Raw genomic sequence first — 57,671 nt, forward strand, 5'->3', positions numbered from 1 at the left:
TCGGGAGAGAACTTGTTGGTCGTCTTGCTTGTCATGGCTCCACCTTCTCAGGAGTTGGAGCCTCCGATCAACCCGGGGCGGTTCACTCTAGCGGAACTGCCTTGTACATACTTCCCCAAAGTATCGAGACTTGTTTCGGCAACCGAGGTTCTCCTGGCCCCGGCCCCGCGGAATGGGTCGCCAGCCTATCTGGTGCTCCGCGACTTGGAGAAGCGCGCGATAGCGGCCCGTTCTCTCTCGGGTGGAAAGCTGGACGACACAACACTCGATGCGCTGGACGGCTGGATTCGGGATCCGCGCATCTACGCGAATCTAGGCGCGGCTTTGGCCCCAGAGGTTCGCACTAAGCTTGCGTCGTATATACCTAATCATCAATTGAAGTTGCGGCTAAGTAGTGAATGTCACGTCCCGCATTGTACTACACGGTCCGTCGGAAGATCGAACGGGCTTGAAGATCCCCGAGGAGCAGGCCGTCATGGATTATGCCTGAGCTGCGGGTAGTCCCCATCTACCCCCCAGCCAACCGCGGCAGCAGAAAAATCTCCGCCCCTTCCGGCAGTTCCTTCGACCAGGTGTCGCGATAGATCGTCCCGTCGATGGCGACGGCGATGCCGCGATCGATGTATGGCTCGAGGCCGGGATACTGTTCCGCCAGTTTCCTGAACAGCTCCCGAATATCCTTCGCCTCGATCTCGACCTTGCTCTTGCCTCCGGCGATCGCGCCGAGCGATCCCCAGAGCGTTACTTCGACCATCAGCCTTCCCGTTCTGCCTCGAGCGCCGCCAGGATGCGCGGCGGCGACATCGGGATGTGCGTCATGCGCACGCCCGCGGCGTTCGACACCGCATTGGCGATCGCCGCCAGCGGCGGCACGATCGAGGTCTCGCCGACGCCGCGCACCCCGTAGGGATGGTTGGGGTTTGGGATCTCGAGGATCTGCGTGTCGATCATCGGCAGGTCCGAGCAGACCGGGATCCGGTAATCCAGGAATCCAGGGTTCTGCAGCCGCCCGTCCTTGCCGTAGATGTACTCCTCGTTGAGCGCCCAGCCGATGCCTTGCGCGGCACCCCCCTGGTACTGCCCCTCGACATAGGTCGGATGCACCGCCTTGCCGGCGTCCTGAACGACGGTGTAGCGCAGCACCCTGGTGGAGCCGGTCTCGGGATCCACCTCGATATCGCAGATATGGGTGGCGAAGGAGACGCCGGCGCCGTCGGCGACGAGCTCACTATGGCCTGCGATGGGTCCGCCCGTCTTGCCGGAAGCGGCCGCGATCTCCTTCAGCGACAGCGGCGAAAGGTTACCGTGCGTCGCGCCTTTGGCAATCGCGTGACCCTCTTCCCAGACCACATCGTCGACGGGTATATCCCACATCTGTGCGGCGCGTTCCCGCAACACCTTGATGGCATTGCGTGCCGCCGAGATCGTCGCCATCGAGGAGGAGAAGGTGCCGCGGCTGCCGTCCGTCATGTCGTTGTAGCCAAGGCTGGACGTATCGGCGACCACCGCCTTGATCTGCTCATAGGGGATACCAAGCTCCTCCGCCGCGACCAGCGACAGCGAGGCGCGCGAACCACCCACGTCAACGGTTCCGACGGCAAGCGAGACCGAACCGTCCATGCCGATGTTGAGGTCGGTGCAGGTCTGGCCACCGAAATTGAACCAGAAGCCGCAGGCCATGCCGCGGCCCTGATTCTTGCCGAGCGGCGCCTTCATATGCGGGTGGTTCTTCACCGCCTCCAGCGTCGGCCCGATGCCGATCGGGCCGTATACCGGTCCGTAGGAGGATCTGGTGCCTTCCTGCGCCGCGTTCCTGATCCGGAACTCGACGGGATCCATGCCGATCTCCTTGGCCAGTTCGTCGACCGCGCTTTCCACCGCAAACGCCGCCATCGGAGCCGACGGCGCGCGATAGGCCGCGGTCTTGGGCCGGTTGACCAGCACTTCGTAGCCGACCGTCTTGACGTTCTCGAGCTTGTAGCAGGCAAAGGCCGTCATGGCGCCGATCTCGGCCCACATGCCGGCATAGGGGCCGCAGCTATAGCGCAGCGTCGCCTCTGCCGCCGTGATCGTGCCGTCCTTGCGGGCGCCGATCCGAACATCGATCGAGGTGGCGCTGGTCGGGCCGGAGGCGCGGAACACCTCGTCGCGTGTCATGACCAGCTTGACCGGCCGGCCGGCCTTTCGCGACAGCGCCAGCGCTACCGGCTCGGCCCAGACATGGGTCTTGCCACCGAAACCGCCGCCGATCTCCGACGAGGTGACGCGGAGCTTCGAGGCTTCCATGCCAAGTAGCTGGGCGCAGTGCTGCCGGTAGACAAAATGGCCTTGCGTACAGACCCACAGGTCCGCGGTACCGTCGGAGCTGACATTGGCGACGCAGGCATGCGGCTCGATGTAACCCTGGTGTGTCTGCTCGGTCTTGAAGGAGCGTTCGACGACGAAATCGGCCTGGCCGAAACCCTGGTGGATGTCGCCATGGCCATACTGGGTGCGCTTGGTGACATTGGAAGGCTTGACGGGCTTCTCCTCGAGGCCCTCGGTGAAGATGGCGTCGTTGACCAGGGGTGCGGAGTGCTTCATCGCCTCGTCGACATCGGTGACATGCGGCAGCACCTCGTAGTCGACCTCGATCAGCTTCAGGGCCTGCCTCGCCGTGCGGGCATCGACCGCAGCGACCGCGGCCACGGCGTGGCCGTCATAGAGCGCTTTCTTGCGCGCCATGCAGTTGTCGAGGATGTCGTACATGGCGGCATCGCCGTCGGTGAGGTCGGGCAGGTCGGCCGCGGTGATCACGGCCTTGACGCCGGGAAGCATCTGCGCCTTCGACGTGTCGATCTTCCTGATCGTGGCATGCGCATGGGGGCTTCTGAGAACGCGCCCGACGAGTTGCCCGGCCATGTTGAAGTCGGCGCCATAGCGTGCGCGGCCCGTCACCTTGTCGACGCCGTCGGGACGGATGGGGCGCGTGCCGACAGAGGTGAAATTGCGCCCGGAGTAACGCGGATCGAAATTCATGCGTGCGCTCCCTTCATCACGCTGGCGGCGTCCTGAACGGCACGCACGATCTTGTCATAGCCAGTGCAGCGGCAGAGGTTCCCGGCAAGGCCGAAACGGATTTCCTCCTCGGTCGGATCGGGGTTCTTGGCCAAAAGGTCCTTGGCCGCCATGAGGAAGCCCGGCGTGCAGATGCCGCATTGGAGTGCGGCGTGTTCCAGGAACTTCTGCTGCAGCGGATGCAGCCTGTCGCCATGCGCCATGCCCTCGATGGTCTCGACGTGCCGGCCCTCGGCTTCCGCGCCGAGCACCAGGCACGAGCACACCAGCCGATCGTCGAGGATGATGCTGCAGGCCCCGCAGTCGCCGGTGCCGCAGCCTTCCTTGGCGCCCGTCAGCCCCAGGCGATCGCGCAGGACGTCAAGCAGCGTCTCGTCCGGCTGGCAAAGGAACTCGACATTGTCGCCGTTGATTGTCGTTGATACTGCCACACCAGCCATCATTTGCCTCCTGCGCGTGCATAGGCGGTCGTGGCGGCCCGCTTGGCCAGCACACCCGCAACTTTCCGTCTGAATTCGATAGTGCCCCGCTTGTCGTCGATCGGGCGGCAGGCGCCCGAGCAGACCTTGGCGAGCCTCTCCAGCGTGGCTTCATCCAGCCTGGAGCCGATGAGAACCTCGGCGGCCTCCTCGACCAGAATCACCGTCGGCGCCACGGCGCCCAGCGCCAGGCGGGCGGATTTGACGCGACCTTGCTCATCGAGCGTCAGGTTCACGCCGGCGCTTACCACGGCGATGTCCATCTCCGTGCGCGGAATGAAACGCAGATAGGCATCGCCCGAACGTGGCAGACGTTTATCGAGCAGGATTGCCTCGATGATCTCGCCCTTGGCCAGCGACGTCTTGCCCGGCCCAGTCGGTACCGCTTCCACGGCAATCGTGCGCCTGGTTCCCGGGCCGACGACCACCGCCTTGGCGCCAGCGGCTACCAGCGCCGGCACGCTGTCGGCGGCGGGCGAGGCGTTGCACAGATTGCCGACGATGGTGCAGCGTCCCTGCACCTGCTTCGAGCCGATCAGGTTCGCTGCTTCGACGACGCCGGGCCATGCGTTCTTCAGGGCCTTGCTCTCGCCCAGCACGGCGCAGGGGACCGCCGCGCCGATGCTGAAGCCCTCGGCTGTTTCCCTGATCTCGCCAAGCCCGTCGATCGCCTTGATGTCGACGATCAGGTCGGGTTCGATAAAGCCGCCTTTCATTCTCACCAAGAGGTCGCTGCCTCCGGCGAGGATGGCGGCCGTGCCGGCTGAACCGGCCAACAGGCCGGCGGCGTCTTCAATTGAAAGCGGACGTATGTAACGCATCGTCTCCCCTTAGTGGTCATAGTCACATCAACTGATATAAACCGTCTCTCCGCAATGGCCATCCCGTTCGTGCATTCGCGGATTGGGCCAGGCGGCGCAATTTCATTTGCCCGTCCAACTGGACACACCGCTAGCCATTAATGCTCGATCGGCCCCTTCGGCATCACCAGCGCCGTGCCGGCCGTTGTCGGGCGCTCGATCATGCGGCGGACACGGGGTGGCTCGTTGCCGCTGTGCAGGGCCCTTATACGCTCGCCGATGACCGCGTCGGCGTAGGTTGCGCGCCGATTGTGGCGGATATATTCGACCCAGGTCGGCGTGTGGTAGTGCTCGATCCATATCGAGGGATTTTCGAGGTCGCGCGCCAGCGTCCAGTTGCGGGCGCCGTCACGCCGGCGGACGCGGCCGCGCTCGGCCATGGTGGCGAGGAATTCCGGTACGTCCTCGTTACGGATGACATATTCGATCATGATGGCGATGGGGCCGCTGCGCGGCTTGAGATCAAGCGCCAGATGCGGCTCCTGAAAACGGTTGAGCGGGTCGAGGTTGAGCACAGCCTGCTGCGGCAGCGGCAGCAGCAGGCCGATGGCGCCTCCCGCCAGCATGGCGACGCTGGCCGCCATCAGGGCGACTTCGGCGCCATGCGCGTCAGCAACGACGCCCCAGACCCAGCTGCCGAGCGCGATGCCGCCGAAGGTCGCGGTCTGGTACACCGAAAGCACACGGCCAACCACCCAGCGCGGCGTCGACATCTGCACGGTGACGTTGAAGTGCGACAGCGCCATCACCCAGCAGGCGCCGCCGACCAGCAGGCCGAGCGACGTCTGCCAGGCATGATTGCTGACGGCGGCGTTGAAGGCGCAGACAGCGAAACCGGCAAATGCCATGCGCACCATGGTTTCGCTGGACAGCAGCTGCCGCAGCCTGACGCTGGTCAGCGCGCCGCCGACGGCGCCGATGCCGAAAGCGCCTAGCATGATGCCGTAGCTCAAGGCATCGCCCTTGACGACGTCGCGCGCGACCAGCGGCAGCAGCGCCAGGACCGCTCCGGCGCTGAAGCCGAAAGCCGAGCTCCTGACCAGCACCTTGCCGATGTTGGGCGACATGGCGACATAGCGCAGGCCGGCGCCCATTGCGGCGCCCAGCGTCTCGCGCGGCAAGGTCGATGCCGGCAATTCCGGCCTCCAGCGGGCCAGCACGACGATGAGGCCGACATAGCTCAGTGTGTTGACGGCAAAGGCCGCGGCGGCGCCTGCGGCGGCAACGATGATGCCGCCGATCGCCGGGCCGACGCTGCGCGTCAGGTTGAAGCCCATCGAGTTGAGCGCGATCGCCGCCGGCACCTTGGTGCGAGGCACCATGTCGCCGACCGAAGCCTGCCAGGACGGACTGTTGAGCGCGGTGCCGCTGTCGATCAGGAAGGTGAAGGCGAGCAGCGTCCACGGCGTCATCAGGTCGAGATAGGTGAAGACGGTCAGAAGAGCCGAGACGACGAGCATGAAGATCTGCGCGATCAGCATGATTTTGCGCCGGTTGAAGCTGTCGGCGATGGCGCCGGCCAGCAGCGCGAAGAGCATGATCGGCAAGGTGGTCGAGGCCTGGACCAATGCCACCTGGTAGGACGAGGTGGCGATCGTCGTCATCATCCAGGCGGCGCCAACGCCCTGGATCAGGCCGCCGAAATTGGAGACGAGGCTGGCGGACCACACCGCCCGGAAGATGCCGTGCCGGAACGGCGCCAGCGCCGAGGCGCTTTCGCTTTCCGGTGTGTCGTCGTTCATAAATGCTTTCCCGGGCTCAAATGCGTTTGTTCTTCCGATGAATCGGCCCCTCAAGCCAAGGATTCAAAAAATAGAACATCATTTCGCAAAGGGCGAACGCATTCTGGAAAAACATCATGGTCCAACAACAAGATAGCGGACCGTCAGCGCGTGCCTTTGCAGGCGGAGCGGCCGGTCAGGCCGGCGGCACCGCTTGCCACGCGCTGCCATGTAATTGCCAGGCGCCGCCGGTTCTAGCGGTCCTCGAAGCCGGTCAGCACGCCGACGGCGTTGATGCCGATCTCCTCGACGGCGTAGCCGCCTTCCATGACGAACAGCGTCGGCAGGCCGAGCCTGGCGATGCGGCGGCCGATCCTGGGATAGTCGCCGGTTTTCAGCTTGAACTGGCTGATCGGATCCTTCTCGAACGTGTCGACGCCGAGTGACACCACGACGACGTCGGGAGCATAAGCCGAAAGCCTCGTGCAAGCGTCCTCGAGCGAGGCGTTCCACACCTCCCAGCCGGTGCCGAAGGGCATCGGGTAATTGTCGTTGAAGCCTTCGCCGTCGCCCTCGCCGCGTTCGTCGGCATGGCCGAGGAAGAAGGGATATTCGGTCATCGGATCGCCATGCAGGTTCAGCACCTGAACGTCGCCGCGGCGGTAGAAGATCTCCTGGGTACCGTTGCCGTGGTGATAGTCGACGTCGAGGATCGAAACGCGCGCGGCGCCATGGTCGCGAAACCATTGCGCGGCGACGGCGGCGTTGTTGATGAAGCAATAGCCGCCCATGAAGGCCGCCCCGGCATGGTGCCCCGGCGGGCGGCAGAGCGCGAAGGCGGAAGGCTCACCGGCCTTGACCAGCGCGGCGGCGGTCAGCGCGACGTCATAGGACGACTTGATGGCGTCCCATGTGCCTTTGACGAACGTCGCGCCGCCGTCGAAGGAGTAGAAGCCGAGCAGCGCATCGATGCCTTTCGGGCGCACGTCGCCGCGCAGGCCGCGCGTCGGCCAGGTGAAGGGAATGGCCGAACCGCTGCGGCCGGAGGCTTCCCAGAGCGGCCACACGGTCGGCAGGAAATCGATGTAGTCGCTGGCATGCACCTTCCCGGCGGCGGCGAGGTCGTGGATTTCCGGCGGCAGGATCGGACCGAGCTTCTCGCTCTCCACCCGCGCCCTGATGAACTCGGCGCGCGAAGGCTTTTCAAAAGCCGGCACGATGGCGCCGGCGATCAATTCGACATTGCCGGCATGGCTGGCATGGAGAGGCGAAAAAACAGTCTTCATGAAATTGTTTCCGTGGTGAGACGCGGCGACCCTAACCGTCCTGCACTGCCTTTCACAAGGCGCTGGGCCAACCAGCCATGGCTTGCTGGCCCGGCAGCCGGTCGTCTAGCCTGCCGGCAGCTCAACCGAACCGCGGGTAATCATGAGTTCAAATGCCGACCTGATCGTCACCAATGCCCGTGTGCTGACCATGGACGAAGGCAATCCGACGGCCGAGGCGGTGGCGATAAAGGGCGGCAACATCCTGGCGGTTGGCGATCGCCGGACGATCGAGGCGCTGAAAGGGCCGGCCACGAAGATCATCGATGCGCAAGGCGGGTCGGTGGTGCCGGGCTTCATCGAAGCGCATATGCATCTTTCGGCGGCGCGGCCGAGCTCGACAATCTGCACCTTCAGGGCGTGCATGGCTTCGATGCGCTGAGCGACGCGATCCGCGCCTATGCGGCGGCACGGCCGAACGCCAAATTGCTGCTTGGGGCAGGCGTCGACTACACCATCCTTTCCAAGGAAGAGCCGGTCACCCGCCATCATCTCGACCGCATCATCGCCGATCGGCCGTTCGCCATGTCGGCTTCCGATCACCACACGATGTGGGCCAACACCAAGGCGCTGGAACTGGCTGGCATCCTGCACGGCAAGCAACTCGGTCCCGGCAACGAGATCGTCATGGGCGCCGACGGCCTGGCGGCCGGCGAATTGCGCGAGGGCGAGGCGTTCGGGCCTATCCTCGAGCTCTCCGGGCAGAACCGCGTTCGGCTCGGCCTTGCGACAGGCGGCGAGCCCGACCCGTATCCCTCCCCCGCCGAAGTCGCGGCCGATCGCGACCTGTTGCATTGCGGGCTGGAATGGTGCGCCCGCCACGGCATCACTTCGATCCAGAACATGGACGGCAACCTCTACCAGCTCGAACTGCTTGCCGGTTTGGAGCAGGAAGGCCGGCTGCTCTGCCGCACCAAGATACCTTTCCATTTCAAGAACTTCATGACGCTGGACATGCTGGAAAAAGCGTCGAGGATGGCTTCCGCCTACCGATCGGAATGGCTGTCGTCCGGCATGGTCAAGATGTTTTACGACGGCGTGCTGGAAGGCTGGACCGCGGTCATGGTCGGCGACTATGCCGACCGGCCGGGCTGGCGCGGTGAGCCGCTGTTCACGCCGGAGCATTTAGCCGAGGTGGCGGTGGAGGCCGACCGGCGCGGCCTGCAGATCGCCGTGCATTCGATCGGCGATGGCGCGGTGCGCGCGGTCCTCGACGGTTACGAGGCGGCGCGGCGGAAGAACGGCAGGCGCGACAGCCGGCACCGGGTCGAGCACATCGAGGTGACCACTGCCGCCGACGTGCCGCGCTTCGCCGAACTCGGCGTCATCGCCTCGATGCAGCCGCCGCACCCGCCCGGCGCCATGGACTTCCCGCTGGAGCCGACGCTTTCGCGCATCGGCCGCGAAAGATGGCCGCTGAGCTATGCCTGGCGGACGCTGAAGCAGGCGGGCGCGCATGTCGTCTTCGCTTCCGACTGGCCGGTGTCGCGGGTCGACCCGATCCTGGGCATTCAGGCGGCGGTGCTGCGCAAGCCTTGGGCAGAGGGCGACCCCGACCAGAGCTTCTCGCTGCTGGAAGCGCTTGCCGGCTATACGGTCGAAGGCGCCTATGCCGAATTCATGGAGCACCGTAAGGGCCGGCTGAAACCAGGCTATCTGGCCGATCTGGTGGTGCTGTCGGCCGATATCGAAGCAACTGAACCGGGTTTGCTACACAAGGTGCATCCGGTCAGCACCATCTGCGGCGGCAAGATCACTTATCAGGGTTGATGGTGGCGCTGACTATGGCATGAGGCTTGCGTTCTGAACCGAGGTCCAGATGCATGGTTGCCAAGCCGACCGGCATATGCTGACAATCGAAATGGGAACTGGATCCGCCATCAAGAGCGGACATGAAAATGGGGTAATGCGTGCCGGATCAACCGGGTAAGAGTGCAATCGAGGTCCGCGGCGTCCGCAAGGTGTTCGGTACCGGGGACGCACAAGTCGCCGCTCTCGACACAGTTTCGGTGTCGATCCGCGAGAACGAGTTTTTCACGCTGCTGGGGCCGTCGGGCTGCGGAAAAACGACGCTGCTGCGGCTGATCGCCGGCTTCGATTTTCCCAGCGAAGGCGAAATCCTGCTGCACGGCCGGGACATCGCGCCGCTGCCGCCGTTCAAGCGGCCGGTCAACACCGTGTTCCAGTCCTATGCGCTGTTCCCGCATATGACGGTGGCCGAGAATATCGGCTTCGGCCTGGAGATGCTGGGCAAGCCAAAAGCCGAAATCAAGGCGCGCGTCGCCGAGATGCTGAAGCTGGTCAAGATGGAGGCGCTGAGTGCCCGCCGCACCAGCCAGATCTCCGGCGGCCAGCAGCAGCGCGTGGCACTGGCGCGCGCGCTGGCGCCGCAGCCAAAAGTGCTGTTGCTCGACGAGCCGCTGTCGGCACTCGACTACAAGCTGCGCAAGGAGATGCAGATCGAACTGAAACGGCTGCAGCACCAGACCGGCATCACCTTCATCTTCGTCACCCACGACCAGGAAGAAGCGCTGACCATGTCCGACCGCATCGCGGTGATGTCGGCCGGCAAGATCCTGCAGGTCGGCACGCCCTGGGACATCTATGACAAGCCGGCCGAGCGCTTCGTCGCCGACTTCATCGGCGAAACCAATTTCCTGACCGCGGCCATCACCGGCATCGGCAATGGCAAGGCGCGCGCGACACTAAAATCCGGCGCGACGATCGACGCGACGGTGGCTGAGGGCTTCCAGCCGAAGGCGAATGCCACCCTGGTGGTCAGGCCGGAACATGCAAAGCTGACCGGCGGCAAGGGCGATCTTTCCGGAACCGTCGAAAACATCGTCTATTTCGGCACCGACACGCATATTCATGTCCAACTGGACAGCGGCGAAGCCTTCACCGTGCGCCAGCAGAACACGCGCAGCGCAGGCTGCGGTTTCGAGCGCGGCGACAAGGTCGGCGTCTCGATCGGCAACGATGCCGCGCAAGTGCTGAGGGATTGATGGCGAGCGCGGAAGAAGTCGCCAAAGCGGCCGAACGGCGCGACATCCGCGACCGCTGGCTGCTGTCGGCGCCGGCCCTGCTGATCATCTTCCTGGCAGCGACCGGCCCATTGCTGATCGTGCTGGTCTATTCGTTCCTGGCGCCCGGCGCTTATGGCGATGTGAAGTGGCAATTCTCGCCGGAGGCGTGGATTTCGGTGTTCATGGAACGCGACATCTTCGACGACACGCTTTCGCTCGCCGCTGCCCATGTCACCATTTTCTGGCGCTCGATCAAGCTTGCCGTCGTGACCACACTCGCCACCCTGGCGCTTGGTTTTCCGACCGCCTATTTCATGGCAACGCGCAGCGAGAAGACGCGCGACCTCTGGCTGTTCCTGATCACCATACCGTTCTGGACCAACCTGCTGATCCGCACCTTCGCCGTGCTGCAGATCATCCGCAACGAGGGTCTGATCAACACGGTGCTGCTCAGGCTCGGCATCATCTCGGCGCCGATCCAGATACTCTTCACCGACACAGCGATCCTTATCGGCATGGCCTATGTCTATCTGCCGCTGATGGTGCTGCCGATCTATGCCAGCATGGAGAAGCTGGATTTCCGCCTGGTCGAAGCTGGCTACGATCTTTATGCGACGCGCTTTCAGGTACTGAGACGCATCATTTTCCCGCTGGTCAAGCCCGGCGTCATCGCTGGCTCGATCCTGGTCTTCATCCCAGCGCTCGGCGCCTATGTTGCGCCCATCTTGCTCGGCGGCGGCAAGACCATGATGCTCTCAAACCTGATCGAGATGCAGTTCGGGCAAGGCCGCAATTGGCCGCTCGGCTCGGCGCTGTCGATCGCCGTCATGATCATCGTCATGGTGGCGCTGCTTGCCTATGTGCGCAATGCCGGTCGGTCGGAGGTGCGCCATGGCTAGAAGCTTCGAAATCAAGCATCAGCCAGGATTCACCGCGATCGCCGCGACCTGTTTCGTCGTGCTCTACCTGCCCATCGTCATACTCGTCGTCTATGCCTTCAATGCCGCGACTTCGACATCCGAATGGGGAGGTTTCTCGCTCAAATGGTTCCAGTCGGCCTGGCAGAATACGCAGGTGATCGACGCCACGCTGCGTTCCTTCCAGATCGGCACCATCGCGGCGACCCTTGCGACCATCGCGGCGACCATGGCGGCGCTCGCGACAACTCGCACGGCAGCCTATCCGGGCCTGACTTTCAAATATGCTGCGATCAACCAGCCGCTGATGGTGCCCGAGATCGTCACCGGCGTGGCGCTGCTGATCTTCTTTTCACGCATAAAGATATTCACCGGCTATTCGGGTCTTGGCTATCTGATCGCCGCGCATACGGCGTTCTGCATTCCCTTTGCCTATCTGCCGATCCGGGCGCGGCTGGAGAATATGGATCTTACGCTGGAGCGCGCTGCGGCCGACCTCTACGCGACGCCATGGCGGACGTTCAGGCGCATCACGTTGCCGCTGCTGTGGCCCGGCATCCTGGCCGGACTTATGCTGGCCTTCGTCATCTCGCTCGACGATGTTGTCATCACCGAGTTCGTGAAATCCGGCGGCCAGGACACGTTGCCAACCTACATGCTCGGCCAGATACGCCGAGGCATAACGCCTGAAATCAACGCGATTTCGACCGTGTTCCTGCTCTTGTCGGTCGCCATCGTGACGTTGTTTTTCTTCATCAGCAGGAAACGGGACTGAGCATGAAAATGGGAGTTAGAACATGAACTGGAAGACAACAGCGACCGCCATCGGGTTGGCGTTGCTCGCCTCGACGAGCCTGGCTCGCGCCGACGGCGAATTGAACATCTACAATTGGGGCAACTACACCAGCCCTGACGTGATCAAGAAGTTCGAGCAAAAATACAACATCAAGGTGACCATCACCGACTACGATTCGAATGATACCGCGCTCGCCAAAGTGCGTCAGGGCGGCACCGGCTTCGACATCGCGGTGCCCTCACAGACCTTCGTGCCGATCTGGATCAAGGAAGGCCTCGTCCAGGAAACCGATCCGGGCAAGATGGAGAACTTCAAGAACGTGGCGCCGGAATGGGCCAATCCCGATTTCGATCCCGGCCGCAAATATTCCGTGCCGTGGGCCTGGGGCACGGTAGGCATCGTGGTGAATACCGATGTCTACAACGGGCCGTCGGACAGTTGGGGCATCATCTTCAACACGCCCGATGAACTGAAGGGCAAGGTCAACGTCGTGCCGGAAATGAACGACGTCATGTTCGCGGCGACCAAATATGTCGGCGGCGCGCAATGCGCCAGCGACAAGGAAACGCTGAAGAAGGTGCGTGACACGCTGGTTGCCGCGAAGCCAAACTGGATCGCGATGGAATACAACACCATCGAGAAGATGGGCGCCGGCGATTTCAAGGCGACAAGCGACTGGAACGGATCGGCCCTGCGCCAGCGGCTGGCGAACCCCAAGATCCACTATTTCTATCCCAAGGAAGGTTTTGGTCTCTGGAGCGACAATGTCATGGTCCTGAAGGAAGCTAAGAACGTCGAGAACGCCAAGCTGTTCCAGAACTTCATCATGGATCCGGAGAACGCCGCCGGCCTGTCGGCTTTCCACCGCTATGCCAACGGCATTGCCGGTTCGGACAAGTACATGCCGGCCGATATGAAGGACGCGCCGGAGGTGATTATCCCGGAAGCCGTCAAGGCGCGCGGCGAGTTGCAGACACTGTGTTCCCCGGCGGTGCAGGACATCTACAGCAAGATCTGGACCGAACTGCAGAAGTAACCCGGCCCAACCCGGCGGCATTGCCGCCGGGTTTTTCCGGCGATCGGCCGTGCAAGCCATCGCCGCGGCGCTCGCCCAGAACCCAAAGACCGAAGGAAGCGCCTATGGCCGGCATGACCGCGTTCGAGACCAGGTATGGCTTTGCCCGCAAGCAGGTGCTGCTCGGCAATTGGCGGGAAAGCCCGTTCAGCCGGTGGTCGTTCCAGAATGCCGGCGAGCTGGTGCCGAGCGCTGCCGTGGCAGCAAAGCCGGGCAGCTGCGAGGCGCCGGCGCAGGATTTCGGCGGGCTACTTCGTGAAAAGGTTGCTCTTGCAGGCGGCGCGGAGACTATCGCGGCTTTTCTCAAGCGCTCCGACACCGACGCGCTGACGATCATGAAAGGCGGTAAATTCGTCGGCGACTGGTTCGCGCCGCATATGGAGTTCGGGGCGCGCCACATCGTCTTTTCGATCAGCAAGTCGCTGACCGCCATTGTTGCCGGCATTTTGGAAGGCGAGGGGCTTTTCGATCCGCAGGCTCCGGTAAGCCGCTATCTGCCCGAAGCCGCCGGCTCGGCCTATGGCGATGCGCGTGTGCGGCACGTGCTCGACATGAGTGTCAGCCTCGATTTCGAAGAGGCCTATCTCGATCCGGAAAGCGCATTCGCCCGCTATCGCCGCGCCATGCTGTGGAATCCAGGCGGGGGCACCGAGAGCCTGGCCACTTTCCTCATGACGCTGCAGGGCTTGGCCGAGCCGCATGGCCGGACGTTCCGCTACCGCTCGCCCAATTCCGACCTGCTCGGCATCCTGCTCGAACGCGCGTCAGGCCAGCGCTTCGCCGATCTGATGCGCGAAAAATTATGGGCGCCGCTCGGCGCCGTCAGCGATGCCTCCGTGACGGTCGACATGGAAGGCACGGCGCGCACCGCCGGCGGCATTTCGGTGACGCCGCGCGACCTCGCCCGGGTCGGCGAGATGATGCGGCAAGGCGGCGTAGCCAATGGCCGCCGTATCGTGCCGGAAGCCTGGGTGCGCGACACGACCGAAACAGGCGGTGACGCCGAGGCCTGGCAACGCGGCACGATGGCGTTCCTGTTTCCGCGTGGCCGCTACCGCAGCAAATGGTACCAGACGAGCGCGGCAAGCGGCGCCTTCTGCGGCATCGGCATCCACGGCCAGTGGCTTTACGTCAATCCGAAGGCCGAAATGGTAATCGCAAAGATGTCGTCGCAGCCGCTGCCGGTCGACGATCCGCTCGATCTGGATATGGTTTCGTTCTTCGAGGCGCTGAGCCGGATGGTCTGATCCGATCCAGACAGCCGACCTTTCCTGTGGACCTCTCGCCGGGTTGAAAATGGCGCAGTTGGCGCATCGGTGCTCTGCGCCTATGGTCGCTGCTCGTTTCGACCAGCGACAGGTACGACATGGCATCCGACATCAAGCGCATCGCAACCATCATAGCCGCCGAGATCGGCGCGCGGCCCGAACAGGCCGCGGCGGCGATCGGCTTGCTCGACGACGGTGCGACCGTGCCGTTCGTGGCGCGCTACCGCAAGGAGGTCACCGGCGGCCTCGACGACACGCAGCTGCGCGACCTTGCCGAGCGGCTGGCCTATCTGCGCGAGCTTGACGCGCGCCGCGACACCATCCTTGGTTCGATCCGTGAGCAAGGCAAGCTGACCGAAGAGCTCGAGGCAAAGATCGCTGCGGCCGTCACCAAGGCCGAGCTCGAAGACATCTACCTGCCTTACAAGCCGAAGCGCCGGACCAAGGCCGAGATCGCGCGCGAGCGTGGGCTGGGCCCGCTGGCGGAAGCTATTCTCGCCGACCGTACGGCCATGCCCGCCGAGCTGGCGCTGGCCTACATCAGCGAAGACGTCGTTGATACCAAGGCGGCCCTCGAGGGAGCGCGCGACATCCTGTCCGAACAGTTCGCCGAGAATGCCGATCTGGTCGGCAGATTGCGGACCTATATGAAGGAACGCGCCTTCCTGCGCTCGCGCGTCGTCGATGGCAAGCAGGAGGCCGGCGCGAAATTTTCCGACTATTTCGACCATGTCGAGCGCTGGGCCAACGTGCCCAGCCATCGCGCGCTGGCCATGCTGCGCGGCCGCAACGAGGAGGTGCTGTCGCTCGACATCGAAGTCGATGCCGACGATGCCTCTCCGGTGAAGCCGGTCGAGCGGATGATTGCAGAAGCCTACGCCATCGGCCGCCAGTTGCCGGGCGACCGCTGGCTGATGGAGGTCGCCGGCTGGACCTGGCGCATAAAGCTGTCGCTGCACCTGACGCTCGATCTGATGCGCGATCTGCGCGAGCGGGCCGAGGAAGAAGCGATCCATGTCTTCGCCCGCAATCTCAAGGATTTGCTGCTTGCCGCGCCTGCCGGCTCGCGGCCGACGATGGGCCTCGACCCCGGCATCCGCACCGGCGTCAAGGTGGCGGTGGTGGACGGCACCGGCAAGGTTCTGGCGACGACGACGGTCTATCCGTTTCCGCCGAAGAACGATGTCCGCGGCACGCAGGCCGAACTGGCCAAGCTCATCCGGCTGCACAAGGTCGAGCTGATTTCCATCGGCAATGGCACCGGCAGCCGCGAGACCGAAAGGCTGGTCGCCGACATGCTGGCCGATATGCCTGCCGGGTCCGGGCCGAAGCCGCTCAAGGTGATCGTCAGCGAAGCCGGCGCCTCGGTCTATTCCGCCTCGGCAACGGCGGCAGCGGAATTTCCCGGCCTCGACGTGTCGCTGCGCGGCGCGGTGTCGATTGCCCGGCGCCTGCAGGATCCGCTCGCCGAACTGGTCAAGATCGAGCCGAAGTCGATAGGCGTCGGCCAGTACCAGCACGACGTCGATCAGTACCGCCTCGGCCGCTCGCTGGAAGCGGTGGTCGAGGATGCGGTCAATGCCGTCGGCGTCGACCTCAACACGGCGTCGGCGCCGCTTCTGGCGCGGGTTTCGGGTCTCGGCGCATCGCTGGCCGAGGCGATCGTTGCGCATCGCGATGCCGCCGGCCCGTTCGCCAGCCGCCGCGAACTGTTGAAGGTCTCCCGCCTTGGACCCCGGGCGTTCGAGCAATGCGCCGGCTTCCTGCGCATTCCCAACGGCAGCGAACCGCTCGATGCCTCGGCGGTGCATCCGGAAGCCTATGGCGTGGCCAAAAAGATCGTCGCCGCCTGCGGGCGCGACGTTCGCTCGCTGATGGGCGACAGCGCCGCACTCAAGGCGCTCGATCCGCGCGTCTTCGTCGATGAGCGCTTCGGCCTGCCGACGGTGCGTGACATCCTGGCGGAGCTGGAAAAGCCCGGCCGCGATCCACGCCCCGGTTTCAAGACCGCGACCTTTGCCGATGGTGTCGACGACATCAAGGATCTGAAGCCCGGCATGCAGCTTGAAGGCACCGTCACCAATGTCGCGGCCTTCGGCGCCTTCGTCGATATCGGCGTACACCAGGACGGATTGGTGCACGTCTCGCAACTGGCCGATCGGTTCATCAAGGACGCGCATGAGGTGGTCAAGGCCGGCGACGTGGTCAAGGTGCGTGTCGTCGACGTCGATATCAAGCGCAAGCGCATCGGCCTGTCGATGCGCAAAGACGGTGACGGTGGCGCACCGCGCGACAATGGCAACAGGCCGGTGCCGCGCGCGCCGGCGCCCCAACGCCAGCCGGAGCGGCCGGCGCAGCAGGGCGCGTTCGGCGCCGCTTTGGCCGATGCGTTGAAGCGGAAGTAGCAGGCGATCGCTTCAGACAAAAGCTAAGCGCTCGACAGGGCAATTGTCGAGGCGCCGTCGGCGAAGTTGCTGATCTCCCCCCTTGCGGGGGAGATGCCCGGCAGGGCAGAGGGGGGTGCTGTCCCGCCGACCTGTCAACCAATTACAGCCACGCCCTCAGGCTTCTGGTTGGGAATGGCTGAAGTTGGCGATCCTTCCCACCCCCCTCTGTCCTGCCGGACATCTCCCCCGCAAGGGGGGAGATCGGATGTCGCTGCGGCTTTCGCCAATCGCCAACGCGGCGGGTTTTGTGTTTGAGGGTCTCTTGCTTCGAGCTCCGAAGCGAAAACATTTTAGACGCGACTGAGCAGCCAGGCGCCGCCCGACATTGATGATCCATCACCAATGCTCATGGATCGGCGACGCTATTTCGTTTGATTTTTTCAGGACGGGAGCCGATAAGCCGCGCGTTTCAAGATTTCTGTTTCGATGCATGTCGTTATCTCCAAGCTGCCGGACACCCTCGGGTCAGGCCCGCGGGCAAGCTTTGGGCGACATGCATGAGTTTGGGAGACCGAGAGCCATGGCCGCCGACAAGAACGCATTCGTCTGGGATGATCCTTTCCTGATCGAGGACCAGCTTTCGGAGGACGAGCGCATGGTGCGCGATGGCGCCGCGGCGTTTGCCGCCGACAAGCTCGCTCCGAAGATCGAGGAAGCCTATCTCGAGGAAAAGACCGACGCCGGGATCTTTCGCGAAATGGGCGAGGCGGGTCTGCTCGGCATCACCATCCCCGAGGAATATGGCGGGCTCGGCGCCAACTACGTCACCTACGGGCTGGTCGCGCGCGAGGTCGAACGCGTCGATTCCGGCTATCGCTCGATGATGAGCGTGCAGTCGTCGCTGGTGATGTATCCGATCCACGCCTATGGCTCGGAAGAACAGCGCAAGAAATACCTGCCGAAGCTGGCGTCGGGCGAATGGATCGGCTGCTTTGGCCTCACCGAGCCGGATGCCGGTTCCGACCCGGGCGGCATGAAGACACGGGCCGAAAAGACCGCGAACGGCTACAGGATCTCCGGCTCGAAGATGTGGATTTCCAACGCGCCGATCGCCGACGTGTTCGTCGTCTGGGCAAAATCGGCCGCGCATGACAACGAGATTCGCGGCTTTGTGCTGGAAAAGGGCATGAACGGGCTGTCGGCGCCGAAGATCGGCGGCAAGCTGTCGCTGCGCGCCTCGATCACCGGCGAAGTGGTGATGGAAGGCGTCGAGGTCGGCGAGGACGCGCTGCTGCCCAATGTCTCGGGTCTGAAAGGACCGTTCGGCTGCCTCAACCGCGCGCGCTACGGAATCTCCTGGGGCGCCATGGGCGCGGCGGAAGATTGCTGGCACCGCGCCCGCCAGTATGGCCTCGACCGCAAGCAGTTCGGCAAGCCGCTGGCCGGCACGCAGCTTTTCCAGAAGAAGCTCGCCGACATGCAGACCGAGATCGCGCTGGGCCTGCAGGGCAGCCTGCGCGTCGGGCGGCTGATGGATGAAGGCAAGATGGCGCCGGAGATGATCTCGCTCGTCAAGCGCAACAATTGCGGCAAGGCGCTCGACATCGCCCGCCAGGCCCGCGACATGCATGGCGGAAACGGCATCCAGATCGGCTACCACGTCATGCGCCACGCCCAGAACCTGGAAACCGTCAACACCTATGAGGGCACGCATGACGTGCATGCGCTGATCCTCGGGCGGGCGCAGACAGGGTTGCAGGCGTTCTTTTAGGGTTCAGGTGTTCTCCGCTCCAAGGTGCTGGCATCTCCTCCCGCAAAGCGGAGATCGCCAACTTTCCGTCGACCATGCCATATTTTGTTCTTGCTTTGTGCCGGCAGCTATGCTACTAATTTGGTTATAGTGCTAATTGGCACCGACGACCCGCCCACCGAGGCGGGTTTTCTTTTCAGCTCTTTTCGACCAAGCATCGCGTATGCTGCCGATCATCGATATCGGCGGGAAGCGCCCGGTGCTGACCCGCCGGCCTTCGGCTCTGCAGCGTTGCAACGTCGTGCCGCCACGCTGCGGAATCCCAGGGTCGGCGCTCCGTTTCGTGAGGCTGTGAAGCTGCTTAATTTAGGTGCAGCGCAACATCTCTGCTTGGAGAATGGTCAGCATTCGTGTCAGGGTTCAGCGAACTCCTTTTGAAACGCCGACTTCAGGGGCACCATGGCAATTCTGGCAGCCGTCTATCACCTGACCCACTACAAATACGACCGGCCGGTCATATTGGGCCCGCAAGTCATAAGGTTGCAGCCTGCGCCGCATTCCCGCACCAAGGTGCTCAGCCATTCGCTGAAGGTCGGGCCGGCAAACCACTTCGTCAATCTGCAGCAGGACCCCTACGGCAATTTCCTGGCCCGCTTCGTGTTCCCCGAACCGGTGACGGAACTGAAGATCGAAGTCGACCTCGTTGCCGACATGACCGTCTACAATCCGTTCGATTTCTTCGTCGAGCCCTCGGCCGAGACGTTTCCGTTCGAATACCCCGAAGAGATCAGAGATGATCTGACCATCTACCGTACGCCCGAACCGGCGGGGCCGCTGTTGGAGGCATTCCTGAAAACCATCGCGCGCCACCCGACCAATACCGTCAATTTTGTCGTCGACCTCAATGCGCGGCTGCAGCGCGAGATCGCCTATATCGTGCGCATGGAAACCGGCGTTTTCTCGCCCGAGGAAACGCTGGCGGCCGGCAAAGGGTCGTGCCGGGATTCCAGCTGGCTCCTGGTGCAGATACTGAGGAACCTCGGCATCGCCGCGCGCTTCGTCTCGGGCTATCTGATCCAGCTCAAACCCGACCTCGTCGCGCTCGACGGACCGGCTGGCACAGCCGTCGACTTCACCGATCTCCATGCCTGGTGCGAGGTGTATCTGCCGGGCGCCGGCTGGATCGGCTTCGATCCGACCTCCGGCCTGCTCACCGGCGAAAGCCATGTGCCGCTCGCGGCAACGCCGCATTTCCGCAATGCCGCGCCGATCTCCGGCATGGCGAGCTTCGCCAATGTCGAGTTCGGTTTCGACATGAGGGTCGACCGCATCGCCGAGCATCCGCGCATTACCAAGCCGTTCTCCGACGAGAGCTGGAAGGCGCTGGACGCGCTGGGGGTCCAGGTCGATGCCGCGCTCCAGGCCGGCGATGTGCGGCTGACCATGGGCGGCGAGCCGACCTTCGTCTCAATCGACGATTTCGAGGCTGCAGAGTGGAACACCGCCGCCGTCGGGCCAACCAAGCGCGAAAAGGCCGATGCACTGATCCGCCGGCTGCGCGAACGCTTCGCGCCGGGCGGCTTCCTGCATTATGGGCAGGGCAAATGGTACCCCGGCGAAAGCCTGCCGCGCTGGACGTTCTCGCTCTACTGGCGCACGGACGGCGAGCCGGTGTGGAGCGACCCGTCGCTGATCGCACATGAAAAGAGCGAGGCGGATGTCGGACCGAAGCAGGCCGAGAGCCTGCTGACGGCGATTGCCGACGAACTCGGCATCGACAAGACGATGGTCAGCGAAGCCTATGAGGATCCGGCTGAATGGCTGCTGAAGGAAGGCAAGCTGCCGGGGAATGTCGATCCCTCCAATTCGAAGCTGGAGGATCCGGAGGAGCGCAGCCGCATGGCGCGGGTGTTCGAACGCGGGCTGACCAAGCCGTCGGGCTATGTGCTGCCTGTCCAGCGCTGGAACAGCCAGGCGTCCGGACCGCGCTGGCGCTCGGAGAAGTGGAAGACGCGGCGCGGCAGGCTGTTCCTGGTGCCCGGCGATTCGCCGGTCGGCTACCGCCTGCCGCTCGGCACGCTGCCTTATGTGCCGCCGGCGCAGTTCCCCTATATCGTGCCGGTCGATCCATCGCTGCCGCGCGGACCATTGCCGGCGCGCGAGGCGATCTTGCCCGGTGCTGCTTCTTCGCCCGCCCCGGCCGAACTGGAAGGCGCCGACGAGATCGCGCGATGCCAGCAGGCGGTATCCTTCACGGCCGTTACCGGCCAGCAAGACCGTGTCGAACAGGAGATCACCGAGATCGGCGGCGCCGTGCGTACCGCCCTTTCGGTCGAGCCGCGCGACGGACGGCTTTGTGTGTTCATGCCGCCGGTCGAGGCGCTGGAGGACTATCTCGAACTGGTCGCGGCGGCGGAGAACGCGGCAAAGGCGATCGGCCTGCCGGTGCACATCGAGGGCTACGGCCCGCCGCACGATCCGCGCCTCAATGTCATCCGCGTCGCACCCGATCCCGGCGTCATCGAAGTCAATATCCACCCCGCCGCGAATTGGCAGGATTGCGTGGCGACGACCACGGCGATCTACGAAGAGGCGCGGCAGACGCGGCTTGGCGCCGACAAGTTCATGATCGACGGCCGCCACACCGGCACCGGCGGCGGCAACCATGTCGTCGTCGGCGGCGCCACGCCCAATGACAGTCCGTTCCTGCGCCGCCCCGACCTGTTGAAGAGCCTGGTGCTGCAATGGCAGCGGCATCCGTCACTGTCCTATCTGTTCTCCGGCCTGTTCATCGGCCCGACCAGCCAGGCGCCGCGCTTCGACGAGGCACGCCATGATTCGCTCTACGAACTCGAGATAGCGATGGCGCAGGTGCCGCATCCGGACAAGGGCGCGGCACCCCTGCCGTGGCTGGTCGACCGGCTGTTCCGCAACCTTCTGACCGACGTGACGGGCAATACCCATCGCTCGGAAATCTGCATCGACAAGCTGTTTTCTCCGGACGGGCCGACGGGCCGGCTCGGGCTGGTCGAATTCCGCGGCTTCGAGATGCCGCCCAACGCGCGCATGAGCCTGGCACAGCAATTGCTGGTGCGCGCCATTATCGCCCGGGCCTGGAAGAACCCGCTCGATGGCCGCTTCGTGCGCTGGGGCACCTCGCTGCACGACCGTTTCATGCTGCCGCATTATGTCTGGGCGGATTTTCTCGATGTGCTGGACGACCTCAAGCTGAACGGCTTTGCGTTCCGTCCGGAATGGTTCGACGCCCAGCTCGAATTCCGCTTCCCGTTCTGCGGCGAGGTCCAGCACGCCGGCGTCAAGCTGGAACTCAGGCAGGCGCTCGAGCCGTGGCATGTGATGGGCGAGCAAGGCGCGATCGGCGGTACCGTGCGCTTTGTCGATTCCTCCGTCGAAAGGCTGCAGGTGAAGACCGAGGGGCTCAACCCGGAGCGTCACGCCGTCGTCTGCAACGGCCGCGTCGTGCCGATGAAGGTGACCGACAACAGAGAAATCGCGGTGGCCGGCGTACGCTTCAAGGCCTGGCAGCCGGCGTCGGGCCTGCATCCGGCGCTGCCGGTCAACACGCCGCTGGTCTTCGACATCTATGACCGCTGGTCGGGCCGCGCGGTCGGCGGCTGCGTATACCATGTGGCACATCCCGGCGGGCGCAGCTACGACACGTTCCCGGTCAATGGCAACGAAGCGGAGGCGCGGCGGCTCGCCCGCTTCGAGCCACGTGGCCATACGCCGTCCAGCTATGTGCTGCGCCACGAAGAAGCCTCTGAAGATTTCCCGATGACCCTTGACCTTCGGCGGCCGCAAAGACTCTGATCAGCCATGGCGAAGGGGAATCACAAAAAGCTGCGCAGCAAGCCGCAGACCCACAGTCTGCTGGAGCACTATCAGCCGATCGACGGCGTCGTCGACGAGATGGTCGATGCGTCGGGCAATCCGCGGCCGGCCTGGCGGCACTTCGTCGAGGCGCTGGAGGACCTGGGTCCGGAAAAGCTTGCCCAGCGCTTTGCCCGCGCCGACCAGTACCTGCGCGATGCCGGCGTCTATTACCGCGTCTACGACAAGGCCGGCGCCAATGAGCGGGAATGGCCGCTGGCGCATGTGCCGCTGCTTATCGAGGAGCAGGAATGGGCTGACATCAGCGCTGGCCTGGTCCAGCGGGCCGATCTGTTCGAGGAGACCATCGCCGACATTTACGGGCCGAACCGGCTGGTCGAGAAAGGCATTCTGCCGGCCGGATTGATCGCGGCCAGCCCGGAATATTTGCGGCCGGTCGTCGGCACCAGGCCGGCCAGCGGCCATTTCCTGCATTTCTGCGCCTTCGAGCTCGGTCGTGGCCCGGACGGCCGCTGGTGGGTGCTTGGCGACCGCACACAGGCGCCGTCGGGCGCCGGCTTTGCACTGGAAAACCGCGTCGCCACCACAAGGGCGCTGTCCGACATTTACGGCGAGATGCATGTGCACCGCCTGGCCGGTTTCTTCCGCCGTTTTCGCGATGCGTTGATCGGCATGGCCAAGCAGGCCGGCGGCCGTGTCGCCATCCTGACACCGGGCCCGCTGAACGAAACCTATTACGAACATGCCTATATCGCCCGCTATCTCGGCATCATGCTGCTCGAGGGCGAGGACCTGACCGTCTCCGGCGGCAGGCTGATGGTGCGCACGGTTTCGGGGCTGATGCCGGTCAGCGTCCTGTGGCGGCGGCTCGACGCCGCCTTCGCCGATCCGCTCGAACTGCGGCCGGACTCGCAGATCGGCACGCCGGGGCTGGTCGAAGCGGTACGGCAAGGGGCGGTTTCGGCCGTCAATGCACTGGGCTCCGGCCTGATGGAGACACGCGCGCTGCTCGCCTTCCTCCCGAAGATTTCACGCGCCCTGCGCAACGAGGAACTGCTGCTGCCGACCGTCGCGACGTGGTGGTGCGGGCAGGAGACGGAGCGCGCGCATGTGCTCGCCAATATCGACAGCATGGTGATCGGCCCGGCGCTGTCGACGCGGCTTGCCTTCGAGGACGATGGCTCGACCAAGCTCGGGTCAGCGCTGTCGGTCGAGGAACGGGCCGAACTCGTCGCCCGGATCGAACGGGACGGCGGCGACTTCGTCGGGCAGGAAGCGGTGACGCTGTCGACCACGCCTGTCTATGTCGGCGGCTGGCTGGAGCCGCGGCCGGCAAGCCTGCGCGTCTATCTGGCGCGGACGCCGGAAGGCTGGACCGTGATGCCGGGCGGTTTTGCCCGTGTCGGCTTTTCGCTCGACCCGACGGCCATCGCCATGCAGCGCGGCGGCCAGGCGGCGGATGTGTGGGTGGTCAGTGACAGGCCGGTGGAGCGCGAGACGCTGCTGCCGCAGGAGCACGACAGCTTCACCCGCACCCTGCCGGGCAGCCTGCCCAGCCGCGCGGCGGAGAACCTGACCTGGCTCGGCCGCTATATCGAGCGGTCGGAAGACACGGTGCGCATCCTGCGCGCCTACCATGTGCGGCTGGCCGAGACATCCGACCCCGAGATGCCGCTGCTCGCCGATATCAGCGACTATCTCGCGCCGTTCGGCATCGACGTCGAGACGGCAATCCCGTTGGGACTCATCGGCACGCTGGACAGCGCCGTTTATAGTGCCGGGCAGATCCGCGACCGCTTCTCGCCTGATGGCTGGCTGGCATTGAAGGATCTGTCGAAGACCATCCATCAATTTGCCGCGACAGTGGCGCCGGGCGACGACGCGACAAGGGCAATGACGGTCATCCTGCGCAAGCTGGCCGGGTTTTCCGGCCTGCTGCACGAGAACATGTACCGCTTTGCCGGCTGGCGTTTCCTGGAAATCGGCCGCAGGCTCGAGCGCGGCATCCAGATCGCCCGCACGCTCGCCCGGCTGACCAGAGCCCAGGCGCCGGAAGGTGCGCTCGACATGATGCTGGAGATCGGCGACAGCGTCATGACCCACCGTCGGCAATATCCGGTGCAGGCGGGGCGGCGCACGGTAGTCGACCTTTTGGCGCTCGATCCGCTCAATCCGCGCTCGATCCTTTTCCAACTCGAACGGCTGAAGGCCGAAATCGCGCTGTTGCCCGCGGTCGGCGCTGAAGGCCATATGTCGCCGGCGGCCAAGGAAATCCTGCAGCTCAACACGTCGATCGCCATCAAGGAGCCTTCGGACATGACGGCCAAGGCCCTCGGCGATCTCGCCAATGAAATCGGCGGGCTCTACAACAGCCTCGCCAAAGCCTATTTCGGATAGAGACGGCATGCTCTACGACATCAGGCTTCACCTGCGTTACGACTATGATGCGGCGGCCGGCGGCGGCCGCCATCAGGTCCGCGTGCTGCCGCCGACCATCCCTGGCGTGCAGCGCGTCATCGCCGCTTCACTGTCTTTTGTGCCGGCGCCCAGCGAACGTTCCGACTTTTCCGACTTTTTCGGCACCAGTGTCACCTCGATCGCCTTTCGGGACCCGCATGATGCACTCGACATCAGGATGAGCGCGCGTGTGTCGGTGTCGCGGCCGGAGCCCGGGCTCGACGTATCGCCGGACATACGCCGGCTGAGGGAAGAACTCGGCGCGGTGCACTCGCTGGCGCCGGCTTCGCCGCATCACTTTCTGGCCGCCAGCGATCATGCCGGCATCGACGCGGCAATCACTGCCTATGCGAAAGGCAGTACCGGCAGCTCGACGGTCGGCACGGCCATGGCTCTGTGCAACCGCATTCACCGCGATTTCACCTATGACGGCGAGGCGACGACGGTGCAGACGCGGGCCAGCGACGCCTTCGGCCTGAAGCGCGGCGTCTGCCAGGATTTTTCCCACATCATGATCGCCGGCCTGCGCGGCCTGGGCATCCCTGCAGGCTATGTCAGCGGATTCCTGCGCACCATTCCGCCGCGCGGGAAGCCGCGGCTCGAAGGCGCCGACGCCATGCATGCCTGGGTCAAGGTGTGGTGCGGGCGCGATGCCGGCTGGCAGGAATTCGATCCAACCAATGGCATGCGGGCAAGCAACGACCATATCACGGTCGGCTATGGCCGCGACTACTCCGATGTGGCGCCGATCGTCGGCGTGCTGAAAACCACTGGTGGACAGGTCGGCGAGCAGGCGGTCGACGTCATTCCGGTCGTGCTCGAAAAGGTGTGACGACGCACGTCTTCGTTGCACGGCGACGTCGATAGGCCGTTCTGGAACCAAGAGATCAAGAGGCGTTGGAACCTGCAGCCGGCAAGCGGCTTATCTACGGAAATTCCGTGGAGAGGACATGCTGGACAAATCCGGGTCGTCGTCTGGCCAATCGGCTGTGAGGAAAGCTGCACCAAAAAACGGGGTGCCGCAGAACGGAGCGCCGGAGAACGGCGCGCAAGCCTCGGCCGTTCGGGCCTCGCTCAACTATGTCACCGACACTGAACCCGGTATTCGCCGGCTGCGTTCGGGCAACGGGTTCTCGTACAAAGGACCCGACGGGCGGATTGTCGACGGGGAGGCGCTGGCACGCATCAAGGCGCTTGCCATTCCACCGGCCTGGACGGATGTCTGGATCTCGCCGGATGCCGACGGTCACATCCAGGCGACCGGTCGGGACCAGCGCGGCCGCAAGCAATACCGCTATCATCAGCACTGGGCGGAGGAGCGTGACGGCGTAAAATACTCGAGCCTGATCGCCTTCGCCGAGAGCCTGCCCGAACTGCGGCGGCAGATCGACGCCGATCTGCGCCGTCACGGCCTGCCGCTGGAACGCGTCGTGGCGGCTATCGTCTGGCTGCTCGACAACACAATGATCCGTGTCGGCAATGCCGCCTATGCCCGCGACAACAAGAGTTTTGGACTGACCACGCTGCGTGACCGCCATGTCGACATCAAGGGCTCGAGCCTGCGCTTCGCCTTCATCGGCAAATCCGGCAAGGAATGGAGATTGAAGCTTGTCGATCGCCGGATTGCCAAGGTCGTGCGTGGAGCGCAGGACCTGCCGGGGCAGAAGCTGTTCCAGTATCTCGACGAGGACGCAAACAGGCATCCGGTGCGCTCAGACGACGTCAACCGCTATATCAGGGAGAACGCCGGAGCGGAGTTCAGCTCCAAGCATTTCAGAACCTGGGGCGGCACCATCCATGCGGCGTCGCTGTTTGCGCAAACCGAACGTCCGGAAAGCCAGGCGCAACAAAAAAGGGTGATGAACAATGTCATCGACAAGGTTGCCGAGCGGCTTGGCAACACACGCGCGGTTTGTCGCCAATGCTACATCCATCCGGAAGTGTTCCGCGCCTGGTCCGAAGGACGGCTGCTTGGCGAAATGGCGGATGCCAACAAAGGCAAGCGCTCGATCGCCGGGCTCGACGATGAGGAGGCCCTGGTCTTGAGATGGCTGAAGGCAAGGGAATGACGCCGGACCGGAGGCGTATTTTTTTGTCGACGCCATGTCGGCATCGGTCCTAGTGTTTCGTCCTTTGATAGAGAAAAGGACGACCCATGCTCTACGCGATCCTCTGCTATGCCTCTGAAGACGTCGTCTGCTCCTGGAGCAAGGAGCAGGACGATGCGGTCATGGAAAAGCTTATCGGCGTGCAGGAAAAATATGCCCAGGCGGGCCGCCTTGGCCCAGTGGCGCGGCTCTTGCCGACGACCGCGGCGACGACGCTGAGGAAGGTCAAGGGCGAATCGATCGTCATCGACGGCCCATTTGCCGAAACCAAGGAACAGTTCCTCGGCTTCTACACACTCGAATGCGCCGACCTCGATGAGGCCGTCGACTTCGCGCGCGAGCTTTCCGAGGTCAACCCGAGCGGCGGCTCCTATGAAATCCGGCCGGTCTCGCTCTTCAATCCCGCCAAGGTTTCCGCATGACCGAACTCGCCTGGATCAGCACGGCAATCAGCACCGCTCGCCCGCAGGTGATGGGGGCATTGCTGCGCTACTTCCGCGACCTCGACGCGGCGGAGGAAGCATTCCAGGACGCCTGCCTGAGGGCACTGAACAACTGGCCGAAAAATGGTCCGCCGCGCGATCCGGCAGCCTGGCTGATCTTCGTCGGCCGCAACAGCGGCATCGATGCGGTGCGCAAGCGCGCCAAGCAGGCGCCGCTGCCGGACGAGGACCAGATCTCCGATCTGGAGGATGCCGAGAGCGACGTCGCCGAGCGGCTGGACGGGGCGCATTACCGCGACGATATTTTACGGCTGCTGTTTATCTGCTGCCATCCCGACCTGCCGGCCACACAGCAGATCGCGGTGGCGTTACGTATCGTCTCCGGCTTGACGGTCAAGCAGATCGCCCGCGCCTTCCTCGTCGGTGAAAGCGCCATGGAGCAGCGCATCACGCGCGCCAAGTCGCGTATCGCCGACGCCGGGGTGCCATTCGAGACGCCGGGAGCGGTCGAGCGCTCCGAACGGCTCGCCGCCGTCGCCGCGATGGTCTACTTGATCTTCAACGAAGGCTATTCCAGCAACAGCGGCGAGGCTTCGGCGCGTGCGCCGCTTTGCGAAGAGGCGATCCGGCTGGCCCGCCTGCTGCTCAGGCTATTCCAGACCGAGCCGGAGATCATGGGGCTGACGGCGCTGTTGCTGCTGCAGCATGCACGCTCGCCCGCCCGCTTCGACGAGAACGGCGAGATCGTGCTGCTCGAAGACCAGGACCGCAGCCTGTGGAGCCGCAAGATGATCGATGAAGGCCTGGCGCTGGTCGACAAGGCGTTGCGCCATCGCAAGCCGGGTCCCTACCAGGTGCAAGCGGCGATCGCCGCCCTGCATGCGCGGGCGGAAAAGCCCGAGGATACGGACTGGAACGAGATCGACCTGCTCTACGGCCTGCTCGAGCAGATGCAGCCGTCGCCGGTGGTGACGCTCAACCGCGCCGTCGCGGTCTCCAAGGTGCGTGGACCGGAAGCCGCACTCGCAATGATCGAGCCGCTGGAGGGAAGGCTTTCCGGCTATTTCCATTTCTTCGGCCTCAAGGGCGGACTGCTGATGCAGCTTGGCCGCGGCGAGGAGGCGCGCGTCGCTTTCGACCGCGCCATCGCGCTTGCCAATACGGCCGCCGAGGCAGCGCATATCCGCATCCACATCGACCGGCTGATGAAAGAAAGCGCCGTGCGGGAAACCGCCAAGACGGCACACTAGAGCGCTTCACCATTTCACAGAAACGGTGAAGCGCTCTATCTCTTTGTTTTGACGCAATTCCGGACGGAAAACCGTTCACACTTTTCCTGGAATTGCTCTAATTCGCTCTATCTTGCTGGTTCAACAGTCGGACGCCGGCTTGGACCATGCCGGGGTGGCGATTTCTCCCTGAAACGCGTAATGCCACGCCACGACAGCGCCTGGTGTGCCGACCGGCAGGGAACCGGTATGGCGAAAAGCTTGGACCGACGCCATATGAGCGACGGGATCTGAAAGGGACGAAACGAAAATGACGATTGCGAAGGAAACGGCCGGGCTTCTGGCGAAACTGGGCGTTGCCGAGGGCGCGCTTACGGGCGGCGACCTCATCGTGCGCAGCCCGGTGACCGGCGAGCAGATCGCCGCGCTGAAGACCATCTCGCCGGCCGATGCGACGACGACCATCGACAATGCCCACAAGGCTTTCCTGGCGTGGCGGCAGGTGCCGGCTCCCAAGCGCGGCGAGCTGGTGCGGCTGCTCGGCGAGGAATTGCGCACACACAAGGCCGAGCTTGGCCGGTTGGTGTCGATCGAAGTCGGCAAGATCCCGTCCGAAGGCCTTGGCGAAGTGCAGGAGATGATCGACATCTGCGATTTCGCCGTCGGCCTCTCGCGGCAGTTGTACGGCCTGACCATTGCCACCGAGCGTCCCGGCCATCGCATGATGGAAACTTGGCATCCGCTGGGTGTCGTCGGCGTCATCTCGGCCTTCAATTTTCCGGTCGCGGTGTGGTCGTGGAACGCGGCACTTGCGCTGGTCTGCGGCGACGCGGTGGTGTGGAAGCCGTCCGAGAAGACACCGCTGACGGCGCTCGCCTGCGAAGCGATCTTCAAGCGTGCAGCAGAACGTTTCGGCGATGCGCCGAAGGGGCTGGCACCGGTGCTGATCGGCGATCGTGCCGTCGGCGAGATCCTGGTCGATCATCCCAAGGTGCCGCTGGTCTCGGCCACCGGCTCGACCCGCATGGGCAGGGACGTCGGACCGCGGCTGGCGAAGCGCTTTGCCCGTGCCGTGCTGGAGCTCGGCGGCAACAATGCCGGCATCGTCTGCCCGACGGCCGATCTGGACATGGCGCTCCGCGCTATCGCCTTCGGAGCCATGGGCACGGCCGGGCAGCGCTGCACGACGCTCAGGCGCCTGTTCGTGCATGAGAGCGTCTATGATGCTTTGCTGCCGCAGTTAAGGAAGGCCTATGAAAGCGTCTCGGTCGGCGATCCGCTGGAGACAAGCGCTCTGGTCGGCCCGCTGATCGACAAGGCTGCCTACGAGAATATGCAGAAGGCGCTGGAGCAGGCGGCTTCGCATGGCGGTAAGATAACCGGTGGAATGCGGGTCGAGAACGGCCATCCCGAGGCCTACTATGTGCGTCCGGCGCTGGTCGAAATGCCGCGGCAGGTTTCGCCGGTGACGGAGGAGACCTTCGCGCCGATCCTCTATGTGATGAAATATACGGACTTCGACGCCGTGCTGGAAGAACACAATGCGGTGGGAGCGGGGCTGTCATCGTCGATCTTTACCCGCGACCTGCAGGAATCCGAGCGCTTTCTTAGCGTCGACGGATCGGACTGCGGCATCGCCAACGTCAATATCGGCACGTCAGGGGCCGAGATCGGGGGTGCCTTCGGTGGCGAGAAGGAGACCGGCGGCGGCCGCGAGTCGGGGTCCGATGCCTGGAAGGCCTATATGCGGCGCGCCACCAATACGGTGAATTATTCCAAGGCGCTGCCGCTTGCGCAGGGCGTGTCGTTCGACATCGATTGAAATGCCGGACCTTCGTCGCGGTGGCGCCAACATCGCGACGAAGGCGTTCGACTCGCTGTTCAGCTTGCTTCGGAAGTTACAACACAGTTGTCGAAGGCTGCATCGATGATGGCGAGCTTGACCGCCTGGGCGGTCATGTATTCCTGATAGAACTCGCTCGACACCCACATGACCGAATGACCGCGCTGGCCCAGCCAGCCGATGCTGCCGAGTTCCTCGGCATCGCGCAATTTGCGCGACAGGTGAGTCCGGGAAAGCTTGAGCCAGTTCGCAAAATCCCGGATTGAGACGACACCGGTCGGAATTCGGTCCAGATCGGCATGATCGGGATCGACGCCGGACATCAGCCAATCCATGACGATGCCGCCATTGTCGAGCCAGGTGAACAAGGAAAAAGTCTGTCTTGGCTCGCGCACGGCATGCGACGAAAGCAGGCCGTCGGCCACCAGTGGCTGCAATTTGGCGAGCGCATCCGGTTGTGCGACGAATGCCACCAGTCGAGATCCACCGTCCAGGCTGTCCAGCGTTTTCAGATGGGCCATGACCCAGCCGGCAACCGTCTCCAGAGTGCCCGCCGTCGGCTCAAACGGGCGGATGCGCCCGTATTTGATCGGCAAATGCCGGATGAAACCGTAATGCAGCATCTCCTTCAGGAAGGCGTCGGCGGTGTTGCGGCTGGCCACCAAATGCCGGCAGGTATCGTCCATGAACCGTGCGGACGTAAGTCCCTTGCGATGATCGTCCGGCTCTCGATCGAAATACAAGCCAAGGCCGATATGGGCCATCAGCCAACGTTGTTGGGTGGCGAATACGGAGGCCAGCCGCGGGTTCGCTTCATAGGTCTGGAGCAGCGTCCGCGACTGAGCCTGGACATGCCGACGCAATGCCGGATGGCTGGCAATGTCTTCAGAAACCAGCGCCATCCCCGCCGAGCCCAACCAAATTTGCAACTGGAAATACCGGTCACAATTTCAGCCTTCGCGGACCGTGTCCAGAGCCGGCGCATCAGGATACCAGCTGAATCCCGCCGGTTAGCAATTCCGCGACTGGGTCGCCGAGGACCTGATCTCGCGAAGCGCTGATCTTGCCGCACGAGACTAGCCTGCTCGAACCCATAATGGTGGCTTCGCCTGGCCAGCCGGCGTTCCCGACGGCGACGCGGAACCAACACCAGTTTTGCTCGTTGAAGAACGCTGATTGGACCGAGACAGTGAGGAACTACAGAATGGAGAATGGCCCTTTTGCCACGCCGCCCGCAGCTTTCCGGCAAACAGCGTCGGTCTGGCCGCGTGCGCTCAAGTGGCTGCTGCGCCGGGTGCGCAGTGCCTCCGACAGCTCGGGAACCATGTTGAAGCCAATCCTGTCCGAACCCGAGGATGATAGCGGGCCTACTCCGCCTCGACGCGCCTGAGGGTGACCGCGCTGCGATCTTGACGCCAAAAATGACCGCTCACATATCCTTTTAGGGCCGCGCCGCAGCCGACGGTCATGACCGCTTCGAAGGCCTGCCACGGCGGCGTGTCCGCCTGATGCGGAAGGCAAGAGCGGCAGTGGCGCGCAACGGCGGAACCATCGGGCATGCTTGGCTATTAGATACAGGCGGCTGCTGGTCTGCCGGGCCAGGAGCCTTTACTAATGATCATCAATCCCCCACCGGAAAGCGCCATCCCGGCATCCGTTCCGTCGGTCGATCCAAAAGCCGCCCCGACGCCTCGCAATGCCGAAGCGGAGGTCTTTTATATCGAAGCGATCCGCGAACTTGTCGCGACCGGCATCCCCTTTCTCGTCGCCGGCACCTATGCCGTAAGCGCCTATACCGGGATCATCCGCCCGACCAAGGATCTCGACATTTTCTGCAAGGCCGGCGACTGCCCGCGCATCCTCGCTCATTTCAAGCGGATCGGCTACGCCGTCGTGGTCGAGGACGACCGGTGGCTCGGCAAAGTGTTCAAGGGGACGCATTTTTTCGACGTCATTTTCGCCTCAATGAACGGCACAATGCCGGTCGACGACCAGTGGCTGGAGCACGCCCGTCAGGGCGAATTGCTGGGCAGCCAGGTGCGGATCATCGGTCCCACCGAGCTTGTCTGGTCCAAATGTTTCATCCAGGACCGCGGCCGCCACGATGGCGCCGACGTTTCGCACACCATCCTCAAGACGCACGACCAGATCGACTGGCAAAGGCTGCTTTCCTACATGGAAGTCCATTGGGAAGTTCTGCTGATGCATCTCTTGAACTTCCGATGGATCTATCCGTCGGAGCGGGGCCGCGTACCCGCCTGGCTGCTCGACGAGCTGCTTGACCGGCTGGCCAGGCAGCGCGAATTGCCACCTTCCCGGATGAAAATCTGCCGTGGGCGCATGCTTTCACGAACCGACTATGAGATCGACGTCAAGGACTGGGGCTTTGCCGACGTCGGCGGTGAAGGAGAACATAGCAATGGCTGACGAGCTCGAAACTGCTTCGGCAAAGGCGGAAAACGGCGGCACACTCAAAGTCGCCGCCATTGGCGATCTGCATGTCGGCAAGGAAGACCAGGCCTCGTACCGCGATCTTTTCGGCGAGATGTCGCGTGAAGCCCAGGTTCTCGTGCTGACGGGTGACCTTACCAATCTCGGCAAGCCTCGGGAGGCCGAAATCCTTGCCGAGGAACTGCGTGCCTGCACGATCCCGGTCGTCGCCGTACTTGGCAACCACGACTATGAGTCAGGCGCCGTCGACCAGGTCACCGACATTCTGCGCCAGGCGGGCGTTCACCTGCTCGACGGTGAAGCGACAGAGATTCACGAGGTCGGGTTCGTTGGGGTCAAGGGCTTCGTTGGCGGTTTTGGATCGCGCATGCTCGGCTCCTTCGGCGAACCAGCGATCAAGTCAATGGTGGCGGAAAGCGTGAACGAAGCGATGCGGCTTGAAAACGCGATGCGGCAGGTCCGCGCCAAACGCACGCTTGTCGTTCTGCACTACGCGCCTGTCGTCGAGACGGTCGAAGGCGAGCCGCTGGAGATATTCCCGTTTCTCGGTTCGTCACGCCTGGCCGAGACAATAGACCGGTTCCAGGTCAGCGCGGTGGTGCATGGTCATGCGCATCGCGGCGCCTATGAGGGCCGCACGCCGGGCGGGGCGCCGGTCTATAACGTTGCCATGCATGTCGCCAAGCCGACCGGCCGCCCCTACGCCATGCTCGAAATCTGACAGGCGGCGCCACCGGCGCAAGCAATCGTCAGTGCACACTGCAGAATGATCACGGCAATTGCCGGGTAACAGCCATCCGCTTCGGTGGAATGTCGTTTTCATCCGGGTTGGGAACGGGATCCTCGTCGGGGAGCCTGTCGGGGTCCGGCTCACGCACGGGCTTGGGATCGGGGATGGGAGGCGGTGGCACCGGGGTCGGTGTTGGCTCGGGTGTGGGAATAGTGGCCATCGTAATCATCTCCTCTTGGCGCAGAACAACGCAATGGGCCAGCTGGTTCCCGGCTTCCTCGTTTTTGGAAAATCACACGGTCGCACTTGGCCGGTCAGCCCATCTCCGGATTCGGCTGGCTGCCGCCCGACTTGTTTGACCGCAGCAGCAGCGCCAGCGGAACGAGCAGGGCGGTTGCCACCGCGCAGTAGCGGAAGACATCGACATAGGCGAGTAGCGTGGCCTGGCGGGCGATCAACTGGCCAAGCCAGCCGATCGCCTGCTGCTTCGCCTCGACTATCGGCGAACCCTGGGCGACGAAATGATCGGTCGCCTGCCGAAGCGCCTGCTGATAGGCGGGCGACGATTGCACGGTGTGGCCGACCAGATTCGATTGATGGATCTGGGAGCTTTGCGCAATGACGGTGTTGGACAGCGAGACGCCGATGCTGCCGCCGATATTGCGGGCAACGTTGATCAGCGCCGATGCCTGGTTGGTCTTCTGCGGGGGCAAACCGACATAGGCCGCGGTCGAGATGGGAATGAACAGGAACGGCAGTCCGACCATCAGGAAAACACGGGCAAAGGCAAAGAAGCGGAAGCTGGCGTCCGGAGTAAGCGAGGTCATATGCCAAAGGGCCACTGCGACCACCGACATGCCCATCATGATCAGGTATTTAGGCTGCACGATGCTGCCTACAAATCCGGACACCGGCATCAAGATCAGCATGGCGATGCCGCCCGGCATCATCGAAAGGCCCGAGAGCGTCGCGGTGTAGGCAAATGTCGTCTGCTGCAGCTGCGGCACGATCTGGGTGGTGCTGAACAGGATAGCACCGACCGCCATCATGACCAGGAAGGCCGTGCCGAACTGGCGCGTGAACAATAGGCGCATGTCGACGACCGGATCGCTGCGACTGAGTTCCCATGGGATAAGCAGCAGGAATGCGATCGCGGAAATCACTGCGAAAGTGGTGATGAAATCCGAGGCGAACCAATCGTAGCGCTGGCCCCGGTCGAGAAATATCTCCAGGCACCCCAAGGCTATCGCCACCAGGACGAAGCCGACCCCGTCGATCTTCAGGCCGCCTTTCAGCCGTTCCTTGCGTTCGCGTTCGAGGACGTCCGGTTCGACCACCAGCCATTGCACCAGGGCCAGCGACAGGATGCCGAACGGCACGTTGATGAAGAAGATCCAGTGCCAGGAGAAATGGTCTGTCAGCCAGCCGCCGATTGTCGGCCCGACCGTCGGTGCGACGATGACGGCAATGCCGTAAAGTGCGAAGGCTTGCGAGCGCTTTTCAGGCGGAAAGGTGTCGGCAAGGATCGATTGCTCGCTTGGCGCCATGCCGCCGCCGCCGAGGCCCTGAAGGACCCTGAACAGGATGAGCAGTTCCAGGTTGGGCGCCAGTCCGCACAGCAGCGACGCGACGGTGAAGGTCGCAACGCAGAGCATGTAGTAGCGCTTGCGGCCGATGACGCTTGCCAGCCAGCCGCTGACCGGGATGATCACCGAGTTGGCGACGAGATAGGTGGTAATCACCCAGGTGCTTTCGTCCATTCCGGCCGCCAGGCTGCCGGCGATGTTGCGCAGGGCGACATTGGCGATCGAGGTGTCCAGCACCAGCATGAAAGTGGCGATGGAGACGACGACGGCGATGAGCCAGGGATTGTGCGTCCCGGCGGCGGATCGGCTTTCGCCCTGATTTCTGGCGGCTTCGCCGTTCATCGCACCTTGACCGTCGGCACCACCGACAGGCCAGGGCCGAGGAGCACATCGGGCGGCTTGTCGAAGACGATCTTGACCGGCACGCGCTGCACCACCTTGACGTAATTGCCGGTGGCGTTTTCGGCCGGCAGGAGGCTGAAGGCGGTGCCGCTGCCGGCCTGAATACTGTCGACTCGGCCATGGAAGGATCTGTCCGGGTAGGCGTCGATGTCGATGTCGACCGGCTGTCCCCGCCGCATCAGGTCGAGCTGCGTCTCCTTGAAATTGGCCTTCACCCAGACCTCGTCGGGAACGAACATCATCAATACCTGGCCGGGTTGGGCGTAGGTGCCGTTAGCAGCAGAAATGTTCGTTGCCCGCCCGGCTGCGGGTGCTGTGATAGTCGTGCGCGACAGCGTCGTGCGGGCTTGCTCCTGGCTGGCCTTTGCCCGCTCGAGCTGCGCCTCGGCGCTCCTGGCCTGTGCCTGCAAGACCGAAACCTGGCTTTTTGCGGAGGCGACATTGGCCTCGGCGCTGTCCAGCGCGGCCTGGTCCTGACGCAACGTCGATGCCGCCTGCTGCGCCTGCTGTTGCGTTGCTGTGCCCCTGGCCAGGAGTTCGCGATTGCGTTGATCCTCGGCCTTGGCGAAATCAAGCGCTGCCTTGGCCTGTGCAACCTGTTTCTGGGCAGCGTTCACCTTTGCGTTTTGAGCCTCGATCTGGGCGGTGACATTGACGATTTCGGCCTCGGCCGCGGCGACGCCGGCGTCGGCCTGCTTCAGGTTTGCCTGATAGTCGCTATCGTCGATACGCAGGAGGACATCGCCCGCCTGTACATGCTGATTGTCGGTAACCGCCAGCTCGGTAATGCGGCCGGCTATTTGAGCGCCGATCGTCACCGTGCGGGCGTCAATGAAGGCGTCGTCGGTCGATTCGTACTGGCGAGCGTTCAGCCACCAGATCGCGATGCCTGCCGCGACGAGCAACAGCGCAAGCGCGATCGCTGCAGCCGCATAGGGATGGCGCCTGGGAAAGCCGAGCAGACCGGCCTTTCGTTGCGAGGCGTTCCCGTCGGGTTTTTCCTGCCGCGGCTCTGCCGATCGCTCACGAGATTCTCGAACCGGGGCCGGTTGCTCCCTGGTTTCATTTACAGGCTCGACGTCGTGTTCGAGGCTTTGAGGCTTCGTGTCCAACGGAATTGCTTTCAAGACTGATATTGCAGCCGCCGAAGCGGACGCAAAGCCAAACGGCAAGCTTCCGCAAAAGTTCCTGTCTGGAACCGGGTTCGGTTAACGGGTCGACATCGAACACAGGCGGGGGCGCGTTGGAATTCGAGCGCCGCTTCACCGGCCAGGTGATCCGTACGCCTCATGTTGCGGCGGTCCGGCCTTGTCAGCGCTCGACGGCGCGATAATTGCTCATGTAGGCGTGGGCGAATTCACCTGTCGACAGGAGCCGACCATGAAACATCAAACACTCGACCAACTGCAGGCCGTCGCGGAAGTTGAGTCCTTCGCGGCGTATCCGGCGATGACTCGAACCCAGCGGATTGAACGTTGGGCGGAGCTTCTCGAACAAAACCCGACGCGATGCCTTGGGGCGCTTCCAGGCACCGAATATATGAACAGGGAAGCGCGCGACAGATCGCGTGGGGCTGGGACGCCGCTCACTGTCGCCTTCGAGGATCCGGTTCTGCGTGCCATGGGCCTCAGCGATGATACCTATGGTGAGGCAAAGCGCTTCTTCGAACTGAGCGACCGGCAGTTGCACCAAATCGTTTGCCATTGCCATGTCGGCGCTACGATGCAAGCGAGATGGGCCGCTGCCAGGGTGCGCGGGATAGTTCGCGGCAACAGATTTGTTGCCTGGCTGAAGGGCCTGATCGTGCATTGAGGCGGTACGAGGAACGGCGGAACACGCGTTCTTTCCGCGCCGTGGAGAGCGCTTCCGAACTTGGAAGGGCTCGTGCCGCGTCGGGCCGCGCAGATTGTGAAACTCCTCGACGCTTGGCTGCGCCTTGTCGCGGCCATGCGTCCGTCTTTGATGCGAGAATTTGAGTTGGCCTGCCGCAATGAGGGTCGTCGCCGGACGGGCGTCCGAGCGCCGTCCAGGCCTGCCTGCGCGGCTACTAACGATGATTATCCTGCGATCGGGGAAGATCCTGCGACCTGGCTACACTAGCGATCGATTTCTCCGAACACGATGTCGAGCGAGCCGATGATCGCGGCAACATCGGCGATCATATGGCCTCGGGACAGGAAATCCATCGCTTGCAGGTGGGCGAAGGAAGGTGCGCGGATCTTGCATCGGTAGGGAACATTGCCTCCGTCCGACACGAGGTAGACGCCGAACTCGCCCTTCGGTGCCTCGACGGCGGCATAGACTTCACCGATCGGCACGCGAATGCCTTCGGTATAAAGTTTGAAGTGCTGGATCGTCGCTTCCATCGAGCGCTTCATCGTGGCACGCGGCGGCGGCGTGATCTTGTGGTTCGGGATCGCGACCGGCCCCTGACCTTCTGGTGAGCGCAGCTTTTCCAGACATTGCCGCATGATGCGGACCGACTGGCGCATTTCCTCCATGCGTACGAGATAGCGGTCGTAGCAGTCGCCATGCTTGCCGACCGGGATGTCGAAATCCATCTCCGAATAGCATTCGTATGGCTGCGCCTTGCGCAGGTCCCAGGACGCGCCCGATCCGCGCACCATCACGCCGGAAAAGCCCCAGGCCCAGGCATCATCGAGGCCGATCACGCCGACATCGACATTGCGCTGCTTGAAAATACGGTTCTCGGTCAACAGCTCTTCGAGATTGTCGCAGACCTTGAGGAACGGATCGCAGAACTTCCAGATGTCGTCGAGGAGTTCCGGCGGCAGATCCTGATGCACGCCGCCAACCCTGAAATAATTCGCGTGCATGCGGGCGCCGGACGCGCGCTCATAAAAGACCATCAGCTTCTCGCGCTCGACGAAACCCCAGAGCGGCGGCGTCAGCGCGCCGATGTCCATGGCTTGCGTGGTGACGTTGAGGAGGTGAGATAGCAGCCGGCCTATTTCGCAGAAAAGCACGCGAATGAGCTGCCCGCGTCTCGGAACCGATATTTCGAGGAGCTTCTCGGCAGCGAGACAGAATGCATGCTCCTGGTTCATCGGCGCGACGTAGTCGAGCCGGTCGAAATAGGGCAAGGCCTGCAGGTAGTTCTTGTACTCGATGAGCTTTTCGGTACCGCGATGCAGCAGGCCGATATGGGGATCGGCACGTTCCACGATCTCGCCGTCGAGTTCAAGCACCAGCCGCAGCACGCCGTGAGCGGAGGGATGTTGTGGCCCGAAATTGATGGTGAAGTTGCGAACTGCAGCCTCGGCCATGACAGTCCTCCGCAATCAGGCGGACTTCCGTTCCGTGCCGGAACCGGCTTGTCCGCTTTCAGCCGCTCACGTCGTCGTCTGGATGATCAGCGTGAGCGTGCCGTCGCCGTCGATATTGGCCGCCACGACCTGCGTGGAATTAAGTCCGTTCGCCGCCAGTGCCGATGCCGCCTGCGGCGATGCGTCGATCGAACTTTGCAGGATGCGCAAATCCTCGGCGCTGGTCTGGGTGACGACGGCCTCCGCCTGTGCCTTGACGTCAGGAGGCAGATCCTCCATCGCCACGATTGTCACTGCGGTGAAATTCTGGGCGGAGAAGGCTTGGTCAGGTGTAGCCTGGTCGGGAGTGGTCCCTTCGGGCGTGGCTTGCTCTGGCAGGGTTTGCGGCGCCGTTGGCGGCACAGGGGCAAGCTCTGGTCCCACGGCTTGCGCATAGACCGGCGAGGCAAGCGCCAGTGCCGAAAGTGTGGCAATTGTCGTCGATAGGCGCATGGCCGTTCCTTCCGTTTTGCTCAGCGGACGATCAATTCGGTGACGACAAAACCATCGTGTCGAAATATGGTTCCGTGACCGGGGTGCTGTCTTGCCGAAAGCCGTGATTGTCGCGGAAAGCAGGGCGCGAAATCCGGCGTTGCCTGTCTCAGGCAGCGGTGTGGCTGCGATCGGGCTGCGGCCAGCGCTGCAACGCCTCACGGCCCTGAGCGGTCAGTTCGTAGATCCCGCGATCGGTGCGTGCGAACCAGCGATACACATTGTGCAGCAGGATCTTGGGCGCGTTCGGCAGGTTGGGCTTCAAGTCACGCGGTCGCTTTGGGCCGTCGGCGAGGGCTGCGGCGCATGCCAGCGCCTGCTGGCGATAAGCGGTCATGATCGGCGCACGCGAGCCGCCGCCGGCGACAGGATCGCCCTGCCGACGCCGATGTTCGTCAATTAGCTTCGAGCGGCGCCGGGGATCGCGACGCGGAGCCAATGCCGTCGGGCTGAGCAGCACCTGAACCTCGCCGTTCGTTCGCACGCCAAGCAGGCCAAAGCCGAGGCGACGGCAGAGATTGCGGTATCTCACATCGCTCTCACGGCCCTTGCCACGGGTCGACATGCATGCCGCAAGCCAGACCTCGTCGCTCGCCGCCATACGGTCGACCCCTTGGAGGACCAGCTCAAGATTGAACGTCAGCTTCAGCTCGCAGATGACGACGATCGGTGGAGAGTCGGCGCTCAGCGCCAGCAGATCGCAGCCGCCGATCTCGCCCTTGACCATGAATCCCAGGCCTTCCAGGAAGGCCTTGACCGGGCTGTAGAGTGACGTTTCGAGCATGGGCCTTTGTCGGCTGCGAATCATCCCGCCGATCGGCGGTTCAGCGCGATGATCGCTCCTTGCCGTTGAACAGGAGGTAAACGACGGCCGAGCAAGTGGTCAGAGCCGTGCCATGGCCGCTTGCCAATTTGGTATGCTGGTATAATGTGTACCTGAGGTAGCATGCTCCGCGTAGCTGCGCTGTGCTGGACATCCGGGCGCCCGAGACATCGTCCATGGCATCGTCATTCGAGCGGCGGCTCCCCTGCGTTTTCTACTCCGCCAACCGGCGGTAATGTGCATACAAGTCAATGGTATGACGATCGGCAGGGCCGTCGTTGGAATTCAGGAGTAACGGACACATGACAACGATTGCGCTGTTTGGTGCGGGCGGCAAAATGGGCTACCGTCTGTCGACCAATTTTCGCGGATCTCCCTATACGACACGCCATGTCGAAGTCAGCGACGCCGGCCGCGAGCGGCTTAAGTCGGGCCTCGGCATCGATGCCGTCAGCGCCGATGAGGCGCTTGATGGCGCCGATGTGGTGATCCTGGCGGTGCCGGACACGCACATCGGCAAGGTTGCGGCGAGTATCGAGAGCAAGCTTGCATCAGGCACGATGGTCGTCGTGCTCGACGCCGCAGCACCTTTCGCCGGGCATTTGCCGAAGCGGCCGGACCTGACCTATTTCGTCACCCACCCGTGCCATCCGCCGATCTTCAACGACGAGACCGACATGGCGGCCAAGAAGGACTATTTCGGTGGTGTCAAGGCCAAGCAGCACATGGTCAGCGCCTTGATGCAGGGACCGGAGGAAGATTTCGCCAAGGGTGAGGCGATCGCAAAGATCATCTGGGCGCCGGTCATGCGCTCGCATCGCGTCACGGTCGATCAGATGGCGCTGCTCGAGCCCGGCCTTTCGGAAACGGTGTGCGCCTCGCTGCTCGTCGTCATGAAAGAGGCCGTCGACGAGGTGGTGGCGCGCGGGGTCGACAAGCAGGCGGCGCTCGACTTCCTGCTTGGCCATATGAACGTGCTTGGCGCCGTCATCTTCGGCGAAACCAAAGGCGTGTTCTCCGATGCCTGCAACAAGGCGATAGAGTTCGGCAAGCCGGTGCTGATGCGCGACGACTGGAAGCGGGTGTTCGAGCCGGAGGAGATTGCCGCGAGCATTCAGCGCATCACTTGAGGGCAGCGATGCGTCTTCCGGAACATGTCACCTGAAATTGTCATTGACTCATTATACCAGTTGGCTTAGCTGTTCGATGGATCGGATCGTCAAGCTTCGCAACAGGCTCAGGGGCTGGATGAGTGGAGGATAGGGGAGCGATCCGTCGAGGTGAAGCCGGCCAAGGCTTGTGAATCTGACGCGACCCGCCGCCTACGCCCGCTAACGAAATCGAATGCATATAGCCTTGCGACAAGGCACGGATTTTCAACGGGAGGAATACATGAAACTGACACGCAGAATGACGCTTGCGGCTTTTGCCGGCATGCTGGCGCTTGGCACCGCCGCACCCGCCTATGCGGCGGATTTGATCGCCATCATCACGCCCTCGCATGACAATCCGTTCTTCAAGGCGGAAGCTGTCGGCGCGGAGGCCAAGGCCAAGGAACTCGGCTACGAGGCGTTGGTGCTCGTCCATGACGACGACGCCAACAAGCAGTCGGAATTGATCGACACGGCGATCGGTCGCGGCGCCAAGGCGATCATCCTCGACAATGCCGGCGCCGACGCCACCGTCGCCGCGGTGCAGAAGGCCAAGGACGCAGGCGTTCCTTCTTTCCTGATCGATCGCGAGATCAATGCCACCGGCGTTGCCGTGGCGCAGATCGTCTCCAACAATTATCAGGGCGCCCAGCTCGGCGCGCAGGAATTCGTGAAGCTGATGGGCGAGAAGGGTAATTTCGTCGAGCTCGTCGGCAAGGAATCCGACACCAATGCCGGCATTCGGTCCAAGGGTTACCACGACGTCATCGACGACTATCCGGACCTGAAGATGGTGGCGCAGCAGTCCGCCAACTGGAGCCAGACCGAAGCCTATTCCAAAATGGAATCGATCCTCCAGGCCAATCCCGATATCAAGGGCGTGATCTCCGGCAACGACACGATGGCGATGGGCGCCTATGCGGCACTCGCCGCTGCTGGCCGCAAGGACGTGATCGTCGTCGGCTTCGACGGGTCGAACGACGTGCGCGACTCGATCACCTCCGGCGGCATCAAGGCGACAGTCCTGCAGCCGGCCTTCGCGCAGGCGCAGATGGCGGTCGAGCAGGCCAACGACTTCATCAAGAACAAGAAGTCTCCCGCCGAAGAAAAGCAGCTGATGGACTGCGTCCTGGTCAATGGCGACAATGCCGCCAAGCTGGAGACGTTCGCGCTCACCAACTGAGCCGATGTAACATCAAGCAGCAAGGGACGAGCCTCCGGTTCGTCCCTTGCTTCCATTTCGCCCTTGCTTCCATTTCTCAGGGTGCTCCTGACCGCCATGCCGAACGAGCCGACATGTTCAACACGCTGACCCGGCCGATCCTTGTCGCGTCGTTCCTTGCAGCTATAGTCAGCCTGACCGCCTGCAAGATCCTGCCGACGCCGTCCGCGGAGAACGGCGGCACTGGCTCCGCGTTCAATCCCGACAAGATGGTCGAGGACATCTGGGCGCCGAAAGTGATACCCTATCTGCAGCAGAAGGCCGGGCCATTTCCCGAGGTTCATGCCTTGGCCAAGGCCGATCCCGCCGCTGCCGGCACCAAATACGGCAATCCGAAAAAGCAGGCGAATTCGCCATGGACCTTCGCCGTTCGGCTCGACGGCAAGGTCGTGGCAGCCAACACACAGTCACGCGCGGCGACGATGGACATCGATGCCGACGGCGACGGCAAGGCGGACGCGCGGGTGCAGATCGGCCCCGCCATGCGCGGAACCGCGCTGCGCGACAGCCTCGACTTCATCCAATTCAACGATTTCACCAACCAGATCGACTTCGCCCAGTTCGGCAAGGCTTTCAACGCCTACGCCGACAAGACCGTGCTTTCCAAGCTGCCGCGCGAGGCACTCGAGGGCCGCAGCGTCAAGATCCTCGGCGCCTATACGCCGGGCAGTGGCCAGGACCTGCCGCTGGTGACGCCGGCGGAGGCAAAGATCGGGCCGAAGCCATGAGCGGCGATCAAGATGTCATCCTGAAGCTGGAGGATATCTCGAAGGTCTATTCCGGCACCGTCGCGGTCAAGCGGGCGAATTTCGAGGTGCGCAAGGGCGCGGTCAACGTGCTGGTCGGCGAAAACGGAGCCGGCAAATCGACGCTGATGAAGATCATCGCCGGTGTCGAGCAGCCGACACTCGGGCGCATCCTGCTGGACGGCGAGGAGGTTTCCTTCTCGTCATCCGGGGACGCGGTGAATCGCGGCATCGGCATGGTTTTCCAGGAGCTGAACCTGTTCGGCAACCTGACGGTCGCCGAAAACATTTTCGCCACCCGCGAGATCACCAATCGTTTCCGCAAGATCGACCGCAAGGAGCAGGAGCGCCGCGCGGCGGAGTTCCTTGAACGCCTGGAAGCCGGCATCCGGCCCGATATGCTGGTCGAGGATCTGCGCATCGGCCAGCAGCAGCTGGTCGAGATCGCCAAGGCGGTTTCGCTCGATGCGCGCATCCTGATCATGGATGAACCGACCTCGGCGCTCAGCGCTGCGGAAGTCGAGATCCTGTTCAAGGTGATTGCCGATCTCAAGGCGCGCGGCGTGGCGATCGTCTACATCTCGCACCGGCTCGAGGAACTGATCCGCATCGGCGACACCATCACGGTGCTGCGCGATGGGCGCATCACCGGCCAGGCGGAGATGAAAGACGTCGACACCCAGTGGATCGTGCGGCAGATGATCGGCTCGGACGCCAAGGACTTCGCCAAAGCCGACGGTCATGTGCCGGGCGAGGAAATATTCCGCGCCGAGGACATCTGCCTGCCGCGCGTCACCGGCGGGCTGGCGGTCGATCACGTCTCGCTGTCGCTGCGCGCCGGCGAAATCCTCGGCATTTATGGCCTGATGGGCGCCGGACGCAGCGAGCTGTTCGATTGCATCATGGGCCGCCACGGCCATTCGACCGGAACGATATTCATTGCCGGCAAAAAGGTGCACGAGCGTGACACGACGCGGCGCATCCGGCGCGGCCTGGCGCTGATCCCCGAAGACCGCCAGCGCGAAGGGCTGGTGTCGATCCTCTCCGTCGCCAGCAATCTCACGCTGGCCAGCCTGTCGCGGTTCGTGCGCCTGTTCCACATTCGCGGTGCCGCCGAACGACAGGCGGTGGCCCGGACGGTGCGCGAACTGGCCATCAAGGTCGCCGATCCGGCGCAGGAAGTCTCGTCGCTATCGGGCGGCAACCAGCAGAAGGTGGTGATCGGCAAGGCGCTGCTCACCGGACCGAAGGTGCTGCTGATGGACGAGCCGAGCCGCGGCATCGACGTCGGCGCCAAGGCCGACGTGTTCCGCACCATGCGCAAGCTGTCGCGCGACGGCCTGGGGATCCTGTTTGCCACCTCGGATCTCGATGAGGTGATGGCGTTGTCCGACCGCATCGCAGTGATGAGCAATGGAAAACTGACCGGCATGTTCGACCGCGCAGAGGCGACGGAGGCCGCGCTCGTCGCTGCTTCAGCCCTCGGCCACGGACCGGTCCCGCACGGAGAGCAAGGCGCATGACTGACATTCCAGCCAAGGCGGCGGTCACCTCGATGTCGAGCGGCTCGGTCCTGCTGATGCTGATGAAGGCGAGGACGTTCATCGCGCTGATCGCCGTGCTGTTATTCTTCTCGATAGCTGCCCCCAATTTCCTATCGGCCGCCAATCTTATCCTGATGTCGAAGCACGTGGCGCTGAACGCATTCCTTGCAATGGGCATGACCTTCGTCATCATCACCGGCGGCATCGACCTGTCGGTCGGCTCGATCGTCGGCCTGTGTGGCATGGTGGCCGGCTATCTCGTGCTCAACGGCATCGACCTGCAGGTCGGCTACACCATCTATTTCAACGTCTTCGAGATCGCACTGATCACGCTTGCCGTCGGCATATTGATCGGCGCCGTCAACGGCTTGCTGATCACCAGGCTTAACGTTGCGCCGTTCATCGCCACGCTCGGCGTGCTCTATGTCGCGCGCGGCCTGGCGCTGCTGTCGTCGGACGGCCGTACCTTCCCCAATCTCGTCGGCAAGCCGGAGCTCGGTACCACCGGGTTCGGCTTCCTCGGCGCCGGCCGGTTGCTCGGCCTGCCGGTCGCTCTGTGGATTTTGCTCGTCGTTGCGCTAGGGGCGGCCTATCTCGCCAAATATACCCCGCTCGGCCGCCACATCTTCGCCGTCGGCGGCAATGAGCGGGCGGCACGGATTTCAGGCGTCCGCGTCAACATGGTGAAGATGTTCGTCTACATGTTCTCCGGCTTCTGCGCGGCGATCGTCGGGCTGATCATCTCGTCCGAACTGATGGCCTCGCATCCCGCGACTGGAGAGAGCTTCGAGTTGAATGCCATTGCCGCGGCAGTGCTCGGCGGCACCTCGATGTCGGGCGGACGTGGTACGATCGGCGGTACCATTGTCGGCGCCTTCGTCATCGGCATCCTTTCGGACGGGCTGGTGATGATGGGGGTGAGCTCGTTCTGGCAGATGGTGATCAAGGGCCTCGTCATCATCGTCGCCGTCGTCGTCGACCAGGCACAGCGCCGATTGCAGAGCCGGGTGACGCTGATGCAGATGGCAAAGGCCGGCTGATATGGCGGAGCTGCGTGGAGCGCTGATCGGCTGCGGCTTCTTTGCCGTCAACCAGATGCATGCCTGGCGTGACGTCGAGGGTGCCTCGATCGCCGCCATCTGCGACCGCGATCCGGAGCGGCTGCGGATCATTGGCGACCAGTTCGGGGTCGCGCGGCGCTATGCCGATGCGGCTGCTTTGTTTACCGGCGAAAGGCTGGATTTCGTCGACATCGCCACCACCGCACCAAGCCACAGAATGCTCGTCGAGATGGCGGCGCAGCACGGCGTTCCGGCAATCTGCCAAAAACCGTTTGCGCCGACGCTTGCCGACGCCCAGGCGATGGTGAAGGCCTGCACCGATGCCGGCGTGCCGCTGATGGTGCATGAGAATTTTCGCTGGCAGTCGCCGATCCAGGCAGTGCGTACCGTGCTCGACAGCGGCGAAATCGGCGCTCCCTTCTTCGGCCGCATCTCCTTCCGCTCGGCCTATGACGTGTTCTCCGGCCAGCCCTATCTGGCGACGGGCAAGCGCTTCATCATCGAGGATCTCGGCATCCACATCCTCGACATTGCCCGCTTCCTTCTGGGCGACGTCTCGACGGTCACCGCGCGAACGGCGCGCATCAACCCTGGCATTGCCGGCGAGGACGTTGCGACGATGCTGATGGACCATACGAGCGGCGCCACTTCCGTGGTCGACTGCAGCTACGCCAGCAAGCTCGCTACCGAGCCGTTCCCCGAGACGCTGATCGAGATCGATGGCAGCGACGGCACGATCCGGCTGGCGCAGGGCTACCGCCTCACTGTCACCGGCCGGAGCGGGACAGTCGTGAGCGACGTCTCGCCACCGCTGCTGGCCTGGGCATCACGGCCGTGGCATAACATCCAGGAAAGCGTCGTCGCCATTCAAAAGCACTGGGTCGATTGCCTGACCAACGGAACCGAGCCCGCGACCTCGGGCGCGGACAACCTCAAGACATTGGCGCTGGTCGAGGCAGCGTACGCCGGCGCCGCAAGCCGGGAGCCGGTGCAACTCGACACCTTGCTGAAATGACAGCCGACGCCTTCCTCCTCTACGGCACACGTGCTGTTGAAGCCGAACCGGTCAGGCTGCGCGCCGGCGCGCTGACGGCGGACTTCGTCAACGGCAATCTGCGCACCATCCGGCACGGCGACACCGAAGTGCTGCGCGCCATCGCCTACATCGTCAGGGATCGCGACTGGGGCACCTACGAGCCGACGCTCACCGATTTAGTCATCGACCAGGGCGATGACGCTTTCTCCGTCAGCTATTCGGCAGGTTGTTTCGGGCCAGAGGGAAGCCGGCTCGACTTCCATGCGACCATCAAGGGCGCCGATGGCCGACTGGTCTTCGACGTGAGCGCTCGTCCCGACAACGATTTCGAGACCAATCGCTGCGGTTTCTGCATCCTGCATCCAATCGTCGGCCTGGCCGGCAGCCCGGTCACGCTCGCGCATACCGATGGCAGCGTGGTCGCGACCAGGCTTCCAGAGCTGATCGATCCCTGGCAGCCGTTCAAGGATCTGCGGGCGATCACCCATCAGGTCCGGCCGGGCGTCACCGCCGAATGCCGGATGCAAGGCGATACTTTCGAGATGGAGGACCAGCGCAACTGGTCGGATGCCTCGTACAAGACCTATGTCCGGCCGCTCGCGCTGCCATGGCCACACGTGCTGCCGGCCGGCGAGACCTTCCGTCAAACCGTCAGCTTGCGGGTAGCGGGTCGCGGGAAAGTGCCGGCCGCCGTGGCAAGCGCCGAACCAATTCGTGTCAGGCTCGGCCAAGCCGGACCGGTGCTGCCGAATGTTGGCGTCATCATCTACCCTGATCAGGTTGAGGCGGCGCTGGGCAAGCTGCCGATGCTGTCCGAGCTTGGCCCGCAGCAATTGATATTCCACTATGACCCGACGCGCGGCCACGGGCTTGCCGCCTTGCGGTCCTACGCCCGGCTCGCCGCCGCCTATCCGGTCCGGACAACGCTCGAATGTGTCATTGCCGGCGACGGCGATCTCGACGCCGAGCTTTCAGGCGTCGCCGACAGGGTGCGCCAGGCCGGGCTCAAGCTTTCGGCCATTGCCGTCTCGCCCTCGATCGACCGGCAGTCGACGCCACCGGGCAGCGCGTGGCCGCAATGCCCGCCGCTCCAAGACGTCTATTCTGCCGCCCGCCGCGCCTTCCCCGATATCCGCCTCGGCGGCGGCATGTTCAGCTATTTCACTGAGTTGAACCGCAAGCGCGTCCCGGCCGGTCAGCTCGATTTCGTCACGCATTGCACCTGCCCGATCGTGCACGCCGCCGACGATCTCAGCGTCATGCAATCGCTGGAAGCACTGCCTTTCATCACGGCGTCAGTTAGGACGATCTTCGGAACAATACCTTATCGGATCGGGCCGTCGACCATTGCCATGCGCCAGAACCCTTATGGCGGCGCGACCAAGGCCAATCCCGACAATCAGCGCATCGCCATGGCCGACCGCGACCCTCGCCACGCCGGGCTATTCGGGGCCGCATGGACGATCGGCTATGCCGCACGCGTTGCGCCGGCCGGGCTCGAAATGCTGACGCTCTGCAGCTTCACCGGACAATTCGGCGTACTGGCCTCGTCGGGCGAGCCTGTCGAAGAAGGTGCAACGCGGCTGATTTTCCACGCGGTGAAAGGACTTTGCGATCTGGCCGGCCATGCGCATGTGGCGGCGACAACGACCGATGAGACGCGGGTGCTGGCACTGGCCGGCCGCTCCCAGACCGGCAAGATCATCGTCTGGCTGGCGAACCTTACCCCGGACGATTTTCCGGTCGACCTTTCTGGGCTCGGCTCAGATCAGGGTCCTCTGAAGATTTGGGATGGACGAACGTCACGCCAGATCCAGCGAAACGCGTCGGACCGAGACCGTCTTGTGATGACGCCCTACGCAATCGTCCGGATCGGCTGAAGTCATTTGCCGAGATTCATGGATAGCCGCACCTCGGCAGCCGTTGCCCGTAGCCGCAGCACTTCCGATGCCGACTTGTCACCGGATTTGCTTTCGAAACTCGCCTGGTGCCATTCCAGTTGTCTTGGAAAAAAGACGGCTGAACGAGGCGACGTCCTGATATCCCACTCGATAGCAAATTTCTGACACGCTCAATTTTGTTTCCTCAAGCATGGATTTTGCCAACTCCAGCCGCCTTTCCTGGATCCATTTTCCCGGCGTTGTCTGGAGTTCGTCGAAAAATCTGCGAGACAGGGTTCGCGAAGACATGCCCAATTCGGTTGCCAGAAATTTCAGATCGATTTCCGACATCTTGTCTTTCGAGAGCTCGCGCAGCTTGTTCTCGAATGGGCTGGCCTCGTTCGAAATTCCATCGAGAGAAAATTCGTAGGGACTCTGGAATGTGCGCGGCGGCGGGAGAACCAGAAGTTTTCGAATGATCCGCTCCTCCTTCGAGAAGCCCAGATCGATCAGCAAAGCCCTGGCGAGTTCGAGCCCGGAAAACCCGCCTCCGCATGTGTAGAGGCGGTCCTGGCGAATGAGCAAGCGGGAAGCGTCCCATCGCACTTGCGGAAACCGGCGGCTTGCCTCGGCTTTCAGCCACCAGGATATCGTCGCGCGCTTACCGTCCAATAATCCTGAATTGGCGAGCAGATAACATGCACCGCAATGTGCTGCGATGATTGCGCCCTGCTGTTGTGCGAGCGCGATCAGCGGTTTTGAATGTTCACTCTCCTCGTCGAGCGAGCGCAGAAGCTCGGGAATCTCGACACCCGGCATCGCAATGAGAATCAGGACATCCATTTTCCGGGATGGTTGAGCCTTTGTCGGGAAGAAAATTCCGGTGCTTGATGCCGACGGCGCGCCCCTTGAAACGAACTCACAGGAGAGAACCTGTGAACGGCAGACGTCATTCACAAGCTGAAACATTTCCACGAGCGTCGAGACGACGGCCGAATAGAAATTCGACGGCAGCCAGATCACGACGTGGAGGCTCCTGTCAGCCATTGCGGTTCTCCCGGTGTCGTTCCCGTAGAGTGGCAAGTCTAGCATAGTCTTTGTCAAAATTGCCAATTCCAGAACAAGCGCGGCGCCTCCAGGATGGCCGCATGCGGGCTGCGGACGAAGCGGCCTGTGGAAATCCATGGCTGGGAAGATGCAAATGCTGAAATCGCTGAATGAAAACAACGCGGCACATATACCGGATTCAGAGCGTATCATAAAACCGCAGCGCTGGTCCGGGCCCAGACTGGCGCTCCTGGCGTTCGCGCAGTTCATCATCGCCATCGATTACAACATCGTCTATGTCGCCTTGCCAGATATTGGCCGTGATGTCGGCTTTACGGTCCAGTCGCTGCAATGGGTCGTAAGCGCCTACGCGGTGGCTTTTGGTGGTTTCCTGTTGCTCGGCGGCCGCGCAGCCGACCGGCTCGGGCCACGGCGCATGTTCATCCTGGCGCTGGTGATCTATGGCGTTTCCTCATTGGCCGGCGGATTTTCTCCCGATGCCCTAACGCTGGTGGCTGCCCGGGCGGTGCAAGGCCTGGGCGGAGCGCTGCTGTTTCCAGCAACCATGGCGTTGATCAATACAAGTTTCGCGGAAGGCAGCGAACGCAACCGGGCGCTTGCTGTCTGGGGCGCGACGGGAAGCGGCGGCCTGGCAGCCGGCGCGATCATCGGCGGCGTCCTCACCAACAACTGGGGTTGGCAGGCGGTCTTCTTCTTCACCGTTCCGCTGGCCCTGTGTGCCGCGCTTATCGCTGCGCCAATTCTGCTGGCGCCAGATCCCGCGAGAACCAGCAGCCGCAGTTTTGATCTTCCGGGTGCGCTGGTCGTCACAGCAGCGGCGACCGGTCTAGCCAGTGGTCCCGAGGTGGGTTGGCAGACAGTTCGGGCCGCCGGATCACTGTCGATCGGGGCGCTGCTGCTTTGCGCCTTCGTTCTCATCGAGAGCCGCGTGCTTGATCCGCTCGCGCCACTGCGGTTGTTTGCCAATCGCAGCCTCGTCGCAGCCATGGCGGTGAGCTTCTTTCACCACATGGCGCTGAGTTCCGGTTACTACCTTCTTACGACGTATTTCCAAAATGTGCTCGGTTACAACGCGCTCGCCGCCGGCCTGGCATTCGTGCCGCTAGGGATACTTGCAATGATCGGCGGAGGGAAGACCGCGGCGCTGCTGCTCAACAATTGGGGGACGCGTGCGACGATGTTCGCCGGCATGGTCATATATGGGATCGGGCTGGCAGCGATCGCTTTTGCGATGTCGCCGGGCGGTTCGTATTGGACGGTGCTGCCCGGTATCGTCATCTATGGTTTCGGCGGCGGCATTGCCTTTACGACGCTCTTCGCCGCTGCCGCTTCCGGAGTGGCTCCCCATGAACAGGGTGTCGCGTCGGCGCTGGCGTCGACCTCCCTGCAGATCGGCGCGGCATTGGGTCTCGCCGCCATTCTTGCCGTGGCCAATGCCCGTTTAGGCGGGCAGGCCGGCGTCGCATCGGATGTCGTCAACGGGTTGCGCGTTGCCGGTTGGTTCGCCGCGGCGGCGGCTCTCCTCGGTGCGGCTCTTGCCCTAACGCTGAGGCAGCGGAATACGGTGTCGCCTCGCGATGTTGCCGCTTGCCCCGAAGCTGCATCCTGATCTGTGGTCAGTCAGAAGGCCGAGAGCAAGGTCGCGGCCGCTACGCCGGTCGGGACCTTGCTCTTGATTTTCAGCTGCCGGAGTTCATCACGTAAAGCGCACGCGAGCGTTCGAGGTGCTTGATCATCGCCTTCTCGGCGCCATCCGCATCCTTGGCTTCGATGCGTCCGATGATCTCTTCGTGCTCGGTCAGCGTGAACTTTTCCTTGCCGGTCCAGATCAGCATTTCGGTGTGGTATTCCTTTAGCCAGCCAAGCATTGCCTCGCTGACGGCGACATAGATCGGGTTGCCGGATATTGCCGCTATCTGGGTATGGAATTTCATGTCGGCGGATATGAAGGCTTCCGAGTCGCCACGATGGCTGCGCTGCTCGGCAACCGTTGCCCGCAGCTGCTGCACGTCCTCGGCGGTGGCCTTCTCCGCGGCTTCCCTGACCATGCCGCGCTCGAAGAAGATACGCGCGTTCTTGAGGTGCTCGAGCGTGTCCTTCGATGACGACAGGATGATCTTGGCTGCGCCATCGACCTGCTTGATGATCGACTTGGCGGTGAGCTGCAGCACCTTGGCACGCTCACCATGCGAGATCGCGACCAGCCCCATATTGCTCAACGCCTGCATCGCCTCGCGGATCGCCGGCCTGCCGACCTCGAAGCGCTCCATCAATTCGCGCTCCGATGGCATGTCGTCACCCGGCAGCAATTCGCCGCTGGTGATCAGGCGCTTCAGTCTCAAGAATACTTCGTCGGAAAGCTTGCGCCGGACGATCGGCTCCGAACGGTTCATCGTCGCGAATCACTCCTTTGACCGACCTATACCTAGCATTTCCGCCGTGAATTCCGGAACGCCTGTTGCCGGCTCGCCCTTACCTGCCAAGCTGGATAGGGCTTGCAATGCTTATGTACTCATTATACCAGATTTCGAGGGCCAAGGAACCTTTTTCGAACCACCCGGCAGGCCGCGCGAATATGATTATTCTCACCTATCGCATCGAAACGCCTGGCAATGTCGAGGCGCTGGCGGCCAAGATCGCAAGCGACCAGTCGACCGGAACCTTCGTCGCGCTGGCCGGCGAGACCGAAGAGCTCAAGGCCAGGGTCGCAGCGCGGGTCCTGGCGATACGGCATCTGCAGGATGCGGATCGGCCGTCTCTTCCCGAAACCGGCCCGGAAGCCGGCTCCGAAGCAAGCAATGGCCCGGTCAAGCGCGCCGACGTCGACATCGCCTTTCCGCTGGACGCCATCGGCACCGACCTGTCGGCGCTGATGACCATCGCCATCGGTGGCACCTTTTCGATCAAGGGCCTGTCCGGCATCCGGGTTGTAGACATGAGGCTACCCGAGGAATACCGGGGCGCGCATCCGGGCCCGCAATTCGGCGTCACGGGCAGCCGCAGGCTGACCGGTGTCGCGGATCGTCCGATCATCGGGACCATCGTCAAGCCGGCGCTGGGGCTCCGTCCGCACGAGACGGCCGCAATGGTGCAAGAGCTCATTGCCGCCGGCGTCGATTTCATCAAGGATGACGAGAAGCTGATGAGCCCGGCCTATTCCCCGCTGTCGGAGCGGGTGAGGGCAATCATGCCACTGATCCTCGACCACGAGCAGAAGACCGGCAAGAAAGTTATGTATGCCTTCGGCATCTCACATGCCGATCCCGACGAGATGATGCGAAACCACGACCTGGTAGCAAACGCCGGAGGCAATTGCGCCGTGGTCAACATCAATTCGATTGGTTTCGGCGGTATGGCTTACCTCCGAAAACGCTCCAGCCTGGTGCTCCATGCCCACCGCAATGGCTGGGACATTCTCACCCGTCATCCCGGCCTCGGTATGGATTTCAAGGTCTGGCAGCAGTTCTGGCGGCTGCTCGGCGTCGACCAGTTCCAGATCAACGGCATCGCCTCGAAATACTGGGAACCCGACTGGTCCTTCGTAGAATCCTTCAAGGCGGTGACCACGCCGATCTTTTCGCCGGCCGATTGCGCATTGCCGGTCGCCGGCTCCGGTCAGTGGGGCGGGCAGGCGCCTGAAACCTTCCAGCGAACCGGCCGGACGGTCGATCTTCTCTATCTCTGCGGCGGTGGCATCGTCAGCCACCCGGACGGGCCGGGCGCCGGCGTGCGCGCCGTGCAGCAGGCCTGGCAGGCGGCGGTCCAAGACATTCCGTTGGCGGATTATGCCTTGAGCCATGTCGAGCTGGCGCGATCGATCGAGAAGTTCGGCGGCGAGGCGGCTTGACGCCATGCAAAACCTGCTTCTGAGTTATTATGGCGACGACCTTACCGGCTCGACCGACGTCATGGAGGCGCTCGAGCTCGGCGGCGTGCCGACCGTCCTGTTCATGCGCCAGCCGGACGAGGCGCTGCTTTCGCAGTTCGCGCATTGCCGCGCCCTCGGGCTTGCCGGCACCAGCCGCAGCGAGACGCCGCAGTGGATGGACACGCATCTGCGAGATGCCTTCGCCTGGCTGAAGACCGTCAACGCCGAGATCTGCCACTACAAGGTCTGCTCGACCTTCGATTCCAGCCCGGCGATCGGCAGCATCGGCCGGGCGATCGAGATCGGCCGCTCGGTTTTCCGGCAAGGCGGCGTGCCGCTGGTGGTCGGCGCGCCGCAGCTGAAGCGCTACACCGCCTTCGGTCATCTGTTCGCTGCCTATCGCGAAAAATATTTCCGCATAGACCGCCATCCGGTGATGAGCCGCCATCCGATAACGCCGATGGACGAATCCGACCTGCTGATCCATCTGTCGCGCCAGACAGACCTCAGCTCGGGCCTGGTCGACCTGGCGACGCTGCAGTCTGCGTCGCGGTCGGAAGCATTCGACCGGCTTGTGGAGGATGGCAGAGGTATCGTGCTTGTCGATGTCGACAGCCTGGAAACCCAGGCGCTTGCCGGCAAGGAGATTTGGCGCGCTCGCAAGCCGGGCGGTTATTTCGTCGTCGGCTCTTCGGGCATTGAATATGCCTTGTTGGTCGAATGGGCATCGAACCGGATCGTGGATGCCAAACCTGCCTTTTCGCCGCCGGGCGCTGCCGACAGGATCGCCGTGGTCTCGGGGAGCTGCTCGCCGACGACGGAACGACAGATCCGGCATGCTCTGGCCGACGGCTTCGACGGGATCGAGCTCGACCCGGTCGAACTGGTTTCCGAGACGTCGAACGACGCTATTGCGCGCGCGGTTGCAACCGGGCGCTCCACCCTACAGGCTGGGCGCAGCGTCATCCTCTACACCGCGCTCGGACCTGCGGCCGACCGCGGTACTGAAATCGATCTCCGGGAAGGCGCCCGCCATAAGCTCGGCCGTGGCCTTGGCGAGGTTCTCCGCGAACTGACGCTTCAAGAGCAGCTGCTGCGCGTGGTCATCGCCGGCGGCGACACGTCGAGCCATGCACTTGGCCAGATGAGCGTCGACGCGCTGACTGTGCGAATGCCGCTGCCCGTATCGCCGGGCTCGCCGCTTTGTGTGGCGCATTCAAGCGTTAAGGCGATCGATGGGCTGGAAATTGCCCTCAAGGGCGGGCAGGTCGGAACCGACCGCTATTTCTCCGCTATTCGCGATGGCGTCGGCGGTTGAGAGCGGGGAATATCGCGTCAAATCGGTGATGCTCAATCGAGATCTAAGGTAATAATTAGCCGGCAAACCAGAAACTTAAGGCGTTCAGGTCGGCGGCGATGCCACTCATCCCGCTATCTGCCCATTGCCCTGCTTGGACGATACCGACGGGCATAGGCGACACAGGCGTCTACCGTGCTGACACAGAGCGCATCGCGGTTGTTCGGCAGGTTGTTGTCGCCGGCGTAGGCAACCTCGGCAACATGACCGTCAACCATTCGAATTTGTGTGTTGCAATAGCCGCCGGGGGCGACGTTGACGGAACCTCCGAGCGCCGGGACGGGGCCAATGGCCACCGTCGGAACGGCAATGTTGAGATTGCCGCGTTGAACGACGCGCTGATAGGTCCAGATCTGACCGGATTTGCCGACATCGGCAGTGGCGGTCGGAAAGCCGGCGCACATTCGAACGTCCGCCTCGCTAAGGCCGACCATCTCCCTGCGGGCTGCCGCCGCCGTGGCGTCCTCCTTTGCAGTGCTCGACGTGTCGTCAGGCATGACGCAGGATGACAGGATGGCGGCGCTTGCCGATAGAAGGAGAAGGGCAAGCTTTTGGGTGTGGAAAGATGTCATACCAACTTCGGATTGCGCGGGAGGCCCGAGTGCCAACCTAGGAAGTGGGCCAATCGAGTCAACCGGCAGAAAATTCACGAAGTCGTTTGGTCCGCCATTCCGCCGCACGTATCTGCTGCAAGAAGTTGAGGCTGCCGCCGTGACCGTAGCGCCCTATCTTCCGCGGGGGCATCGGATTTCCAAACCCGACCCCTTCTTGTCAGATGTACTGGCGCACGGTGCTGTGACTTTGGTTCGGCCGACGGTGTGCTAGTTTCCAGCCAATTGGTCCGGAGACGTCATGCCTATCAAGCTGCAAGAAATCGCCCTCGCTCTTCTGCTGTTGGTTGCCGGAGTTGGGGTCGGTCACGCGGAGACGGCCCAGCGGCCGCCGCCCACAGGCGGGGTTCTCTCGCTCCTGCCACCGCCGCAGATTTCCGATCATTCGATCGTCATTGCCGGACGCACGCTCGATTACGAGGCCAAGGCCGGCACGCTGTCATTACCGTCCGGCAAAGGCGATATCACCGCCGAGATTTTCTATGTCGCCTATGCACTGCATTCCGGGAAAGAAACGGGACCGGATCCGCGCCGCCCGATCACCTTCGTGTTCAATGGCGGTCCGGGAGCAGCTTCCGCCTATCTTCATCTCGGCGCGCTCGGTCCGCGGGTCCTGGCGACGGCGGCCGATGGAAGTTTCCTGCCGCCGCCGCAGAGGCTGTTCGACAACCCCGACACCTGGCTCGACATGACCGACTTGGTCTTTGTGGACCCTGTCGGAACCGGTTACAGCCGTGAAGCGCCCGGCACGGAAGCACACAGCTTCTGGGGCGTCAGCCAGGACGCCGCGTCGATAGGCGCGTTTATCCGGCTCTATCTGGCGCAGACCAACCGTACGGCATCGCCTGTCTTCCTGGCTGGCGAAAGCTATGGCGGCTTTCGAGCAGCATTGCTCGCCAGGAAGCTTCAGGAAGACATCGGCATCAGCCCGAGCGGCGTCGTGCTGATTTCGCCGGCGCTCGAATTCACGCTGGTGCGCCCGGACGAGTTCCAGCCGCTCCACTGGGCGCTCGAACTGCCGTCGCTGGCGGCAGTGCGCCTGCATAGCGAAGGCGTTTCCGGCCCTGCTCTGCAGGAGCGGCTGGCGGAAGTCGAACGCTATGCGCTCGGCGATTATCTGGCCGCGCTGGCCGGTGGGCTGGAGCAGGGTGGACGCCTGGCGAGCCAGCGTGTCGCCGCAATCACCGGTCTGCCGCTCGATCTCGTCCAGCGGCACTTTGCACGCATTCCCATAGGGCTGTTCGCCAAGGAGTTTGCACGGGCAAAGGGCAATGTTCTCAGCGCCTATGACGGCAACATCGCGACAGCGGACGTGGCGCCAGAGAGCCTGGGAGTCGAGGGTCCCGATCCGGTGCTCGACCGAAGCGTGCCGGCGCTCACCTCCGCTTTCGTCGGCTATGTGCGTGATGAATTGAACTTCCGTACGGATATCAGCTATCGGCTTCTCAACCGTGAAGTCAGCGGCAACTGGGACTATGGGACGAGCGCGACGCGTCAGGGCTATGCGGGTGTCATGGACGACCTTCAGCAGGCGCGCACGCTGAATCCCAGCCTCGGCGTACTGATCGTCAACGGCTACAGCGACCTGGTGACGCCGTACATGGGCTCGCGCTACCTGCTTGGTCAACTTCCTTCGCTTGCCGGTGCAAAGCCCATTCGCACCGAGGTGCTGGAGGGGGGGCACATGATGTATCTGAGGCCGGATGGACGGGCGGCACTGAAGG

43 protein-coding genes and 1 pseudogene (1 of these 44 running past the window's edge) are annotated in these 57,671 nt (G+C 63.3%); 29 read left to right on the top strand and 15 right to left on the bottom strand.

The annotated features are described in order from the left end of the window. Positions 1 to 508: 508 nt before the first annotated feature. The 6 genes from NKH21_RS04970 to NKH21_RS04995 form a co-directional block, all read right to left on the bottom strand. On the bottom strand, positions 509 to 754 hold the full coding sequence (locus tag NKH21_RS04970; RefSeq protein ID WP_023675441.1) for a MoaD/ThiS family protein: 246 nt from the start codon (positions 752 to 754) through the stop codon (positions 509 to 511). After that, the gene (locus NKH21_RS04975) at positions 754 to 3,018 is read right to left on the bottom strand and encodes a xanthine dehydrogenase family protein molybdopterin-binding subunit (RefSeq protein ID WP_352664413.1); all 2,265 of its coding nucleotides are present in this window, start codon (positions 3,016 to 3,018) and stop codon (positions 754 to 756) included. The genes NKH21_RS04970 and NKH21_RS04975 overlap by 1 nt, the downstream gene beginning before the upstream one ends. Further along, positions 3,015 to 3,497 (bottom strand): (2Fe-2S)-binding protein, encoded by a 483-nt coding sequence (locus NKH21_RS04980; protein ID WP_352664415.1) that lies wholly within the window; start codon positions 3,495 to 3,497, stop codon positions 3,015 to 3,017. Before NKH21_RS04980 ends, NKH21_RS04975 begins: the two co-directional genes overlap by 4 nt. Then, on the bottom strand, positions 3,497 to 4,357 hold the full coding sequence (locus tag NKH21_RS04985) for an FAD binding domain-containing protein (protein ID WP_352664417.1): 861 nt from the start codon (positions 4,355 to 4,357) through the stop codon (positions 3,497 to 3,499). Before NKH21_RS04985 ends, NKH21_RS04980 begins: the two co-directional genes overlap by 1 nt. A 137-nt stretch (positions 4,358 to 4,494) precedes the next feature. Continuing rightward, complete coding sequence (locus NKH21_RS04990; RefSeq protein ID WP_352863284.1) at positions 4,495 to 6,138, bottom strand: MFS transporter; 1,644 nt, start codon at positions 6,136 to 6,138, stop codon at positions 4,495 to 4,497. Positions 6,139 to 6,371: 233 nt separating this feature from the next. After that, a complete protein-coding gene (locus NKH21_RS04995) occupies positions 6,372 to 7,403 on the bottom strand; it encodes a histone deacetylase family protein (protein WP_352863286.1) in 1,032 nt (343 codons plus the stop codon). A 142-nt stretch (positions 7,404 to 7,545) separates the two neighbouring features. Here NKH21_RS04995 and NKH21_RS05000 point away from each other — a divergent pair. From NKH21_RS05000 to amaB, 15 genes and pseudogenes are all read left to right on the top strand, one after another. After that, a pseudogene (locus tag NKH21_RS05000) lies at positions 7,546 to 9,212 on the top strand (amidohydrolase). Between the two features lie 140 nt (positions 9,213 to 9,352). Continuing rightward, complete coding sequence (locus tag NKH21_RS05005) at positions 9,353 to 10,447, top strand: ABC transporter ATP-binding protein (protein ID WP_352863288.1); 1,095 nt, start codon at positions 9,353 to 9,355, stop codon at positions 10,445 to 10,447. Continuing rightward, a complete protein-coding gene (locus NKH21_RS05010; protein WP_352863290.1) occupies positions 10,447 to 11,367 on the top strand; it encodes an ABC transporter permease in 921 nt (306 codons plus the stop codon). Before NKH21_RS05005 ends, NKH21_RS05010 begins: the two co-directional genes overlap by 1 nt. Continuing rightward, positions 11,360 to 12,160 carry an ABC transporter permease gene (locus NKH21_RS05015; protein WP_352664429.1) on the top strand — a complete coding sequence of 267 codons (801 nt, stop codon included), beginning with the start codon at positions 11,360 to 11,362 and terminating at the stop codon, positions 12,158 to 12,160. Before NKH21_RS05010 ends, NKH21_RS05015 begins: the two co-directional genes overlap by 8 nt. A 22-nt stretch (positions 12,161 to 12,182) precedes the next feature. After that, on the top strand, positions 12,183 to 13,217 hold the full coding sequence (locus NKH21_RS05020) for an ABC transporter substrate-binding protein (protein ID WP_352863292.1): 1,035 nt from the start codon (positions 12,183 to 12,185) through the stop codon (positions 13,215 to 13,217). A 104-nt stretch (positions 13,218 to 13,321) separates the two neighbouring features. Next, positions 13,322 to 14,503, top strand: a complete 1,182-nt coding sequence (locus tag NKH21_RS05025; RefSeq protein ID WP_352863294.1) for a serine hydrolase domain-containing protein — start codon at positions 13,322 to 13,324, stop codon at positions 14,501 to 14,503. Positions 14,504 to 14,622: 119 nt separating this feature from the next. Beyond that, positions 14,623 to 16,929 (top strand): Tex family protein, encoded by a 2,307-nt coding sequence (locus NKH21_RS05030; RefSeq protein ID WP_352863296.1) that lies wholly within the window; start codon positions 14,623 to 14,625, stop codon positions 16,927 to 16,929. A 562-nt stretch (positions 16,930 to 17,491) separates the two neighbouring features. Further along, a complete protein-coding gene (locus NKH21_RS05035; RefSeq protein ID WP_352664437.1) occupies positions 17,492 to 18,682 on the top strand; it encodes an acyl-CoA dehydrogenase in 1,191 nt (396 codons plus the stop codon). A gap of 438 nt (positions 18,683 to 19,120) precedes the next feature. Then, positions 19,121 to 22,492, top strand: coding sequence for a transglutaminase family protein (locus NKH21_RS05040; protein WP_352664439.1), 3,372 nt, complete (start codon positions 19,121 to 19,123; stop codon positions 22,490 to 22,492). Between the two features lie 6 nt (positions 22,493 to 22,498). Next, positions 22,499 to 24,910 carry a circularly permuted type 2 ATP-grasp protein gene (locus NKH21_RS05045; RefSeq protein ID WP_352664441.1) on the top strand — a complete coding sequence of 804 codons (2,412 nt, stop codon included), beginning with the start codon at positions 22,499 to 22,501 and terminating at the stop codon, positions 24,908 to 24,910. A 7-nt stretch (positions 24,911 to 24,917) separates the two neighbouring features. Next, complete coding sequence (locus NKH21_RS05050; protein ID WP_352664443.1) at positions 24,918 to 25,802, top strand: transglutaminase family protein; 885 nt, start codon at positions 24,918 to 24,920, stop codon at positions 25,800 to 25,802. Positions 25,803 to 25,920: 118 nt separating this feature from the next. Further along, a complete protein-coding gene (locus tag NKH21_RS05055) occupies positions 25,921 to 27,039 on the top strand; it encodes a DNA topoisomerase IB (protein ID WP_352664445.1) in 1,119 nt (372 codons plus the stop codon). An 86-nt stretch (positions 27,040 to 27,125) separates the two neighbouring features. Further along, on the top strand, positions 27,126 to 27,500 hold the full coding sequence (locus tag NKH21_RS05060) for a YciI family protein (RefSeq protein WP_292663532.1): 375 nt from the start codon (positions 27,126 to 27,128) through the stop codon (positions 27,498 to 27,500). Further along, entirely contained in the window at positions 27,497 to 28,771 is a 1,275-nt protein-coding gene (locus NKH21_RS05065; RefSeq protein WP_352863300.1) for an RNA polymerase sigma factor, read from the top strand. Before NKH21_RS05060 ends, NKH21_RS05065 begins: the two co-directional genes overlap by 4 nt. A gap of 289 nt (positions 28,772 to 29,060) precedes the next feature. Next, a complete protein-coding gene (gene amaB / locus NKH21_RS05070; RefSeq protein ID WP_352863302.1) occupies positions 29,061 to 30,572 on the top strand; it encodes an L-piperidine-6-carboxylate dehydrogenase in 1,512 nt (503 codons plus the stop codon). Positions 30,573 to 30,631: 59 nt separating this feature from the next. Here the strand turns inward: amaB and NKH21_RS05075 are convergent, their stop codons facing one another. After that, entirely contained in the window at positions 30,632 to 31,495 is an 864-nt protein-coding gene (locus tag NKH21_RS05075) for a hypothetical protein (protein WP_352664451.1), read from the bottom strand. A gap of 712 nt (positions 31,496 to 32,207) precedes the next feature. Between NKH21_RS05075 and NKH21_RS05080 the strand changes: the two genes are divergently transcribed. Both NKH21_RS05080 and NKH21_RS05085 read left to right on the top strand, forming a co-directional pair. Continuing rightward, positions 32,208 to 33,020, top strand: coding sequence for a nucleotidyltransferase family protein (locus NKH21_RS05080; RefSeq protein ID WP_352664453.1), 813 nt, complete (start codon positions 32,208 to 32,210; stop codon positions 33,018 to 33,020). After that, positions 33,013 to 33,765, top strand: a complete 753-nt coding sequence (locus NKH21_RS05085) for a metallophosphoesterase family protein (RefSeq protein ID WP_352664455.1) — start codon at positions 33,013 to 33,015, stop codon at positions 33,763 to 33,765. The genes NKH21_RS05080 and NKH21_RS05085 overlap by 8 nt, the downstream gene beginning before the upstream one ends. Positions 33,766 to 34,088: 323 nt before the next feature. On the opposite strand, the gene NKH21_RS05090 is transcribed toward NKH21_RS05085, so the two are convergent. Together NKH21_RS05090 and NKH21_RS05095 are read right to left on the bottom strand one after the other, a co-directional pair. Next, positions 34,089 to 35,702, bottom strand: coding sequence for a DHA2 family efflux MFS transporter permease subunit (locus NKH21_RS05090; RefSeq protein ID WP_352863305.1), 1,614 nt, complete (start codon positions 35,700 to 35,702; stop codon positions 34,089 to 34,091). Then, on the bottom strand, positions 35,699 to 36,874 hold the full coding sequence (locus NKH21_RS05095; protein WP_352863307.1) for an HlyD family secretion protein: 1,176 nt from the start codon (positions 36,872 to 36,874) through the stop codon (positions 35,699 to 35,701). Before NKH21_RS05095 ends, NKH21_RS05090 begins: the two co-directional genes overlap by 4 nt. A 268-nt stretch (positions 36,875 to 37,142) precedes the next feature. On the opposite strand from NKH21_RS05095, the gene NKH21_RS05100 reads away from it, so the two are divergent. After that, a complete protein-coding gene (locus tag NKH21_RS05100; RefSeq protein ID WP_352664760.1) occupies positions 37,143 to 37,574 on the top strand; it encodes a hypothetical protein in 432 nt (143 codons plus the stop codon). 284 nt (positions 37,575 to 37,858) lie between these two features. Here the strand turns inward: NKH21_RS05100 and NKH21_RS05105 are convergent, their stop codons facing one another. The 3 genes from NKH21_RS05105 to NKH21_RS05115 form a co-directional block, all read right to left on the bottom strand. Then, positions 37,859 to 39,049, bottom strand: coding sequence for an NADH-quinone oxidoreductase subunit D (locus NKH21_RS05105; RefSeq protein ID WP_352863309.1), 1,191 nt, complete (start codon positions 39,047 to 39,049; stop codon positions 37,859 to 37,861). Between the two features lie 66 nt (positions 39,050 to 39,115). Continuing rightward, entirely contained in the window at positions 39,116 to 39,541 is a 426-nt protein-coding gene (locus NKH21_RS05110) for a hypothetical protein (RefSeq protein WP_352863311.1), read from the bottom strand. A 148-nt stretch (positions 39,542 to 39,689) separates the two neighbouring features. After that, positions 39,690 to 40,364, bottom strand: a complete 675-nt coding sequence (locus tag NKH21_RS05115) for a DUF2161 domain-containing phosphodiesterase (protein WP_352664467.1) — start codon at positions 40,362 to 40,364, stop codon at positions 39,690 to 39,692. Positions 40,365 to 40,705: 341 nt separating this feature from the next. Between NKH21_RS05115 and NKH21_RS05120 the strand changes: the two genes are divergently transcribed. From NKH21_RS05120 to apnL, 7 genes are all read left to right on the top strand, one after another. Continuing rightward, the gene (locus NKH21_RS05120; RefSeq protein WP_352863313.1) at positions 40,706 to 41,533 is read left to right on the top strand and encodes a phosphogluconate dehydrogenase C-terminal domain-containing protein; all 828 of its coding nucleotides are present in this window, start codon (positions 40,706 to 40,708) and stop codon (positions 41,531 to 41,533) included. 262 nt (positions 41,534 to 41,795) lie between these two features. Beyond that, entirely contained in the window at positions 41,796 to 42,737 is a 942-nt protein-coding gene (locus tag NKH21_RS05125) for a D-ribose ABC transporter substrate-binding protein (protein WP_023675475.1), read from the top strand. A gap of 113 nt (positions 42,738 to 42,850) precedes the next feature. Continuing rightward, complete coding sequence (locus NKH21_RS05130; protein WP_352863315.1) at positions 42,851 to 43,504, top strand: DUF2291 family protein; 654 nt, start codon at positions 42,851 to 42,853, stop codon at positions 43,502 to 43,504. Further along, positions 43,501 to 45,045, top strand: coding sequence for a sugar ABC transporter ATP-binding protein (locus NKH21_RS05135; protein ID WP_352863317.1), 1,545 nt, complete (start codon positions 43,501 to 43,503; stop codon positions 45,043 to 45,045). Before NKH21_RS05130 ends, NKH21_RS05135 begins: the two co-directional genes overlap by 4 nt. Then, on the top strand, positions 45,042 to 46,106 hold the full coding sequence (locus tag NKH21_RS05140; RefSeq protein WP_352664473.1) for an ABC transporter permease: 1,065 nt from the start codon (positions 45,042 to 45,044) through the stop codon (positions 46,104 to 46,106). Before NKH21_RS05135 ends, NKH21_RS05140 begins: the two co-directional genes overlap by 4 nt. 1 nt (position 46,107) lies before the next feature. Next, the gene (locus tag NKH21_RS05145; RefSeq protein WP_352863319.1) at positions 46,108 to 47,142 is read left to right on the top strand and encodes a Gfo/Idh/MocA family protein; all 1,035 of its coding nucleotides are present in this window, start codon (positions 46,108 to 46,110) and stop codon (positions 47,140 to 47,142) included. Continuing rightward, complete coding sequence (gene apnL / locus NKH21_RS05150) at positions 47,139 to 49,043, top strand: D-apionate lactonase (protein WP_352863321.1); 1,905 nt, start codon at positions 47,139 to 47,141, stop codon at positions 49,041 to 49,043. Before NKH21_RS05145 ends, apnL begins: the two co-directional genes overlap by 4 nt. Before the next feature lie 78 nt (positions 49,044 to 49,121). Here apnL and NKH21_RS05155 read toward each other — a convergent pair whose 3' ends face one another. Further along, on the bottom strand, positions 49,122 to 50,090 hold the full coding sequence (locus tag NKH21_RS05155; RefSeq protein ID WP_352863323.1) for a GlxA family transcriptional regulator: 969 nt from the start codon (positions 50,088 to 50,090) through the stop codon (positions 49,122 to 49,124). 154 nt (positions 50,091 to 50,244) lie between these two features. On the opposite strand from NKH21_RS05155, the gene NKH21_RS05160 reads away from it, so the two are divergent. Continuing rightward, the gene (locus NKH21_RS05160) at positions 50,245 to 51,720 is read left to right on the top strand and encodes an MFS transporter (RefSeq protein WP_352863325.1); all 1,476 of its coding nucleotides are present in this window, start codon (positions 50,245 to 50,247) and stop codon (positions 51,718 to 51,720) included. A gap of 70 nt (positions 51,721 to 51,790) precedes the next feature. Here NKH21_RS05160 and NKH21_RS05165 read toward each other — a convergent pair whose 3' ends face one another. Then, the gene (locus NKH21_RS05165; RefSeq protein ID WP_352664482.1) at positions 51,791 to 52,504 is read right to left on the bottom strand and encodes a transcriptional regulator NanR; all 714 of its coding nucleotides are present in this window, start codon (positions 52,502 to 52,504) and stop codon (positions 51,791 to 51,793) included. A gap of 182 nt (positions 52,505 to 52,686) precedes the next feature. Here NKH21_RS05165 and oiaX point away from each other — a divergent pair, with 182 nt between their 5' ends. Further along, positions 52,687 to 53,958: a 3-oxo-isoapionate-4-phosphate decarboxylase OiaX gene (gene oiaX / locus NKH21_RS05170; protein ID WP_352664484.1), complete on the top strand. Its 1,272-nt coding sequence runs from the start codon at positions 52,687 to 52,689 to the stop codon at positions 53,956 to 53,958. A 4-nt stretch (positions 53,959 to 53,962) separates the two neighbouring features. Continuing rightward, the gene (locus NKH21_RS05175; protein WP_352863327.1) at positions 53,963 to 55,297 is read left to right on the top strand and encodes a four-carbon acid sugar kinase family protein; all 1,335 of its coding nucleotides are present in this window, start codon (positions 53,963 to 53,965) and stop codon (positions 55,295 to 55,297) included. A gap of 113 nt (positions 55,298 to 55,410) precedes the next feature. On the opposite strand, the gene NKH21_RS05180 is transcribed toward NKH21_RS05175, so the two are convergent. Beyond that, positions 55,411 to 55,908, bottom strand: a complete 498-nt coding sequence (locus tag NKH21_RS05180; RefSeq protein ID WP_352664488.1) for a hypothetical protein — start codon at positions 55,906 to 55,908, stop codon at positions 55,411 to 55,413. A gap of 280 nt (positions 55,909 to 56,188) precedes the next feature. On the opposite strand from NKH21_RS05180, the gene NKH21_RS05185 reads away from it, so the two are divergent. Further along, a protein-coding gene (locus tag NKH21_RS05185) for a S10 family peptidase (protein WP_352863329.1) crosses the window boundary here: on the top strand, positions 56,189 to 57,671 show its 5' portion. Its footprint extends 35 nt past the window's final position; the window shows 1,483 of its 1,518 coding nt (coding positions 1–1,483); it begins with the start codon at positions 56,189 to 56,191; its stop codon lies off the right edge, out of view.

The sequence above is a fragment of the Mesorhizobium sp. M1329 genome, from assembly GCF_040318035.1.
Taxonomy (GTDB): Bacteria; Pseudomonadota; Alphaproteobacteria; order Rhizobiales; family Rhizobiaceae; genus Mesorhizobium.

Excerpts from the sequence above, each read along its gene's own strand:
- NKH21_RS05180 (WP_352664488.1), bottom strand. The coding sequence starts at position 55,908 with ATGACATCTTTCCACACCCAAAAGCTTGCCCTTCTCCTTCTATCGGCA.
- amaB (WP_352863302.1), top strand. The coding sequence starts at position 29,061 with ATGACGATTGCGAAGGAAACGGCCGGGCTTCTGGCGAAACTGGGCGTT.
- NKH21_RS05030 (WP_352863296.1), top strand. The coding sequence starts at position 14,623 with ATGGCATCCGACATCAAGCGCATCGCAACCATCATAGCCGCCGAGATC.
- NKH21_RS04990 (WP_352863284.1), bottom strand. The coding sequence starts at position 6,138 with ATGAACGACGACACACCGGAAAGCGAAAGCGCCTCGGCGCTGGCGCCG.
- NKH21_RS04980 (WP_352664415.1), bottom strand. The coding sequence starts at position 3,497 with ATGGCTGGTGTGGCAGTATCAACGACAATCAACGGCGACAATGTCGAG.
- NKH21_RS04970 (WP_023675441.1), bottom strand. The coding sequence starts at position 754 with ATGGTCGAAGTAACGCTCTGGGGATCGCTCGGCGCGATCGCCGGAGGC.
- NKH21_RS05025 (WP_352863294.1), top strand. The coding sequence starts at position 13,322 with ATGGCCGGCATGACCGCGTTCGAGACCAGGTATGGCTTTGCCCGCAAG.
- NKH21_RS05115 (WP_352664467.1), bottom strand. The coding sequence starts at position 40,364 with ATGCTCGAAACGTCACTCTACAGCCCGGTCAAGGCCTTCCTGGAAGGC.
- NKH21_RS05035 (WP_352664437.1), top strand. The coding sequence starts at position 17,492 with ATGGCCGCCGACAAGAACGCATTCGTCTGGGATGATCCTTTCCTGATC.
- NKH21_RS05075 (WP_352664451.1), bottom strand. The coding sequence starts at position 31,495 with ATGGCGCTGGTTTCTGAAGACATTGCCAGCCATCCGGCATTGCGTCGG.
- NKH21_RS05100 (WP_352664760.1), top strand. The coding sequence starts at position 37,143 with ATGAAACATCAAACACTCGACCAACTGCAGGCCGTCGCGGAAGTTGAG.
- NKH21_RS05130 (WP_352863315.1), top strand. The coding sequence starts at position 42,851 with ATGTTCAACACGCTGACCCGGCCGATCCTTGTCGCGTCGTTCCTTGCA.
- NKH21_RS05160 (WP_352863325.1), top strand. The coding sequence starts at position 50,245 with ATGCTGAAATCGCTGAATGAAAACAACGCGGCACATATACCGGATTCA.
- NKH21_RS05155 (WP_352863323.1), bottom strand. The coding sequence starts at position 50,090 with ATGGCTGACAGGAGCCTCCACGTCGTGATCTGGCTGCCGTCGAATTTC.
- NKH21_RS05125 (WP_023675475.1), top strand. The coding sequence starts at position 41,796 with ATGAAACTGACACGCAGAATGACGCTTGCGGCTTTTGCCGGCATGCTG.
- oiaX (WP_352664484.1), top strand. The coding sequence starts at position 52,687 with ATGATTATTCTCACCTATCGCATCGAAACGCCTGGCAATGTCGAGGCG.
- NKH21_RS05135 (WP_352863317.1), top strand. The coding sequence starts at position 43,501 with ATGAGCGGCGATCAAGATGTCATCCTGAAGCTGGAGGATATCTCGAAG.
- NKH21_RS05110 (WP_352863311.1), bottom strand. The coding sequence starts at position 39,541 with ATGCGCCTATCGACGACAATTGCCACACTTTCGGCACTGGCGCTTGCC.
- NKH21_RS05050 (WP_352664443.1), top strand. The coding sequence starts at position 24,918 with ATGCTCTACGACATCAGGCTTCACCTGCGTTACGACTATGATGCGGCG.
- NKH21_RS05065 (WP_352863300.1), top strand. The coding sequence starts at position 27,497 with ATGACCGAACTCGCCTGGATCAGCACGGCAATCAGCACCGCTCGCCCG.
- NKH21_RS05165 (WP_352664482.1), bottom strand. The coding sequence starts at position 52,504 with ATGAACCGTTCGGAGCCGATCGTCCGGCGCAAGCTTTCCGACGAAGTA.
- apnL (WP_352863321.1), top strand. The coding sequence starts at position 47,139 with ATGACAGCCGACGCCTTCCTCCTCTACGGCACACGTGCTGTTGAAGCC.
- NKH21_RS05060 (WP_292663532.1), top strand. The coding sequence starts at position 27,126 with ATGCTCTACGCGATCCTCTGCTATGCCTCTGAAGACGTCGTCTGCTCC.
- NKH21_RS05090 (WP_352863305.1), bottom strand. The coding sequence starts at position 35,702 with ATGAACGGCGAAGCCGCCAGAAATCAGGGCGAAAGCCGATCCGCCGCC.
- NKH21_RS04975 (WP_352664413.1), bottom strand. The coding sequence starts at position 3,018 with ATGAATTTCGATCCGCGTTACTCCGGGCGCAATTTCACCTCTGTCGGC.
- NKH21_RS05015 (WP_352664429.1), top strand. The coding sequence starts at position 11,360 with ATGGCTAGAAGCTTCGAAATCAAGCATCAGCCAGGATTCACCGCGATC.
- NKH21_RS05020 (WP_352863292.1), top strand. The coding sequence starts at position 12,183 with ATGAACTGGAAGACAACAGCGACCGCCATCGGGTTGGCGTTGCTCGCC.
- NKH21_RS05145 (WP_352863319.1), top strand. The coding sequence starts at position 46,108 with ATGGCGGAGCTGCGTGGAGCGCTGATCGGCTGCGGCTTCTTTGCCGTC.
- NKH21_RS05105 (WP_352863309.1), bottom strand. The coding sequence starts at position 39,049 with ATGGCCGAGGCTGCAGTTCGCAACTTCACCATCAATTTCGGGCCACAA.
- NKH21_RS05010 (WP_352863290.1), top strand. The coding sequence starts at position 10,447 with ATGGCGAGCGCGGAAGAAGTCGCCAAAGCGGCCGAACGGCGCGACATC.
- NKH21_RS05080 (WP_352664453.1), top strand. The coding sequence starts at position 32,208 with ATGATCATCAATCCCCCACCGGAAAGCGCCATCCCGGCATCCGTTCCG.
- NKH21_RS05085 (WP_352664455.1), top strand. The coding sequence starts at position 33,013 with ATGGCTGACGAGCTCGAAACTGCTTCGGCAAAGGCGGAAAACGGCGGC.
- NKH21_RS05045 (WP_352664441.1), top strand. The coding sequence starts at position 22,499 with ATGGCGAAGGGGAATCACAAAAAGCTGCGCAGCAAGCCGCAGACCCAC.
- NKH21_RS05175 (WP_352863327.1), top strand. The coding sequence starts at position 53,963 with ATGCAAAACCTGCTTCTGAGTTATTATGGCGACGACCTTACCGGCTCG.
- NKH21_RS05055 (WP_352664445.1), top strand. The coding sequence starts at position 25,921 with ATGCTGGACAAATCCGGGTCGTCGTCTGGCCAATCGGCTGTGAGGAAA.
- NKH21_RS05120 (WP_352863313.1), top strand. The coding sequence starts at position 40,706 with ATGACAACGATTGCGCTGTTTGGTGCGGGCGGCAAAATGGGCTACCGT.
- NKH21_RS05140 (WP_352664473.1), top strand. The coding sequence starts at position 45,042 with ATGACTGACATTCCAGCCAAGGCGGCGGTCACCTCGATGTCGAGCGGC.
- NKH21_RS05040 (WP_352664439.1), top strand. The coding sequence starts at position 19,121 with ATGGCAATTCTGGCAGCCGTCTATCACCTGACCCACTACAAATACGAC.
- NKH21_RS04985 (WP_352664417.1), bottom strand. The coding sequence starts at position 4,357 with ATGCGTTACATACGTCCGCTTTCAATTGAAGACGCCGCCGGCCTGTTG.
- NKH21_RS04995 (WP_352863286.1), bottom strand. The coding sequence starts at position 7,403 with ATGAAGACTGTTTTTTCGCCTCTCCATGCCAGCCATGCCGGCAATGTC.